This window comes from Vibrio sp. SG41-7 (assembly GCF_014164465.1).
GTDB lineage: Bacteria > Pseudomonadota > Gammaproteobacteria > Enterobacterales > Vibrionaceae > Vibrio > Vibrio splendidus.
Genome location: NZ_JACJFF010000002.1, coordinates 1 through 57,671, shown reverse-complemented (window position 1 = coordinate 57,671; position 57,671 = coordinate 1). Strand labels below are relative to the sequence as shown.

50 protein-coding genes, 1 tRNA gene and 1 pseudogene (1 of these 52 running past the window's edge) are annotated in these 57,671 nt (G+C 44.9%); 22 read left to right on the top strand and 30 right to left on the bottom strand.

Features of this window, described 5'->3' with window-relative positions; genetic code table 11:
- The 4 genes in view from H5300_RS00905 to H5300_RS00890 are tightly spaced (at most 29 nt apart) and all read left to right on the top strand, a layout consistent with a single transcriptional unit that may run on beyond the window.
- Positions 1–656 carry the final stretch of a penicillin-binding protein activator gene (locus H5300_RS00905; protein WP_017077678.1) on the top strand. The gene continues 1,162 nt to the left of window position 1, outside the view, so only the last 656 of its 1,818 coding nucleotides appear in the window; the start codon falls outside the window, past its left edge; it ends in the stop codon at positions 654–656.
- Positions 643–1,014, top strand: coding sequence for a YraN family protein (locus tag H5300_RS00900; protein WP_182795268.1), 372 nt, complete (start codon positions 643–645; stop codon positions 1,012–1,014). Before H5300_RS00905 ends, H5300_RS00900 begins: the two co-directional genes overlap by 14 nt.
- A gap of 29 nt (positions 1,015–1,043) precedes the next feature.
- Positions 1,044–1,634, top strand: coding sequence for a phosphoheptose isomerase (locus H5300_RS00895; protein ID WP_004729817.1), 591 nt, complete (start codon positions 1,044–1,046; stop codon positions 1,632–1,634).
- Between the two features lie 16 nt (positions 1,635–1,650).
- Complete coding sequence (locus tag H5300_RS00890) at positions 1,651–2,256, top strand: BON domain-containing protein (RefSeq protein WP_017077676.1); 606 nt, start codon at positions 1,651–1,653, stop codon at positions 2,254–2,256.
- A gap of 91 nt (positions 2,257–2,347) precedes the next feature.
- On the opposite strand, the gene sspB is transcribed toward H5300_RS00890, so the two are convergent.
- The 8 genes from sspB to zapE form a co-directional block, all read right to left on the bottom strand.
- Entirely contained in the window at positions 2,348–2,842 is a 495-nt protein-coding gene (sspB, locus tag H5300_RS00885; RefSeq protein WP_017087501.1) for a ClpXP protease specificity-enhancing factor, read from the bottom strand.
- Positions 2,843–2,848: 6 nt separating this feature from the next.
- The gene (gene sspA / locus H5300_RS00880) at positions 2,849–3,484 is read right to left on the bottom strand and encodes a stringent starvation protein SspA (RefSeq protein ID WP_010434700.1); all 636 of its coding nucleotides are present in this window, start codon (positions 3,482–3,484) and stop codon (positions 2,849–2,851) included.
- A gap of 97 nt (positions 3,485–3,581) precedes the next feature.
- Entirely contained in the window at positions 3,582–4,319 is a 738-nt protein-coding gene (locus H5300_RS00875; protein ID WP_004729828.1) for a cytochrome c1, read from the bottom strand.
- Entirely contained in the window at positions 4,316–5,581 is a 1,266-nt protein-coding gene (locus H5300_RS00870) for a cytochrome bc complex cytochrome b subunit (protein ID WP_004729830.1), read from the bottom strand. Before H5300_RS00870 ends, H5300_RS00875 begins: the two co-directional genes overlap by 4 nt.
- Positions 5,581–6,171 (bottom strand): ubiquinol-cytochrome c reductase iron-sulfur subunit, encoded by a 591-nt coding sequence (petA, locus tag H5300_RS00865; RefSeq protein WP_017072804.1) that lies wholly within the window; start codon positions 6,169–6,171, stop codon positions 5,581–5,583. Before petA ends, H5300_RS00870 begins: the two co-directional genes overlap by 1 nt.
- 331 nt (positions 6,172–6,502) lie before the next feature.
- Positions 6,503–6,895 (bottom strand): 30S ribosomal protein S9, encoded by a 393-nt coding sequence (gene rpsI / locus H5300_RS00860; RefSeq protein WP_004740758.1) that lies wholly within the window; start codon positions 6,893–6,895, stop codon positions 6,503–6,505.
- 15 nt (positions 6,896–6,910) lie between these two features.
- Positions 6,911–7,339, bottom strand: coding sequence for a 50S ribosomal protein L13 (gene rplM, locus H5300_RS00855; protein WP_010434689.1), 429 nt, complete (start codon positions 7,337–7,339; stop codon positions 6,911–6,913).
- Positions 7,340–7,585: 246 nt separating this feature from the next.
- A complete protein-coding gene (zapE, locus tag H5300_RS00850) occupies positions 7,586–8,689 on the bottom strand; it encodes a cell division protein ZapE (protein ID WP_017077674.1) in 1,104 nt (367 codons plus the stop codon).
- Between the two features lie 219 nt (positions 8,690–8,908).
- Between zapE and zapG the strand changes: the two genes are divergently transcribed.
- From zapG to degS, 3 genes are all read left to right on the top strand, one after another.
- Positions 8,909–9,364 (top strand): Z-ring associated protein ZapG, encoded by a 456-nt coding sequence (gene zapG, locus H5300_RS00845; RefSeq protein WP_004736002.1) that lies wholly within the window; start codon positions 8,909–8,911, stop codon positions 9,362–9,364.
- A 126-nt stretch (positions 9,365–9,490) separates the two neighbouring features.
- Positions 9,491–10,846, top strand: coding sequence for a Do family serine endopeptidase (locus H5300_RS00840; RefSeq protein WP_004736003.1), 1,356 nt, complete (start codon positions 9,491–9,493; stop codon positions 10,844–10,846).
- 158 nt (positions 10,847–11,004) lie between these two features.
- Positions 11,005–12,069 carry an outer membrane-stress sensor serine endopeptidase DegS gene (gene degS / locus H5300_RS00835; protein ID WP_004736004.1) on the top strand — a complete coding sequence of 355 codons (1,065 nt, stop codon included), beginning with the start codon at positions 11,005–11,007 and terminating at the stop codon, positions 12,067–12,069.
- A gap of 184 nt (positions 12,070–12,253) precedes the next feature.
- Here the strand turns inward: degS and parC are convergent, their stop codons facing one another.
- From parC to nudF, 6 genes are all read right to left on the bottom strand, one after another.
- On the bottom strand, positions 12,254–14,512 hold the full coding sequence (gene parC, locus H5300_RS00830; RefSeq protein WP_004736005.1) for a DNA topoisomerase IV subunit A: 2,259 nt from the start codon (positions 14,510–14,512) through the stop codon (positions 12,254–12,256).
- A 3-nt stretch (positions 14,513–14,515) separates the two neighbouring features.
- Positions 14,516–16,396, bottom strand: coding sequence for a DNA topoisomerase IV subunit B (gene parE / locus H5300_RS00825; RefSeq protein ID WP_017084756.1), 1,881 nt, complete (start codon positions 16,394–16,396; stop codon positions 14,516–14,518).
- A 239-nt stretch (positions 16,397–16,635) separates the two neighbouring features.
- Positions 16,636–17,241: an esterase YqiA gene (gene yqiA / locus H5300_RS00820; RefSeq protein ID WP_182795256.1), complete on the bottom strand. Its 606-nt coding sequence runs from the start codon at positions 17,239–17,241 to the stop codon at positions 16,636–16,638.
- Between the two features lies 1 nt (position 17,242).
- Positions 17,243–18,067 carry a 3',5'-cyclic-AMP phosphodiesterase gene (gene cpdA, locus H5300_RS00815; protein WP_017087494.1) on the bottom strand — a complete coding sequence of 275 codons (825 nt, stop codon included), beginning with the start codon at positions 18,065–18,067 and terminating at the stop codon, positions 17,243–17,245.
- 59 nt (positions 18,068–18,126) lie between these two features.
- The gene (locus H5300_RS00810) at positions 18,127–18,567 is read right to left on the bottom strand and encodes a DUF1249 family protein (RefSeq protein ID WP_004736016.1); all 441 of its coding nucleotides are present in this window, start codon (positions 18,565–18,567) and stop codon (positions 18,127–18,129) included.
- Between the two features lie 4 nt (positions 18,568–18,571).
- A complete protein-coding gene (gene nudF, locus H5300_RS00805; RefSeq protein WP_017061425.1) occupies positions 18,572–19,201 on the bottom strand; it encodes an ADP-ribose diphosphatase in 630 nt (209 codons plus the stop codon).
- Positions 19,202–19,428: 227 nt separating this feature from the next.
- Between nudF and tolC the strand changes: the two genes are divergently transcribed.
- On the top strand, positions 19,429–20,754 hold the full coding sequence (gene tolC, locus H5300_RS00800) for an outer membrane channel protein TolC (protein WP_017091669.1): 1,326 nt from the start codon (positions 19,429–19,431) through the stop codon (positions 20,752–20,754).
- A gap of 129 nt (positions 20,755–20,883) precedes the next feature.
- Here the strand turns inward: tolC and hldE are convergent, their stop codons facing one another.
- From hldE to H5300_RS00785, 3 genes are all read right to left on the bottom strand, one after another.
- Positions 20,884–22,314, bottom strand: a complete 1,431-nt coding sequence (gene hldE / locus H5300_RS00795) for a bifunctional D-glycero-beta-D-manno-heptose-7-phosphate kinase/D-glycero-beta-D-manno-heptose 1-phosphate adenylyltransferase HldE (protein WP_017088753.1) — start codon at positions 22,312–22,314, stop codon at positions 20,884–20,886.
- 121 nt (positions 22,315–22,435) lie between these two features.
- Positions 22,436–25,285, bottom strand: coding sequence for a bifunctional [glutamate--ammonia ligase]-adenylyl-L-tyrosine phosphorylase/[glutamate--ammonia-ligase] adenylyltransferase (gene glnE, locus H5300_RS00790; RefSeq protein WP_182795255.1), 2,850 nt, complete (start codon positions 25,283–25,285; stop codon positions 22,436–22,438).
- A gap of 253 nt (positions 25,286–25,538) precedes the next feature.
- Entirely contained in the window at positions 25,539–26,795 is a 1,257-nt protein-coding gene (locus H5300_RS00785; protein WP_102501010.1) for a methyl-accepting chemotaxis protein, read from the bottom strand.
- 97 nt (positions 26,796–26,892) lie between these two features.
- On the opposite strand from H5300_RS00785, the gene H5300_RS00780 reads away from it, so the two are divergent.
- Complete coding sequence (locus H5300_RS00780) at positions 26,893–27,642, top strand: potassium channel family protein (RefSeq protein ID WP_004735958.1); 750 nt, start codon at positions 26,893–26,895, stop codon at positions 27,640–27,642.
- Positions 27,643–27,693: 51 nt separating this feature from the next.
- Here the strand turns inward: H5300_RS00780 and H5300_RS00775 are convergent, their stop codons facing one another.
- The gene (locus tag H5300_RS00775; RefSeq protein ID WP_017077663.1) at positions 27,694–29,211 is read right to left on the bottom strand and encodes an inorganic triphosphatase; all 1,518 of its coding nucleotides are present in this window, start codon (positions 29,209–29,211) and stop codon (positions 27,694–27,696) included.
- Positions 29,212–29,418: 207 nt separating this feature from the next.
- On the opposite strand from H5300_RS00775, the gene H5300_RS00770 reads away from it, so the two are divergent.
- From H5300_RS00770 to H5300_RS00760, 3 genes are all read left to right on the top strand, one after another.
- A complete protein-coding gene (locus H5300_RS00770) occupies positions 29,419–30,099 on the top strand; it encodes a TIGR00153 family protein (protein ID WP_004735960.1) in 681 nt (226 codons plus the stop codon).
- Between the two features lie 128 nt (positions 30,100–30,227).
- On the top strand, positions 30,228–31,490 hold the full coding sequence (locus tag H5300_RS00765) for an inorganic phosphate transporter (RefSeq protein ID WP_017080239.1): 1,263 nt from the start codon (positions 30,228–30,230) through the stop codon (positions 31,488–31,490).
- Positions 31,491–31,695: 205 nt separating this feature from the next.
- Positions 31,696–32,307 (top strand): TIGR04211 family SH3 domain-containing protein, encoded by a 612-nt coding sequence (locus tag H5300_RS00760; RefSeq protein ID WP_017080238.1) that lies wholly within the window; start codon positions 31,696–31,698, stop codon positions 32,305–32,307.
- A 128-nt stretch (positions 32,308–32,435) separates the two neighbouring features.
- Here H5300_RS00760 and H5300_RS00755 read toward each other — a convergent pair whose 3' ends face one another.
- Positions 32,436–33,419, bottom strand: coding sequence for a general secretion pathway protein GspB (locus H5300_RS00755; RefSeq protein WP_182795254.1), 984 nt, complete (start codon positions 33,417–33,419; stop codon positions 32,436–32,438).
- A complete protein-coding gene (locus tag H5300_RS00750; protein ID WP_182795253.1) occupies positions 33,419–35,089 on the bottom strand; it encodes an ExeA family protein in 1,671 nt (556 codons plus the stop codon). The genes H5300_RS00755 and H5300_RS00750 overlap by 1 nt, the downstream gene beginning before the upstream one ends.
- Before the next feature lie 36 nt (positions 35,090–35,125).
- On the opposite strand from H5300_RS00750, the gene H5300_RS00745 reads away from it, so the two are divergent.
- Positions 35,126–36,442 carry a multifunctional CCA addition/repair protein gene (locus H5300_RS00745; RefSeq protein ID WP_182795252.1) on the top strand — a complete coding sequence of 439 codons (1,317 nt, stop codon included), beginning with the start codon at positions 35,126–35,128 and terminating at the stop codon, positions 36,440–36,442.
- Positions 36,443–36,530: 88 nt separating this feature from the next.
- On the opposite strand, the gene H5300_RS00740 is transcribed toward H5300_RS00745, so the two are convergent.
- The 3 genes from H5300_RS00740 to folB are packed head-to-tail and all read right to left on the bottom strand — an operon-like array spanning position 36,531 to position 38,188.
- Positions 36,531–37,334, bottom strand: coding sequence for an undecaprenyl-diphosphate phosphatase (locus H5300_RS00740; RefSeq protein WP_004735967.1), 804 nt, complete (start codon positions 37,332–37,334; stop codon positions 36,531–36,533).
- A 15-nt stretch (positions 37,335–37,349) separates the two neighbouring features.
- Entirely contained in the window at positions 37,350–37,832 is a 483-nt protein-coding gene (gene folK, locus H5300_RS00735) for a 2-amino-4-hydroxy-6-hydroxymethyldihydropteridine diphosphokinase (RefSeq protein ID WP_182795251.1), read from the bottom strand.
- Complete coding sequence (gene folB, locus H5300_RS00730; protein ID WP_004735969.1) at positions 37,829–38,188, bottom strand: dihydroneopterin aldolase; 360 nt, start codon at positions 38,186–38,188, stop codon at positions 37,829–37,831. The genes folK and folB overlap by 4 nt, the downstream gene beginning before the upstream one ends.
- Positions 38,189–38,326: 138 nt before the next feature.
- On the opposite strand from folB, the gene plsY reads away from it, so the two are divergent.
- A complete protein-coding gene (plsY, locus tag H5300_RS00725) occupies positions 38,327–38,923 on the top strand; it encodes a glycerol-3-phosphate 1-O-acyltransferase PlsY (protein ID WP_004735970.1) in 597 nt (198 codons plus the stop codon).
- A gap of 91 nt (positions 38,924–39,014) precedes the next feature.
- Here plsY and H5300_RS00720 read toward each other — a convergent pair whose 3' ends face one another.
- Complete coding sequence (locus tag H5300_RS00720; protein WP_108121688.1) at positions 39,015–39,830, bottom strand: alpha/beta fold hydrolase; 816 nt, start codon at positions 39,828–39,830, stop codon at positions 39,015–39,017.
- Between the two features lie 178 nt (positions 39,831–40,008).
- Positions 40,009–41,025, bottom strand: coding sequence for a tRNA (adenosine(37)-N6)-threonylcarbamoyltransferase complex transferase subunit TsaD (tsaD, locus tag H5300_RS00715; protein ID WP_004735972.1), 1,017 nt, complete (start codon positions 41,023–41,025; stop codon positions 40,009–40,011).
- Positions 41,026–41,283: 258 nt separating this feature from the next.
- Here tsaD and rpsU point away from each other — a divergent pair, with 258 nt between their 5' ends.
- The 6 genes and pseudogenes from rpsU (at position 41,284) to H5300_RS00685 (ending at position 47,473) form a co-directional block, all read left to right on the top strand.
- On the top strand, positions 41,284–41,499 hold the full coding sequence (gene rpsU, locus H5300_RS00710; RefSeq protein WP_004396009.1) for a 30S ribosomal protein S21: 216 nt from the start codon (positions 41,284–41,286) through the stop codon (positions 41,497–41,499).
- 25 nt (positions 41,500–41,524) lie between these two features.
- Positions 41,525–41,968 (top strand): GatB/YqeY domain-containing protein, encoded by a 444-nt coding sequence (locus H5300_RS00705; RefSeq protein ID WP_009847797.1) that lies wholly within the window; start codon positions 41,525–41,527, stop codon positions 41,966–41,968.
- A 119-nt stretch (positions 41,969–42,087) separates the two neighbouring features.
- Positions 42,088–43,839: a DNA primase gene (gene dnaG, locus H5300_RS00700; protein WP_017080230.1), complete on the top strand. Its 1,752-nt coding sequence runs from the start codon at positions 42,088–42,090 to the stop codon at positions 43,837–43,839.
- Positions 43,840–43,938: 99 nt separating this feature from the next.
- Positions 43,939–45,783 carry an RNA polymerase sigma factor RpoD gene (gene rpoD / locus H5300_RS00695; RefSeq protein ID WP_009847799.1) on the top strand — a complete coding sequence of 615 codons (1,845 nt, stop codon included), beginning with the start codon at positions 43,939–43,941 and terminating at the stop codon, positions 45,781–45,783.
- A 163-nt stretch (positions 45,784–45,946) separates the two neighbouring features.
- A tRNA-Ile gene (locus H5300_RS00690) sits at positions 45,947–46,022 on the top strand.
- 182 nt (positions 46,023–46,204) lie between these two features.
- Positions 46,205–47,473, top strand: a pseudogene (locus H5300_RS00685) (O-acetylhomoserine aminocarboxypropyltransferase/cysteine synthase family protein).
- A 111-nt stretch (positions 47,474–47,584) separates the two neighbouring features.
- Here the strand turns inward: H5300_RS00685 and glmS are convergent.
- Together glmS and H5300_RS00675 are read right to left on the bottom strand one after the other, a co-directional pair.
- Positions 47,585–49,417, bottom strand: coding sequence for a glutamine--fructose-6-phosphate transaminase (isomerizing) (glmS, locus tag H5300_RS00680; protein ID WP_004736010.1), 1,833 nt, complete (start codon positions 49,415–49,417; stop codon positions 47,585–47,587).
- A 107-nt stretch (positions 49,418–49,524) separates the two neighbouring features.
- Positions 49,525–50,295, bottom strand: a complete 771-nt coding sequence (locus H5300_RS00675; protein ID WP_004736011.1) for a DeoR/GlpR family DNA-binding transcription regulator — start codon at positions 50,293–50,295, stop codon at positions 49,525–49,527.
- Between the two features lie 429 nt (positions 50,296–50,724).
- Here H5300_RS00675 and pykF point away from each other — a divergent pair, with 429 nt between their 5' ends.
- Positions 50,725–52,137, top strand: coding sequence for a pyruvate kinase PykF (pykF, locus tag H5300_RS00670; protein ID WP_017077653.1), 1,413 nt, complete (start codon positions 50,725–50,727; stop codon positions 52,135–52,137).
- A 173-nt stretch (positions 52,138–52,310) separates the two neighbouring features.
- Positions 52,311–52,982: a GntR family transcriptional regulator gene (locus H5300_RS00665; protein WP_102566735.1), complete on the top strand. Its 672-nt coding sequence runs from the start codon at positions 52,311–52,313 to the stop codon at positions 52,980–52,982.
- A gap of 687 nt (positions 52,983–53,669) precedes the next feature.
- Here the strand turns inward: H5300_RS00665 and H5300_RS00660 are convergent.
- From H5300_RS00660 to ilvB, 3 genes are all read right to left on the bottom strand, one after another.
- Complete coding sequence (locus H5300_RS00660) at positions 53,670–55,553, bottom strand: diguanylate cyclase (RefSeq protein WP_182795250.1); 1,884 nt, start codon at positions 55,551–55,553, stop codon at positions 53,670–53,672.
- 111 nt (positions 55,554–55,664) lie between these two features.
- A complete protein-coding gene (ilvN, locus tag H5300_RS00655; RefSeq protein WP_004735875.1) occupies positions 55,665–56,159 on the bottom strand; it encodes an acetolactate synthase small subunit in 495 nt (164 codons plus the stop codon).
- A 1-nt stretch (position 56,160) separates the two neighbouring features.
- Positions 56,161–57,671: biosynthetic-type acetolactate synthase large subunit (gene ilvB / locus H5300_RS00650; RefSeq protein ID WP_182795249.1), on the bottom strand; the 1,511-nt coding region annotated here is incomplete at its 5' end.

The window sequence follows — 57,671 nt, the reverse complement described above, 5'->3', positions numbered from 1 at the left end:
ACAAGTACCCGCTTATTCTGGCGCCAAAAGGGCGTTTAGGTGACCGCGTTAAGCAAGCGTTTGAGAAAGAGTGGAAAAAATACAGCAACAACGAAGTCGCGATTACCTTATTCTCTGACAAGCGCCAACTTCAGCGTAATGTGAATCAGGTATTCGGCTTACAAGAGAGCCAACAACGTATTGCTCAAATGGACGGGCTACTTAACCTAGACCTAGAAACTGAACCGCGCAGCCGTCGTGATATCGACTCTGTTTACATTGTGGCGAAGAACTCAGAGCTTACGTTGATTAAGCCTTTCATTGAAGTCGCGATTAACCCAGATGCTGACCAACCAGCCTTGTTCTCAAACTCACGCAGCAACAGCGGTGACAAGCAGTACGAAGATCTAACGGGTGTGTTCTACAGTGACATCCCACTATTGGTTGAGAGCAAGAACGAGCTTAACAAAGAGCTAAACGACCTATGGCCTGCACATTCAAACGGCCAAAAACGTCTGCAAGCACTAGGGATGGATGCCTACTACCTAATGGATGCATTGCCACAGATGAAAGCCGTACAGGGTTACAGCATTCCAGGTGAAACCGGCGTGTTAACCATCGACAACAACTGTGTTGTTCAACGTGAAATCAGCTGGGCAGAGCATGGGGCTTTTTAGCCGAAAGTTCCTGTCCAAACCAACAATCACCCACAAACAAGTGGGTGATAAATACGAGACCGTGGCTAAAAATTATTTAGTTGGCCACGGATTATCGTTAATTCAAGAAAACTTCATAGCTAAATGTGGCGAGATTGATCTTATAATGCGCCATAACAATACGATTGTGTTTGCTGAGGTAAAATACCGCAAGCAAACCCGCTACGGACATGCCGCCGAAATGGTGACAGCAAAGAAGTCACAGAAGCTGCTCAAAACAGCCAATGTTTGGCTTATGCAGCAAGGCTTGTCGGTGCACTCTACAGATTTCAGGTTTGATATCGTTGCCATAGAAGGGCCGAATGACAATATCGACTAGATTCAAAACGCGATTACCCAAGGATAAACATGCTAGACAGCATTAAAGAAAGTTTTACAGAAAGTATTCAGATCCAAATTGCGGCTGCAGAAGCACTGCCAGACGCAATTACGCATGCCGCTCAAGCAATGGTTGCGACCTTGCTTAACGGAAACAAAATTCTTTGTTGTGGTAATGGTGGTTCGGCGTCGAATGCTCAGCAATTTGTATCGTGCCTACTTAATCGCTTTGAAACCGAGCGCCCTAGCCTCCCAGCAATGGCTCTCACAGCAGACAACACCACGCTAACGGCAGTAGCCAACGACTATCACTACGAAGAGATCTTCTCTAAGCAGGTACGTGCGTTTGGTCAAACTGGCGATATTTTACTGGCTATCTCTACTAGCGGTAACAGCAAAAACATCATCAAAGCGATGGAAGCAGCGGTAACACGTGACATGACGATCATCGCCTTTACGGGTAAAGATGGTGGTGAAATGGCAGGCTTATTGGGCGAACACGATGTAGAAATTCGTATCCCTTCACACCGTACAGCACGCATTCATGAAGTGCACATGGTGACACTGCATTGCCTATGTGACCTAATCGATCAAGTACTCTTCCCTGCTCACGAAGAGTGATATACGGAGCATCACAATGAAATCATTAACCTCTATGAAGCTGTTTAAGCTGATTAGTGTTTCGCTACTTACACTGTCCCTGTCTGGTTGTGCTGGCATTTTCATTGCTGGTGCTGCAACCACAGCGAACTTAGTCACTGACACACGAACCACCAAGCAAATCTGGAACGATAACAATATCGAATTTGAAGTCGCAGCCATCACCAACAAACAGCCATATCGTGGTAACGTTCGTATCACAGCGAGCTCTTACCGAGGTTCGGTTGTATTGATGGGGCAAGCGACCACTGATTCAGAGCGTCGCGCGTTTGAAAACCAAGCCAAAGAAGTGGCAGGCGTAGAAAGCATCCATAATCAGGTGCGAGTAAAAGAGCCATTGACCATCAGTGCTATTAGTAACGACAGCTGGATTACTACCAAGGTGAAATCAGCCCTTCTAGCAAACGCTGATCTCAACGGCATCAAGGTTAAAGTCATCACTGAAGATTCAGAGGTGTTTTTACTTGGGTTAGTATCTCGAGAGCATGCTGATATCGCGACAGAAGTTGCGCGTAATGTTTCAGGCGTAAAGCAGGTGATTCGAGCGTTTGAATATGGCGAAGAAGAGACGGCCGTTAACTAGCCTTAAGCAAGCCAATTAAATGCTATTTAGCAGAAAAGAAAAAGCAGCGACGAGTCGCTGCTTTTTTATTTGAGTCGTTATTTAGCTAACGTTATTTGATAACACGAAGGCTTGGGCGACCTTTTGCTGGACGAGGAGGCTCAGGATCTGAGTCAGGCTCTTCAGCATCTACGTCTGCCGTTGCTACGCTCAAAGATGGGCCTTTCTCTTGTTCTTCAAAAGGACTTTCTTCAATCCCTTCTTCAAAAGATTCCATGTAAGCCTCTTCAGGTTCAAACATGGTACCAGCACCATTCTCACGAGCATAAATCGCTTGTACTGCGTAAAGCGGCACGATCACAGAGTGTGGACGACCACTAAAGCGAGCACTAAACGTCACAGCTTCGTTACCCAGTTCAAGTTGTCCAACCGCACGAGGCGCGATGTTCAGAATGATCTGACCATCTTGAACAAACTCTTCTGGAACTCTTACACCCGGTAATGTTGCTTCAACAACAAGGTGTGGAGTTAATTCGTTATCAACCAGCCATTCATAAAATGCACGAAGCATATATGGTCGGCGTGGAGTCATATTTGAAATATCCATAAACGCTTAGCGAACGAGTCGCATCTCACGCTCAGCTTCAGTTAGAGAAGCTAGGAATGAATCACGTTCGAATACGCGGTTCATGTAAATCTTAAGCTCTTTAGAACCAGGGCCAATTAATTCGATACCAAGCTCAGGTAAACGCCATAGTAGAGGAGCTAGGTAACAATCAATTAGGCTAAACTCTTCGCTCATGAAGTATTCATACTCAGCGAAGATAGGAGCAAGAGTCAGTAGGTCGTTGCGCAGTTTAACGCGAGCTGCTTCAGATTCTTCAGCGTTGCCTTTAACGATCTTCTCTGCAACTGAATACCAGTTACGCTCAATGCGGTACATCATTAGACGACTATTACCACGAGCAACCGGGTATACAGGCATCAACGGTGGATGAGGGAAACGCTCATCTAAGTACTCCATAATGATCTTTGAGTCATATAAAGCAAGCTCACGATCAATAAGAGTAGGTACTGATTTGTACGGGTTCAGTTCAACAAGCTCTGCTGGTAGATTTTTTTCATCAACCAACTCAACTTCAACACTTACGCCTTTTTCAGCAAGAACAATGCGCACCTGATGGCTATACATATCAGAAGCACTTGAGAAAAGAGTCATTACAGAACGTTTATTGGCAGCTACAGCCATGGAGCCCTCCAGTACACTTTAAATAAAAACAATGGAGGCCTAAAGCCTCCATTGAACATTAACATAATTTGGGAATTAGCACGGTATTATAGCACAATTAGTGCACATCACGCCAATACTCTTTCTTCAGCAAAATCACGATGATAGTGAAGATTACTAAGAAGGCCATTACCCACCAACCCATTGCATGACGCTCAAGTTGAACTGGGTCGCCCGAGTAAACCAAAAAGTTAACAAGGTCACGAACTGCTTCGTCGTATTCACCAGCACTTAATTCGCCAGAACCGTCAGTTTCAGTACCAACAACAGTTGTCACTTCCTCGCCATCTACCATATGAGTATCGTAGATTGGTGTTGGAATACCTTGCAGCTCTTCAAGAACGTGCGGCATACCAACACTTGGGAAAACAATGTTGTTCACGCCAAACGGACGAGATGGGTCTTCATAGAAGGTACGAAGGTACGTGTATAGCCAATCTGCGCCACGAACACGAGCAACCAAAGTTAGATCTGGTGGCGGAGCACCAAACCAACTTGCCGCTTGATCAGAGGGCATAGCATTAACCATCAAGCTACCGATTTTCGCTTCAGGGTCGAAAATCAGGTTTTCCTTCATTAGATCTACAGGGATCTCTAAATCATTCGCAACACGTTCATAACGCTGGTACTGCGTTGAATGACAAGCAAAACAGTAGTTCATGAACATCTTAGCGCCATTTTGCAATGAGGCTTTATCTGTTAAATCATTGTTTGCTTTGTCTAATGGTACGCCTGCACCCGCTGCCATCGCCAGTGACGGCAACATAGCAAATAAAATTACAATCCACTTTTTCATTTGAATGTCACCCTTTCTGGTAATGGTTTCGTCGCTTCATTTTTACTGTAGAACCACAGTAGAACGAAGAACATGAAATAACCTAAGCTAAAGATCTGAGCCAGTAGCGTATACGTTGGCGTTGCTGGAAGCGCACCAAGTACACCAAGCGCAATAAAGCTTATTGTGAATTGGATGATGTTAATCAAATGCAGTTTGCTACGGTAACGGTAAGAACGCACTTTACAACGGTCGAACCATGGCAGTAGGAATAGCACAACAATAGATGCACCCATTGCAACTACACCGATCAGCTTATCAGGAACAGCACGAAGTACAGCGTAGAACGGCGTGAAGTACCAAACTGGAGCAATATGCTCAGGTGTTTTCAGTGGGTTAGCAGCTTCGAAGTTAGGCGGCTCAAGGAAGTATCCACCCATCTCTGGGTTAAAGAACAGCACGTAACAGAACAAGAATAGGAAACCAGCAACACCGACCATATCTTTCACCGTCCCGTATGGGTGGAAAGGAACAGAGTCAATGATGTCGTATTTCTTAGTGTAATCCTTATGGAATGGGAACTGAGTTTTGTAGTCGTCGCCCATTGTGCCTTTAGGAAGCTTAGTCTCGATACCGTCTGGGTTGTTCGAACCCACTTCGTGCAGTGCTAGTACGTGAAGTACGATAAGCAGCAGAAGTACGATTGGTAGAGCGATAACGTGCAGAGCGAAGAATCGGTTCAGCGTTGCACCAGAGATGATGTAATCACCACGGATCCAAAGCGTTAGGTCATCACCAATAACAGGAATCGCACCAAACAGAGAAATGATTACCTGAGCACCCCAGTAAGACATTTGCCCCCATGGTAGTAAGTAACCCATGAAAGCCTCAGCCATAAGCACTAAGAAGATCAGCATACCGAAGAGCCAAAGTAGCTCACGAGGCTTTTGGTAAGAACCGTAGATTAGACCACGGAACATATGCAGGTAGATAACCACGAAGAATGCCGAAGCACCTGTCGAGTGCATGTAACGCAGTAACCAGCCGTATTCCACATCACGCATGATGTATTCAACAGATGCAAACGCGCCATCACCAGACGGAACGTAGTTCATTGTTAGCCAAATACCTGTAAGGATTTGGTTAACCAGTACCAACATTGCCAAAGAACCGAAAAGGTACCAAAAGTTAAAGTTCTTAGGCATTGGGTATTCAGATAAATGCTTTTTATAAGCATTCATTGCGGGTAGACGTTTTTCTACCCAATCAAGCAATCCTTGCATTATGCGTCTCCCTCGTCCACACCGATCATGATCTTAGTGTCACTCAAATACATATGCTTTGGCACTACAAGGTTCAATGGGGCTGGTACGCCTTGGAATACTCGACCTGCCATATCAAACTTTGAACCATGACAAGGACAGAAGAAACCAGACTTAACGCCCTGAACTTGTTCTGCAAAAGAATCTGGCAGGTAAGTTGGAGAACAACCTAAGTGCGTACAGAAACCAACAGCAATGAAGAACTCCGGCTTAATAGAACGAAACTCGTTCTGTGCGTAGTCTGGTTGTTGTTCAGTTTCAGATTGAGGGTCACGAAGTTGACCACCGATCGCTTTTAGGTTCTCTAGTACCGACTCAGCACGGCGTACAACCCATACAGGTTTACCTTGCCACTCGACACGAACCATTTGTCCCGGTTCTAACTTACTGACTTCCACTTCCACCGGCGCGCCCGCAGCTTTCGCTTTGGCACTCGGGTTCCATGATTTAATAAAAGGCACGGCTACAGCAGCTGCTCCCAAACCACCAACAACGGCTGTTGTTGCGGTTAAGAAACGCCTGCGACCGTTATTTAAAGGCGCGTTGCTCATCCAAACATTCTCCCATTTGCTCCTTATGGATTGAAATAATTCCGATTAAAGAGCATGGCTAACAAAATATGTATTTAGTTCTATTTATTGACGGCAAATGATAAATAAAACCCTACTTTTTGACAAGATAAAGCTACCTTTTTGTAACAATCATGAGGCAAAGCGCACATTGGGTTACAAAAGCTTTCAAAATATAAGAATTTAGGAATAAAACGAGGAGGGGGAAGCGTTTAGCGGGGGCCAGAAAGACAAAAAGCCCGGCATATAGCCGAGCTTTGAACCACAATTCCAGTAATAAAACTGGTCGCGTGTATTTTTCGGTAAGGAAAAATTAACGCTTAGAGAATTGAGGTTTACGACGTGCTTTACGTAGACCAACTTTCTTACGTTCAACGCAACGAGCGTCACGCGTAACATAGCCAGCTGCACGTAGAGCAGGACGTAGAGTTTCATCGTATTCCATAAGAGCACGAGTGATACCGTGGCGGATTGCGCCAGCTTGACCTGAAATACCACCACCAGAAACAGTGATGTAAAGGTCAAGTTTCTCAGTTAGTTCAACTAGCTCAAGAGGTTGTTTAACAACCATACGAGAAGTTGGACGACCGAAGTAAACATCAAGGCTACGCTTGTTGATTACGATCTCACCAGAGCCTGGTTTGATGAAAACACGAGCTGCTGAGCTTTTGCGACGACCAGTGCCGTAGTATTGATTCTCTGCCATTGTCTTAATCCCCAATTAGATGTCTAGTACTTGTGGTTGTTGAGCAACATGGTTGTGCTCAGTACCAGCGTATACTTTAAGCTTACGGTACATCGCGCGGCCTAGAGGACCACGTGGAAGCATACCTTTAACTGCTAGTTCAAGAACCATTTCTGGTTTCTTAGCAATTAGCTTTTCAAAAGTGATAGTCTTAAGACCACCTGGGAACTCAGAGTGACGGTAGTAAACCTTACCCTTAGCTTTGTTACCAGTCACAGCTACTTTCTCAGCGTTAACAACGATGATGTAATCACCAGTGTCTACGTGAGGAGTGTATTCTGCTTTGTGCTTGCCGCGTAGGCGAGAAGCGATTTCACTTGCTAGACGGCCAAGAGTTTTGCCTTCAGCGTCTACAACATACCAGTCGCGTTTTACAGTTTCTGGTTTAGCAACGAAAGTTTTCATGCTAATAATTACCTATTTAAAAAATTTACACTTAAGGAATACTCGCGTATTCCCACTGTCTAAGAGTTACCATCATCACCCCTTCGAGTGTTGGAAAACTCTTGGCATAACGTGATTTTACTCATCGCTAGAGGCCCGCCGTAACGGTCGGTCGCAGGATTCTAGAGAAGAGCGAAGAAAAAATCACCTCTTTTTGAACAAAATCACGATTTTTTTAATTCTCTTTCTTATTCGAGATAATCAAAGCTAACTTAAGTGTTCTTTTGCCAAATATTCATGGCTCTGCATTTCGATTAAACGCGACTGACAACGTTTAAACTCAAATTCTAACTGACCATGGGTATATAGCTTTTCTAGCTCCACTTCCGCTGAAATAATCAATTTCACGTTACGCTCATAGAACTCATCAACTAACGCAATGAAGCGTCTTGCTGCGTCATCTGAAGTCGCACCCATTTGCAACACATCAGCCAGCAGAACCGTGTGATAAACCCTAGACAGCTCAATATAGTCATTCTGGCTGCGAGCCGACTGACAAAGCTGAGCAAACGTGCCATGTAGTACACCATCGCTTGCTTCGACTACATCCAGTTGACGGTGATTGACCTCAATCTGTTTGAGTTTCTCTTTATCTTCACCAACGAGCTGCGCGTAATATGTTTCGAGGTTGATGTTCGCTTGGCTATCCAGCGGGTAATGATAGATCTCAGCCTGCTCTAACGTACGAAGACGATAATCGATTCCGCTATCGACATTAAGAATATGACAATTGCCTTGAATAAGCTTAATAGCGGGTAAGAAACGCGCTCGCTGCAACCCGTTACGATACAAATCCGCAGGTGGAATATTAGAGGTTGCAACTAAGATAACGTTTCGAGCGAATAACTCTTGGAACAAAGTTCCTAAGATCATGGCATCCGTGATGTCTGAAACAAAGAATTCATCAAAACAGATAATATCCGCTTCTTCTTTCAACTTATCTGCGACTAAAGGCAACGGGTCGCTAACATTACCTAGCGCCCTTAGCTCATCATGGACTCGATACATAAAGCGGTGAAAGTGAACACGCATTTTTTTTGTGGTCGGTAAGGCATCGTAGAACGTATCCATTAAGTACGTTTTACCGCGCCCGACGCCACCCCAAAAATAGAGGCCTTTTGGTGGCTCTGGCAGTTCTGGCTTTTTGCCCATTAATTTCTGGAATCGAGTCAGTTGAGGAATAGGCGTATTCATGTAATCTTGGAATTGATGAAAGAGTTCATCTAAAGATTTAACGGCTTGCTCTTGTGCTGGATCTCTTTGAAATCCATGTTCTTTTATATCTTGTTCGTATTTTTTAATGGGATTCATGACGACATTTCCACAATGAAAGCAATATCAGACAGCAAATAAAAATGAGCCCAAACAGTACGAGATATGTCGCTATGCGGTGAATAATGCAGCATCAAACTGCTAACTAGCGCACACGCATTTCTCTTTATACTGCGGCTTTCTCATAGTACCATGGAGCCGTATCACGTGTAACTAAGCAGTAACAAACATGTTAAAAAACAATAATAAGGAGCTGTTATGCCTTGGATGTATGCCGTTGCCGGTTTACTAGTCGGAGTTATTTTAGGGGTCGCTATTTCTCGTCTCATGACACCTGAATACAAAAAACAAAAGAACGTACAGAAAGAATTAGATAGCGCAAAGTTTGCCCTTGAACAGCAGCGACAAGAGCTAGCTGACCACTTTGCGAAATCAGCAGAAATGTTGGACACCTTAGGTAAGGACTACACAAAACTGTACCAACACATGGAAAAAACAAGCTCAGAGCTGATCCCTAATCTGCCAGAGCAAGATAATCCATTTGTGAAAACAGCCGCAGCCCATTCGGATAAACCACAAGACAAGCCTTCAGTTAAAGAGGCGACACTTGAAGAACAACCGAAAGATTACGCTAATGGCGCAACCGGTTTATTTACAGAGCAGAAGAAAGAAATCATGGATGCTCCCGATGTCGTTACAGCAAAAGCATCGTAAACATTTAACACTTCTGTGAACTTTACAAAGGTTTTTGAGTCATAACTTTCACTCAGGTCATTTGAAACCTCTCATATTTTTCATAAATATGAGAGAGGCAAGACCTTAACTAGAGAGGAGTTTATGATGAAAAAACCTTTGCTTGCTTTATCGGTACTGACTTTAAGCTTAAGTTCAATCATCACCCCCATTCAAGCAACGGCCGCACTGCCATTAAGTGTGGGTAATGAACAATTACCAAGCCTTGCACCTATGCTTGAACAAGTGACCCCCGCTGTGGTTAGTATTGCCGTAGAAGGCAAACAGGTACAACGTCAGCAAATCCCTGAACAATTTCAATTCTTTTTTGGTCCAGAACAGACACGAGAACGCCCATTCCGCGGGCTAGGTTCTGGTGTGATCATTGATGCCAAGAAAGGCCATATTGTCACCAATTACCATGTCATCAATGGTGCCGACGATATCAAAGTAAAACTTCATGATGGTCGAGAGTACGATGCCGAGCTGATCGGCGGCGACCAGATGTCGGATATCGCGCTATTAAAACTCGAAACAGCCAAGAACCTTACCCAGATAAAAGTTGCAGACTCCGACAAGTTAAGAGTCGGTGATTTCAGTGTCGCTATCGGCAACCCATTTGGACTCGGTCAAACCGTGACATCCGGGATCGTTTCTGCACTCGGTCGTAGCGGCCTAAATCTAGAGAACTTTGAAAACTTCATTCAAACCGATGCCGCTATCAACAGTGGTAACTCTGGAGGTGCGTTAGTGAATCTCAACGGTGAGCTGATTGGTATCAACACGGCTATCCTTGGCCCTAACGGAGGCAATGTCGGTATCGGCTTTGCAATCCCATCCAATATGATGAAAAACCTGACAGAACAAATTCTCGATTTCGGTGAAGTAAAACGCGGTATGCTGGGTGTTCAAGGCGGAGAGGTCACCTCTGAATTGGCGGAAGCGCTTGGTTATGAATCCAGCAAAGGTGCCTTTGTCAGCCAAATTGTACCCGACAGTGCTGCGGACAAAGCCGGACTGAAAGCGGGCGATGTTATTGTCTCTATTAATGGTAAGCGTATTGATACTTTTAGCGAGTTAAGAGCCAAAGTCGCAACCCTCGGCGCAGGTAAACAGATCGAACTTGGTGTCGTTCGTGACGGAAAGAATATGACCTTTGATGTGACTCTGGGTGAATCCACCAATAGTAAGACACAAGCTGAAAAACTCCATGAAGGACTTGCCGGTGCAGAGCTCACCAACACAACCGACAGCGACTCAACGACAGGCGTCAAGGTATCAAGTGTCGCTCAAGGTTCGCCAGCAGAAGCCTATCAACTTCTTAAAGATGACATCATCATCGGGGTAAACCGCCAACCCGTTAAGAACCTTGCTGAATTTAGAAAGATTCTTGAAAAACAACCTGGCGTGTTGGCGCTTAATATCCAAAGAGGCGACAGGACTATCTATCTAGTTATTCGATAGTCATACGTCAGCGCAATTACAGGGAGGCTTAGTAAGTTTGCTTTAAACTTACTCAGTCTCCCTTTTCTTTAGATCAATCAAAATGCTATGCTTCACTCGTAATCAAGTCAGTCATCCATTGACGGATGCTCCATACCTTACTTGTTGAAGAGGGAAACATGCTGTCCTTTCTATTTCGTTCTATTTCCCTTGGACTCGTTTCAGCGGCACTTATTCTTCTCGCATTTCCGAGCTTAAGGCCAGCTATAGTTTCAGATGTCACTAGTCCTCAAGTCGATAATATTGGCTCTCTTCAGATCTCATTTAACCAAGCGGTGCGACGTGCTGCACCCGCTGTGGTCAATATTTATAGTCGTAAATACGCAGAAAGCGATCGCAATAAGCTACTGACTCAAGGTTTGGGTTCAGGAGTCATTGTTAGCGAAAAAGGCTACATCATTACCAACTTTCACGTTGTTGCTCAAGCCGACCAAATAGTTGTGGCACTTCAAGACGGACGAGTAGCCGCCGCACAGCTTGTCGGTTCAGACAAGCGCACCGATATCGCGATACTCAGAGTCAGCGGTGACAACTTACCAGTGATTCCACTGAACCAAGATTACACTGCAAATGTCGGAGATGTGGTTCTCGCTATCGGTAACCCGTATAACCTAGGTCAAACCACAACCTTTGGTATTATCTCGGCAACCGGTCGCTCTTCAATCAGTGCAGATGGTCATCAAGCCTTTATCCAGACCGATGCGGCAATCAATGAAGGTAACTCCGGTGGTGCACTTGTCAATTCACAAGGTGAGTTAGTCGGTATCAATACCGCGTCTTTCCAACAAGCTACCGACATGGAAACCTACGGGATTTCATTTGCTATCCCCTACCCACTAGCGAATAAAATCATGCAAAAAATCATCGCTGATGGTCGTGTGATTCGTGGTTATATTGGCATAGACGGACAAGACATCAACTCGGTGACGTCACGCTTACTCGGCAATAAGAATATCGGCGGTATTGTGGTACTAGGGATAGACCCGAACGGTCCTGCGGCTGATGCAGGCTTTGAAGCACAAGATATTATTGTCAGCATCAATAATACCCAGATTAGCGGACGACAGAGCGTAATGGACATTGTTACTGACCTGCGCCCAGGTACTGTCATTGATGTTGGTGTATTACGCAAAGGTGAAAACAAGACCCTCAAGGTGACTATCGCTGAAGATACACGCCTATAGCCTATATACGAATGTTGATTGCTCACATGAAGTTAGCGACCCCACACTGTTAAACTTCCAGACACAAAAAACCCAGCTCTTAAGCTGGGTTTTCTTTTATCAATCAAAGCTAATTATAAACTCAATGAAAACTGACTATATAACTAAGCGTCATAGCTAAGTGTCATAGCTAAGAGTGTCATAACTAAGCGTCGCTAGGTTCATCGATATCAATGCGCGTCACTCGTTGTAGTCCTCTAGGTAGTAAACCACCACGACGACCACGTTCACCACGGAAATTTTCAAGATCCGCAGGTTTCAAGCCAAGTTTGCGTTTACCCGCATAGATTGTCAGCGTCGCATTCTCTGGGATAGCCATTAGATGCGAGACAAACTCTTCACGCTCTTTTGCTTTCGCAGAAGGAATGTTGATGATCTTGTTACCCTTACCTTTGCTCAACTGAGGTAGGTCTTTAATCGGGAACAACAACATACGACCTTGGTTAGTAATCGCCAGAATCTGGTTAGAGTCCAAGTCAGCAATCGGGCTTGGCAACATCACTTCAGAAGCTTGTGGCAAGTTAACCAACGCTTTACCGCTCTTGTTCTTAGACAGCAGATCGCTACCTTTACAAACAAAACCATAACCCGCATCAGAACCGACTAACCATAGCTGTTCATTCTCTCCCATCACCACTTGGCGAATAGAAGTACCAGGGCTGACATTCAAGCGGCCTGTAATTGGCTCACCTTGGCTTCGCGCCGATGGCAGTGAGTGAGATTCAAGGGAATAGCTTCGGCCATCACTGCCGAGGAACACCGCTTGTTGGTTACTCTTACCCTTAGTGCTTGCTAAGAATTTATCACCTGATTTGTAGTTCAAACCTTCAGCGTCAACTTCATGCCCTTTAGCATGACGAATCCAACCTTTCTCAGAAAGCACGACAGTAATTGGCTCACTTGGAACTAAATCACGCTCAGTCAACGCTTTTGCTTCAGCACGTTCAATCAACGGTGAGCGACGATCATCGCCGTATTTATCTGCATCTGCTTGGATTTCTTTTTTGATCAGCGTATTCAAGCGACGCTCTGAACCGAGTAGCTTTTCAAGCTTTTCACGTTCAGCTTCAAGCTCTTCTTGCTCAGCTCGAATTTTAAATTCTTCTAACTTAGCTAAGTTACGAAGTTTAATATCGAGTATCGCATTGGCTTGAATTTCAGAAATGTTGAAACGGTTCATCAAAACAGGACATGGTTCGTCTTCTGTTCTAATGATTTCAATCACTTCATCAATATTTAGATAAGCGGCAAGTAAGCCTTCTAAGATGTGCAAACGTGCCAGTACTTTATCTAAACGGTACTGCAAACGACGACGAACGGTCGTACGACGGAACTCAATCCACTCTTTCAGGATTTGAACTAAGCCTTTAACTTGAGGACGGTTATCTAAACCAATCATGTTCAAGTTAACGCGGAAGTTTTTCTCTAAATCCGTCGACGCGAATAAGTGACTCATCAGTTGGTCACAGTCGATACGATTTGAACGAGGAACCACGACAATACGCGTTGGGTTCTCGTGATCTGATTCATCACGCAAGTCGTCAACCATAGGGAGCTTCTTAGCTCGCATCTGGTTAGCGATTTGCTCAAGTAACTTCGCACCTGACACTTGATGAGGTAAAGACGTGATAACGATATCAGAGCCTTCCTTGTGCCATACCGCGCGCATCTTGATGCTGCCACGGCCTGTACGGTAGATCTTTTCGATGTCCGACTTCGGCGAAATAATTTCAGCTTCTGTCGGATAATCTGGGCCTTGAATGAAACCCATCACATCTGGAAGTTCAGCTTTCGGCGTATCAATCAAATGAATCGCCGCGTTCGCCACTTCACGTACATTGTGAGGCGGGATGTCGGTCGCCATACCAACCGCAATACCTGTGATGCCGTTAAGCAAGATATGAGGAAGGCGTGCTGGCAACATCTGAGGCTCTTTCATTGTGCCATCAAAGTTGGGTTGCCAATCAACGGTTCCCTGACCTAATTCACCAAGCAGGACTTCCGCAAACTTCGACAGTTTTGCTTCGGTATAACGCATCGCAGCGAACGACTTCGGGTCATCCGGAGCACCCCAGTTACCTTGACCATCCACCAATGGGTAGCGGTAAGAGAAGGGTTGCGCCATCAGTACCATCGCTTCGTAACAAGCAGAGTCACCGTGTGGGTGATACTTACCTAACACGTCACCAACCGTACGAGCTGATTTTTTATATTTTGATGCAGCGGATAGGCCTAGCTCAGACATCGCATAGATAATACGACGCTGTACTGGCTTCAAGCCATCACCGATATACGGCAATGCACGATCCATGATCACGTACATTGAGTAATTTAAGTAGGCATCTTCGGTGAACTTGCGCATTGGCAACTGTTCAACGCCATCATATGTAATTTCGTTAGACATCCATTATACCTCGGCCATATCACCGTTAGTCTGTAGCCATGTACGGCGATCATCTGCACGTTTCTTACCAAGCAGCATGTCCATCATCTCGTTGGTCGCGTCGTTGTCATCAATCGTTAATTGGACAAGACGACGAGTATTTGGATCCATCGTGGTTTCACGTAACTGAAGTGGGTTCATTTCACCCAGACCTTTGAATCGTTGCACGTTGATCTTGGCTTTTTTCTGCGATAGTCGCTCAAGTACACCATCTTTCTCTGCGTCATCGAGTGCGTAGAACACTTCTTTACCGCAATCGATACGATACAGAGGAGGCATTGCCACATAGATATGACCCGCTTCAACCAATGCATGGAAATGGCGAGTAAATAGTGCACATAGCAGTGTCGCGATATGAAGACCATCCGAGTCCGCATCGGCAAGGATACAGATCTTACCGTAACGCAGGCCTGACAAATCATCGTTATCTGGGTCGATGCCCAGAGCAACTGAAATATCATGTACTTCTTGTGAAGCCAATACTTGGTCTGCTGACACTTCCCACGTATTTAGGATCTTACCGCGAAGTGGCATAACCGCTTGGAACTCACGATCACGTGCTTGTTTAGCAGAACCACCCGCCGAATCCCCTTCCACGAAGAAGATTTCGGTACGGCTTAAATCTTGAACCGAGCAGTCGGTTAGCTTACCCGGCAGTGCAGGTCCAGAAGCAATCTTTTTACGTACAACCTTTTTGCTTGCGCGCATACGACGATGTGCGTTAGCAATACAAGCTTCTGCAAGTAATTCTGCTAGCTGAGGCTTTTCATTCAGCCACAAGCTGAAAGCATCCTTCACTACACCAGACACAAACGCAGCAGTTTGACGAGAAGATAAGCGCTCTTTTGTTTGACCCGCAAATTGTGGATCTTGCATCTTCACAGATAGAACGTAAGAACAACGGTCAAAAATGTCATCACCCGTCAACTTAACGCCACGAGGGAGAAGATTACGGAACTCACAGAACTCACGCATTGCATCAAGCAGACCCTGTCGAAGACCGTTTACGTGTGTACCACCTTGCTTAGTTGGTACTAAGTTCACATAACTTTCGGTGATCATATCACCGCCTTCTGGCTGCCAAATGATCGCCCAGTTCGCCATTTCCGTTTCAGCAACGAATTCGCCAACATAAGGTTCTTCAGGCAGTAAGGTGTAACCTTTCACGCCTTCGGCAAGGTAGTCTTTTAGGCCGTCTTCATAGAACCATTTATGTTCTTCACCGCCAACCTTGTCGATAAAGGTGATTTCTAAACCCGGGCAAAGTACGGCTTTAGCTCGCAGGTTATTAATAAGGCGTAAAACAGAGAACTTAGAGCTATCGAAGTATTTTGGATCTGGCCAGAAATGCACGGTAGTACCGGTATTGCGGTGACCACAAGTGCCCGTAACAGTAAGGTCGGTTACGGCATGACCACCCTCAAGGGCGATTTCATGTACCTGACCGTCACGGCGAACCGTTACTTCAACACGTTTTGACAGCGCGTTTACCACCGAGATACCTACCCCGTGCAAACCACCTGAAAACTTATAGTTGTTGTTTGAAAATTTACCGCCTGAGTGGAGCTTAGTTAAAATCAGCTCAACACCCGAGATGCCTTTTTCCGGGTGGATATCAACCGGCATACCACGGCCATCATCGGTAACTTCTAACGATTGGTCAGCATGAAGCACAACTTTTATTTTTTTAGCGTGTCCCGCTAGTGCTTCATCGACCGAGTTATCAATGACTTCTTGGGCAAGGTGGTTTGGTCTTTCTGTCTCTGTATACATTCCCGGGCGGTGTCGCACGGGATCGAGACCTTCAAGTACCTCGAGGTCTTTTGCATTATATTGTTCAGTCATAATACGGAGTTTACTCAAAAAGTTTGCGTCTGTTCACTGGCTCTAGTTTCACTAAAGCAGAATCATTACTATGAACCTTCATAGTAGAGCGAACGAGCGAAGTATTGGGGAATATAGTCTGGAAGCTGAGTAATGATGTCAAGCTAGTTCAAAAACTAAGACATCAAACTATGATATTTCACCATTGATAGATGAAATAACAGGCAAACAAGAGAAAATCACTCTGTTGATGAAACAGATTAGAGGTTTAGAAAAGTGACGATTTGTTGTGGGTAACGTTCAAAATCAACAAAGCTATGATCCCCGCCCTCTTCTACTGTCTGTGTTGCACCTTGGTACTTCTCTACCGCTTGTCGGTAATCCAGAACTTCGTCTTCCGTTTGCTGAAGTAACCAGAAGTCGCTCGGCTTAGCGATAGCCGGAACCTCTAACGCCTTCAGTTCATCGATATGCTTTGTTTCCAGCACATATCGTTCATCTGTGTATGGGTTTACTTGCTCACCTAAATAATCAGCAAGAAGCTCATACGGCTTCACGGCTGGATTTACAACCACCGCCTTGAAACCATAATGACTATTTAGCCATGTTGAAAGATAGCCACCCAACGAGCTACCGACTAACGCGATCTGATATTGATCTTTATATTGCTCCACCAGCTGCTGTAAATGCAAAGCTGCTTGCTGAGGGAAGCTCGGTAGTTGAGGCGTCACAACTTTAATATCCGCGCGATGCTTCGCACAGTAATCTGCCATTACGTTCGCTTTGTGGGAACGTGACGAACTGTTAAAACCGTGAATATAGAGAAGCAGCGATGGCTTAGCGGCTTGCTGATAAAAGTCCGGCATATTAGTAACCACCTGCATCAAAGTCTGGCGAGAACTGCCCATTAGGCAAACGGCGAACCTGCGTAGTTACCGTTCCATCTTGGTGCAATTCAATCTCTCGCCAGCCTGGAGATAAAGTATCAACCGCAAAGTCGTTCGAGTTTGGTTTGAATTGAACGCAAGTCGATGGGGTTGCCATGACTTGTACACCATGATGATTGCGATTCATATCTTGATGAACGTGACCACAAAGTACCGCTTTCACATTGGTGTGCTGTTGAACCACATCCCAAAACTGCTCAGCATCTTTCAGGTTATGTTGATCAAGCCACGCACTACCGACCAGTAAAGGGTGGTGGTGCAGCAAAACCAAGGTGTTACGTTCAGGGAATTCAGTCAGCTTTTGTTCTAGTAGATCAAGTTGTTGATCACTAAGGCGCCCGTGAGGTACACCCACCACTTGAGAGTCCAGCATAACCATCTGCCAGTTATCGCCTAGCAAGACATGCTCAACACACTGTATTTGTGGTGATGGTAAAACACTGCCCATATTAGGCTTGAAGTCATGGTTCCCGGGTAGCCAGTAACATGGCTTTTCCAAAGGCTTTATCCCTGACTCAAATTTTTGGTACGACTCAGCACTGTGATCTTGAGATATATCACCGGTAGCTAGAATCGCTTGATAGTCAAAGCCCTGACTAACAATGCCATCGACTACAGCACGAAAGCTATCTTGAGTGTTGATGCTTAATAAGCTGCCATTGCTCGGCGCAAATAAATGCGTGTCCGTTAGCTGCACAAGCTTAATAGTGCTCTCATCAAATTTTGAAGTGTGTGATAATTCCAAAATAACAAATCCAGATACGTTACTGTTTAGACTTTAAAAGTGTTGTTAAATAGGTTCAATTAAAAGGTAATTGGGGTTCGGCTGATACCCGTTTTTAAACAAAACGTTAACCATTCCCCAAGAAATTTATTCAATTGAAATTTCTCGTCCTTTTGCAAAAGCTTAGTGTTGGGGTAGTCATATTTCGCTTTAACTCGAGAAAAATCCCCGCTAGCGCACACTTCTGCAACTCGAGCGTCGTGATATAGCCTGACAGACATTTTTGGCAAAGGAAACACTGGCATCGCGTCACTCTGACATATATCTATTAAAGTGGTGTATTTTGTGACCTCATTCACTGTCAATTGATACACCATATTAACGGCTTGGTAACAGCGAACGTCACCAACCTCATGCCCAACCGGTAACAGAGCGTTAAGTTTGGCATAGTTAGTCTCGTAAACTCGCATCAATTCAGCAAGATCAACATGATACGGTTTTTTGACTGCTATATTTGGCATGACGTTAATCTATCCACTCTGACTGTAATTCTTGGTAGTTCAATTGTAGCCACTGTAGCGCAATGATCGTGGCGCCATTTTCAAACACACCGTCTTTTACCAACTGATAAGCCGCTTCACGACTCATCACTTGCACACGAATGTCTTCACCTTCGTAGTCCAATCCGTGTACCCCTTTGGCTGTCGTTGCATCAACACAGCCAACAAAGACATCGAGCTTTTCTGAGCAACCGCCAGATGAAGGGTAATACGAAGTAATCGGCAATACAGATCCGACTTCGACTCCGGCTTCTTCCATTGCTTCACGACGAGCGACATCTTGTGGTGATTCATCGGTATCAATGATCCCAGCAACAATTTCGTATTGCCATGGGTTCTCATGCTCTAGAGCACCGACCCGGATCTGCTCGACGATCACTACTTCGTCACGCACAGGATCATAAGGTAGCAAAGCGGCAGCATGTCCACGCTCAAACATCTCTCGTTCTATTGGTTGGCTCCAGCCGCCCTCAAACAGTCTATGTTTAAATGTGTACTTAACCATTTTGAAAAAACCACGAAACAGCGTCTCTTTTGAGACTATTTCCACATCTTGCGGAGTAAACTCATGTCGTTGATTGTCATACTGTTGCATTTGGTACCTCACTAAGTGATCTTTATAGTTTACTCATTGTCCGAGTTAACTACCAAGGATAAGGTTCAACTTTTTATATAAAATTTATAATTAAAGTTAAGTTTTAAAAAATAAATATTGCACAAGTGGACAGTTAACTGTAAAAAAGTGCAAAGTTTCGAGTAAATTACCACCAAACTGGGTTAAACTCTTTTAAAGAAAATTCTACTAAAGGCAGGAATAGGCAAATGAAAAAACTGCTTCCACTATTTATCAGTGCAGCAATTGGCAGCCTGAGTTCGTCAGCTTTTGCTGATACGCTAGCTGAAGTTTACGACCAAGCAAAACAGAACGATCCGCAACTTCTTCGTTCAGCAGCGCAGCGCGATGCCGCTTTTGAAGCAGTAACGTCAAGCCGTAGTGATTTGCTACCACAAATTAACCTAACAGCGAACTACGACATTAACCGTGGTGACCGAGATACATCAGGTACTGGTAGCTCAAGTATTGATAACAACACTTGGGGAGCAGCTATCGGCTTCACTCAAGAGCTTTATCAACGTTCTTCTTGGATCACGCTAGACACGGCAGAGAAAACAGCTCGTCAAGCAGATTCAGCATACGCGGCAGAGCAACAAGCCTTGATCCTACGTGTTGCGACAGCGTACTTTGAAGTACTTCGCGCTCAAGACAACCTAGAATTTGTTCGTGCTGAAAAAGCTGCAGTTGCTCGTCAACTAGAACAAACAAAGCAACGTTTTGAAGTCGGTCTTTCAGCAATCACCGATGTACATGATGCACAAGCTCAGTACGATGGCGTTTTAGCTGACGAAGTTTTAGCAGAGAACACTCTGATTAATAACTACGAAGGTCTACGTGAGATCACAGGTCAAGAACACTCTAACCTAAGCATCCTAGACACTGATCGCTTCTCAGCAAGTAAATCTTCTGAATCTGCATCTGCTTTAGTTGAGCAAGCAGAGCAAAAGAACCTGAGCCTTCTAGCATCACGTATCTCTCAAGACGTAGCAAAAGATAACATCTCTCTAGCAAGCTCTGGTCACCTGCCAAGCTTAACGTTAGATGGTAGCTACTCTCTTGCAGATCAGTCAAACAGCTCTCAAGACTATGACCAAGACAACCTAAACCTAGGTTTGAACTTAGTTGTGCCTCTTTACACGGGTGGTAACACGACTTCTTTGACTAAACAGGCAGAATACAACTACGTTGCTGCAAGTGAAGATCTAGAAGCAACTTACCGTAGCGTTGTAAAAGACGTTCGTGCATTCAACAACAACATCACAGCTTCGATTGGCGCTCTACGCGCTTACGAACAGTCTGTTGTTTCTGCTCAGTCTGCTCTAGAAGCAACAGAAGCAGGTTTTGATGTAGGTACTCGTACTATCGTTGACGTACTAGATTCGACTCGTCGTCTATACGATGCGAACAAAAACCTTTCAGATGCTCGTTACAACTACATCCTAAGTGTACTTCAGCTTCGTCAAGCGGTTGGTACACTAAGCGAACAAGACATTGTTGATGTAAACGCAGGTCTAAAAGTAGCAAGTAAGTAATTCTTAATTACTCAGTTACCGTCACAAAAATGCCGCTCATTGAGCGGCATTTTTATTATCTATTGAAAGCAAATTCTCAACCTAACTCAAAGGTTAAGCCTTGAGACTAGAAAACGAGAAGGCTAAGAGTTAGCCTCGACCACCTTTAATCGCTTTAATGATTTCAGTCGTAGAGCAACCATCTTCAAAGTTAAGTACTTTCACTTCACCACCAGCCGCAATCACTTCTTCACCACCAGCAATCTCTTCAGGTTTGTAATCACCACCTTTCACTAGAATGCTTGGTAGAACCTCAGAGATCAAACGTTGAGGTGTATCTTCAGAAAACGGAACCACCCAATCAACAGCGCCTAAGCCAGCCAATACCGCCATACGACGATCAGTTGGGTTCACAGGGCGACCAGGACCTTTCAAACGTTTGACTGATTCATCAGTATTCACTGCAACGATCAAACGATCACCCAACTCAGCCGCGTGGTTCATGTAAGAAACATGGCCGGCATGCAGAATATCAAAGCAACCATTAGTCATAACTACTTTCTCGCCTTTCGCACGAGCACGTTTCACCGCTTCAACCAGTGCCGCTTCAGAGATCACGCCGTAGTCAGTGTCTTGGCTACCATGAATCGCTTCCGCTAACTCAATCGTAGACAACGTCGATGTACCAAGTTTGCCAACTACCACACCTGCAGCAGCGTTCGCTAATGCACACGCTTCATCCAGTGGCTTACCAGCAGCAACAGAAGCCGCGAGTACCGAGATAACCGTATCACCCGCACCTGTCACGTCATACACTTCTTTCGCTTGAGTCGGCAAGTGGAATGGCTCCAAACCTTTGCGAAGCAAAGTCATACCATGTTCGCTGCGCGTTACCAACAAAGCCTCGAAATCAAACTCTTCGATTAACGCGAGTCCTTTTTCGATCATTTCTTCTTCAGATTTTACTTTGCCCGCAACCAGCTCGAACTCAGCCATATTTGGCGTAAGCAAAGTCGCACCACGGTAACGTTCAAAGTCTGCGCCTTTCGGGTCAATGAATACAGGAACCTTTGCCGCACGTGCTTTTTGAATGAAGCTCTGCACATGCTCCAAGGCACCTTTTGCGTAATCAGATAGGATGACCGAACGTACATTAGGAAGCGCTTGCTCCATGCGAGACAAAACAAGCTCGGGATCCGTGTTCTCAAATTTGTCTTCAAAATCAAGGCGGATTAGCTGTTGTCCTCGGCTCATCACTCGCAATTTAGTAATAGTTGGGTAATCGTCCAACTCAACGAAATCACATTTAACTTTTAGTGCACCTAGGGTGTTTTTTAACACCTCAGCAGGCTCATCTTTTCCAGTCAAACCAACGATATGAGCATGCCCACCAAGAGAGGCAATATTCATTGCTACGTTGGCAGCACCACCAGGACGCTCTTCGTTATTTTCTACTTTCACAACGGGTACAGGTGCTTCTGGTGAAATACGGCCAGTTGGGCCATACCAGTAACGGTCAAGCATTACGTCACCGACAACAAGAACGCCTGATTGGCTGTAGTCAGGTAGAATTGGTTTCATTATGGATCTCCAAAAATCGAATCTGGCTAGAGTCTAGCACACTGATTACAGTGGCTAAACTATAGATAAATGAGTAAAAGCCTATCAAGATAGACACATCAGTCACTACGTTATGACTTGGTTAAGCTTCCATCCATTGCTTCCATGCTTGAACAACATGTTCTCTTTCCATCTCAAACTTCTCAATCGCCACATCCGCATCAAGGTTGAGTAGATTACGGTGATGGATTTCATCTCTTAACGTCGTATAGACATTGGTTAATGCCATGCCTTGCTGCTCGTCCATAATCCCCTGTGACAACAGGCTTTCAAAGATTCGTACATTGTCACACCAACGGGTGAGCTTAGGTTTTTCGTTGCTGTATCTCAGCACTAAATATTGCGCCAAGAACTCAATATCAGTAATACCGCCCGCATCTTGTTTCAGCATGAACCGATCGGCTTTTTTACCGCCTAAATGACCGCGCATTTTTTCACGCATATCCACAACGGACTTTTTGAGTGTTGCCTCATCACGAGCCAAGCACAGAACCTCATGGCGAGTTTTGTTGAATGCCGAAGCCAATAAGTCATCGCCGTAAATCATGCGAGCGCGAGTTAGAGCTTGGTGCTCCCAAGTCCACGCGTCATTGTGCTGATACTCGTCAAACGCATCTGTAGGGCTAACCAACAGACCAGAGGCACCTGAAGGGCGCAGACGAGTATCGACCTCATACAAAATACCGGAAGCGGTTCTCGTTGAGAAAATATGAATAATTCGCTGTGCCAATCTTAGATAAAACTGGCGTCCATCAATCTCTTTCTTACCATCAGTATAGATGTGTACCGGACAGTCGTGCATGAAGACAATATCAAGGTCTGAGTTATACCCCAGCTCCCAACCGCCGACCTTGCCATAGCCGACAACCGCAAAACCACGACCTTCACGATCTTTTACATGAGTCGGTTCACCAAACTTGGCCGATACTTGTAACCAAGCTTGGTTAATACCCGCCTCAACAATCGCTTCGGCTAAATAGGTCAGGTGATCACTGACCTTCATGACAGGCAGAGCACCTGCAATATCCGCGGCAGCAATCCTCAAGATACAAGTCTGCTTAAACTGACGCAGACCTTCCATCTGCTGCTCCATATCATCTTCAGGAATACGAGCTAGGTAATCTCGTAGCTCAGTCTTGTAAGACTCTAAAGGTACTGGATTATAGAGTTGCTGAGGGTCAATAAGTTCATCTAATAGAATAGGATAACGGCCAAGCTGCTCCGAAATCATCGGGCTCGCAGTACATAAACGAACTAACTGAGTTAACGCGGCTGGGTGTTCATCCAATAGCTCAAGGTAAGTGGTACGCGTGACTATTTTATGGAGAAGATGCAACACTCGAGACAAACCAAACTCTGCATCCTTGGCGGTGTACAACGCTTGGAACACTTTAGGCATCAAGCGATTTAAAACCTCCCGTCCACGTGGGCCAAGGGTTTTCTTCGCTAAATCCGCTTTAAATTGGATAATGGTTTTCGCCGCTTCCAGCGGGTTGGCAATCGCGATGTCATGCTCAAGAACCTGCTCAATCACGTCTTGTTTATGGGCCATATCCCACAGTTCACTAAAGTGACTCGCGATTGGATTGGCGTCGTCTTCATCGACACCAATCAGATCTTCGAAAACAGTATGTACATTCGCCATATGAACACGAGTTGCCGTAATCAAACTATCCCAATCAGCAAATTGCATTGCGACAGCGAGCTGCAGTTGCTCGAACTCACCATCTGGTAAGGTTTGAGTTTGCTTGTCAGACATCGCTTGCAATAGGTTTTCAAGGCGACGTAAAAACAGGTAGGCCTCACGTAAATGACCGACTTCTTTGGTCTCTAATAAATTGAGAGACTCAATAGCACTTAACGTTTCTAGTAACCCTCGACCACGCAGGCTAGGCTCGCGCCCGCCACGAATCAATTGAAAAACTTGCGCAATAAATTCAACTTCACGAATACCACCAGAACCAAGCTTGATGTTATTAGAGAGGCTACGACGGCGAACTTCACTGCTGATCATCGACTTCATTCGACGCAGAGATTGGATCGCACTGAAATCGATATAACGACGAAACACAAACGGGCGCAACATCTGGCGAAGCTCTTGATATTCAGGGTACATTTCACTACCCATCACTCGCGCCTTAACCATCGCGTAGCGTTCCCAATCTCGGCCTTGTTCTTGATAATAATCTTCTAGCGCAGCGTAACTCATGACCAGTGGACCACTCTCACCGAATGGACGCAGACGCATGTCTACTCGATAACAGAATCCATCAAAGGTTTGCTGATCAAGCGCTTTGATAATCCGTTGCCCTAAACGCGTGAAAAATTGGGCGTTGGCGATACTTCGTCGTGCACCTTGTGTTTCACCATTCTCAGGGTAAGTAAAAATCAGATCGATATCAGACGAGAAATTAAGCTCACCGCCACCAAGCTTGCCCATACCGATGATCAACATCGGCTGCGCTTCACCCTGATCATTACAAGGTGTGCCCCACTCTTTACAGCAAATATCATACTGCCACTGATAGGTCTCAAAGATCATCGCCTCTGCCAACATCGATAGATGGCTTAAGCTCTGCTCTAGCTCCCACGCACCCAAAAAATCACGCCAAGCAATGTAGGTCATTTCTCGATTACGGAATTGACGCAGCACGCGTTGACCGCTCATTTCATCGGTGCAACCAGAAAGTAATTCAGCCAGTCGTTCTCGGTACGCTTTAGCACGTTCTTCGCATGCCAACATATCAGGTAAGTCACCGCATAAAACCGTATCACGCTGTAGGCAATCTCCAACAAAACAGCTTAAACCGAGTACACGTTTAAGATCTTCAGTCAGTGGCTCAGACCAAGTATTGATGACTTCACTTTGATGCTCTAATAATTGCTCAAAAGCGGACTGGGAGTGAGTGATGAGTTGAGAAGGCAATAGCATGTTTCTTCCTTGTGTAAGCTGCGCGCCGAACAATTGGTTCTGTTCTTTAGTAAATAGTTTTAACAGGCAAGTTTAACAACGAGCTTTGAGAACCCGTTTTAATATCTAAGGATAAGTTATACCAAAGTTACGCCAATAAAAAACGCCCACATTAGCAATGTGGGCGTTTTATCGGTTAACTTATCGAATCGGGCCTTTCCTAGCTATCGAATACTAGAAGTACCTCTGAGGAGTAAAGGCCAAGACCCCATGATTAAACCTTAAATTGTTTAATCTTACCGTCCAGTTCTTGTGCGTTGGTTTCCATGAGCTGAGAAGTCTCTAACAGTTCACCAACGACCACGACAGACGCTTCAACAAGCTCACGAACATTCGTTAGGTTGACACTCATCTCTTCAGCAACACTGCTCTGTTGGCCTGCAGCGGTCGCGATTTGGAAGTTCATATCATTGATTTGGTTGACTTGGCTTACGATGCCATCCAACTCTGAACCAGCATTGGTTACCAGCTCAACGCCTTCAGCCGCTTCTACAACACTCTTCTCCATCAGCTCTACGGCAGAATTAGCGCTGCTTTGTAGGTGACTGATCATGTCTTGAATCTCGACTGTCGCTTGTTGAGTACGCTGCGCAAGGTTACGAACCTCATCAGCAACAACCGCAAAACCACGTCCCGCTTCACCTGCACGCGCCGCTTCAATCGCTGCGTTCAGTGCTAACAGGTTCGTTTGTTCTGAAATGCCTTGGATAGTACCCACAACGCTGCCAATCGAATCAACGCGTTCTTCTACTTGGTTTACCGCTGCTGCAGATGCTGCGATATCTGAAGATAGCTCACTCATCTTAGAAACAGAACCCTGAACGAACTTCTGACCGGTCAATGCTTGGCCTGATGCCTGCTCTGTCAATGAAGAAGCACTTTGCGCATGTTCAGCGACAGTTTGCACGGTAGATGTCATTTCACTCATAGCTGTCGCTAGCTGATCGATCTCGTTGAACTCTTCTTGAGCCGAATCTTTGGTCTCTGACATGCTAATGGTCATCACTTCTGTCAGAGCAAATAACTCGTCTGAAGAAGCCACTTGAGTTTTGATCATGTCGTTCAGTTGGACGCGAGTTTTTTCAAGTTCGCGTGCCACATCGCCATATTCATCTTTACAATCCATTTGAATCGGCACTGATAGGTTCTTGTCAGCCATGGTTTTAATGGCGTCATTAAGGTATTGGGTCTGGCGAAGCATAACGCGCGCCGCCGCTAATAGAAGAACCACAAACACAATGATCATCAAGGCTGTTTGCCAAGCCACTTGAACGAGGTAAGTCTCGTAATGCTGTTGTGCGACTTGCGCATTGTTGGTGACAGCAAGCAGTGAATCGTAAAACGTACTTGCGTCCCAAAGCTGCTTCGAAATGATCAAGATAGTGCTGAATATCATCAGCATGACCATTTTTGGAACGAGACGAACGTCAGAGATTATCCTTTCCCACGGCTTGAATGACAGTTTAGTCATTGTCAGTTCTCCATTAATTCTTATATATTGATGGCTTCTATATCCGCGAGGTGGCTATGTCAGTCAAAGTTCGCGATTTATTTTGAGCCTCGTATGAATGTTGAATAATACCAAAGACGCCACCAAGCCGATGAGCTTATTGTCACTGATTCTCTCTTTCTTAGCGTTATTTGTGATCTCAGGCTTATTGTTCGTTCCGATTGATAAAGAATCAAAACAAGTTCTTATCGGCCTCGATTTTATAATCTGTAGTGTTTTTCTTTTTCAGCTCACGATTGATCTATTGAGATCACAAAACAAGAAAGAATATCTAAAAGTACACTGGATCGATTTCTTAGCAAGCATCCCAATGATCGAACCACTTCGTTTCGCTCGCATTTTTCAGATCCTGCGTGTCATTCTTGTGCTCCGCTCGGGTAAACGTGTTTTCAGAGAGCTCTTTCGTAATCGCAAAGAAACCACGCTCGCCTCGATTATTCTTCTGCTGGTTATTCTCCTAACCATAGGAGCTGGAACAATACTTCTGTTAGAACACAAAGATCCCAATGCCAACATTACCACTGGCCAAGATGCTTTGTGGTGGGCTTTCGTTACCATCAGTACCGTAGGGTATGGCGATCATTACCCCGTGACGAACTCAGGGAAATTAGTCGCCTCTCTGGTGATCATTTGTGGTGTGGGTGTTTTCGGTATGATTTCAGGCTTGATTACTTCTCTGATCACCTCCCCAACTCACCATGAGAATCAACGAGCAGAAAACAAAGAGAAGCATCTTGAAAAGATCATAGAGCAACAACAGAAAATACTAGAGCGACTAGAAAAGCTAGAGCAACAAACAAAAAAATAGGGCCGAAGCCCTATTTTCAAATTCATACTTATACTGATGCCGGTATTGAGTTTAGTCTTGCCAGTATGGCTCAACCTCAACACTGATTTGGCGTGTCTGTTCCATCGCATGCAGAATAGACACTTCTTGGCGAGCCAACCAACGCTCTAGCTGAACCTTCTCATCGCCTTCCAATTTCTCAGTCAAAGGCTCTAACGTTTTAAGTGCCAGCAAGTCATCAATGCCTTGCACCATATCGGCCCATGGCAAGCGGAAGCTATTTCGTTCATCGTCATCATACAAACTCGCGAAACCAACGCCAGAATACAGATTACGCATCAAACGGTATTGCTGATCAATATACGCTTGGCTAGTCATCACTCGCTCTGGCGGGAAAGCTTCCATCAAATCGGCCCATGTGCGATCGAGTTGCTGCACGGAAAACCATTCGATACCACGAGCCATTTGCTCACGTGCCTTTTCATCTAAGAAAGGTTGCCAGCCACGAGACAAGATCCAACGGCTCAGATCTAATAATAACCCAGTGTATCGAGCAGAACTCAATAAGGTCAGCAGGTCTTCACGATCTGGCAGTTGCTCTTGCATTTCTTTAAGCTCAGCGACCAAGAACTTACGTGCATCTAGCTTACGCAGCACGTGGCCTTTATCTTCGAGCAAATCTTCGAAGTGGTCATAACTTTTTAGCCAATCAAGTTCTTGCTCAAGCCACTTAAGTTCTTGGCGTAAAATAGCACTCGCGCGTCTTGGAACAATGTCACCATAGATAGTGAAGGTTTGACGAATAAAACTTAGCGAATGGCTTATCTCATGTAACGCTTCAATCGATTGACGCTCAGTAAAAATCTGCTCGTGAGAGTGCCAATGAGCGAGAGCATGCTCTAAAGATTGAATGAAACACGATTCAACAGTATCACTTTTGTCAGTATCAACTAAGGTCAAAGGAGTGACTTCATCTCCTTGATAACCTTGAGCAAGGCGGTAACCCTTAGCAGCTTTGCTGAGATTCCCCAAGCGCATGCCACCTTGTTCGCAGAATTGACGAGACAATGTAAATAGAGCATCCGTTTGACCCGATTTAAGTTCCAGTTCGACTTCGCAAATCGGTTCTTGCAGATCGCCTGACTCAACAAAGCCTTGGTCGAACGCAACCTCAACCTGGCTGCCATCTGGCATACCAATCAACCACTGCTCACGCGTGAAGTTGGTAGAGAACAGAGGAGTCAGCTCAGCTTGCAACGTTTCGATGTCTTTACCCGCTGGCCAGATATCCTCTGGATGTAGGGCTAGCTTAGGTTCATTGCTATCGTGTTCTGCATTGTATTCAGGCCTTTGATGCAGACCAGCAACCACACGACCAGCGGTCTTTACGGTTTGTACAAATACGTCATCAAAACGTCGAATACGCAAGCCAATATCGTGCTTACGTAGCCAGTTGTCAGGGGTGTCAAAGTAGATGTTACCTAGCTCGCGACAACTGTGCTGAAGTACTTTAGTTTCAGCAATTTTATTGCGTAAAGTCTCTGAAAAATCAGGAGAAACAAAAAACTTCAGTTCTATCTCGGTTTCCATAGTTATACCTTTCTGTGAAGATAGGGACAGGATATTGCCAATTTGAAAACTCAGCAAGTCAGAAATATCGCCCTTATGATGATCTAAAACAGTTTTAATGAGACATTGATTAGGTTAACATGCGCGACTTTGTAGCCATCGCTTAACATTTCACCATGAATATGGTGTATGTTGTTTTAAGGTTATTATTTATTAGGTTGGATGACCATGCCAGTAAATACAATTATGGGGTTATTTGCAAAGTCCCCAATTAAACCTTTGCAGCGTCACGTAGTATGCGTGAACGAATGTTGTTCTCACCTAGTTAATTTCTTTGAAGTTTCTTCAAAAGGTGACTGGGAGAAAGCATCAGAAATTCGAGCTCAGATTTCTCACCTTGAGAAAGAAGCTGACGTACTAAAACGTGAAATTCGCCTTAAACTTCCTCGTGGTTTGTTTATGCCAGTTGATCGCACCGATATGTTGGAGCTATTAACTCAACAAGACAAACTCGCAAACCTAGCGAAAGACATTGCTGGCCGTGTATATGGTCGTCAACTTGTCATTCCTGCTCCAATGCAAGAAAACTTCATCGCTTACGTTAAACGTTGTCTAGATGCAGCGAACCAAGCACAAAACGTAATCAATGAATTAGACGAATTACTTGAGACTGGCTTTAAGGGCCGTGAAGTAACACTCGTTGCTGAAATGATTCATCAGTTAGATGTAATTGAAGATGACACGGACGCGATGCAGATCGAATTACGCCAACAATTAATGGCGATTGAAGACGATATGAATCCAGTTGACATCATGTTCTTATACAAAATTCTTGAATGGGTTGGTGGTATTGCAGATCAAGCACAGCGTGTAGGCGCTCGTCTTGAAGTAATGCTTTCTCGATCTTAAATCATACGCTAACTATATAACGAAGAGCATTTTTTAACCAAACCACTTATGCGCTGAGTATTCCTCTCGCTGAGCGGTTTTTTGCGTCTAAATTTGTTCCGCTTGTTATCAAACAACTAGGTATTACGATGGATATCCTTGCTAACTACGGCACTGTCCTGATTATTGTTGCAGCAGCTTTCGGTTTCTTGATGGCTATTGGTATTGGTGCAAATGACGTTGCGAATGCAATGGGCACTTCAGTAGGCTCTAAAGCTCTAACCGTTAAACAAGCGATCATTATCGCAATGATCTTTGAATTCGCAGGTGCTTATCTTGCGGGCGGCGAAGTAACAGACACGATCCGTAAAGGTGTTATCGAAACGTCTCTATTCGCTCATCAACCTGACGTACTTGTGTACGGCATGATGTCGGCGCTACTAGCTGCTGGTACATGGTTGCTTCTAGCATCATACATGGGCTGGCCAGTATCAACGACTCACTCAATCATCGGTGCAATCATCGGTTTCGCTTGTGTGTCTGTAGGTACAGAAGCTGTAGACTGGAACAGCGTTCAAGGTATTGTGGGTAGTTGGATTGTCACACCGTTGATTTCCGGCATCTTCGCCTATCTCATTTTTGTCAGTGCCCAACGACTGATATTCGATACAGAAAATCCGTTGTTTAACGCTAAGCGTTTTGTGCCTGTGTACATGTTCATTACTACCATGGTCATTGCACTTGTAACAATCAAGAAAGGTCTTAAGCACGTTGGCCTTCACCTAACCGGTACTGAAGCCTGGTTATGGGCAGCTGGTGTTTCTGCTCTAGTCATGATTGGCGGTTACTTATACATTCAAAAGAAATTTGCTAACCGTGAAGAAGACCATGGCTTTGCTGGCGTTGAAGGTATCTTCAGCGTACTTATGGTTATCACAGCTTGTGCAATGGCATTCGCACACGGTTCAAACGACGTAGCTAACGCGATTGGTCCACTGTCTGCTGTTGTATCAACGGTTGAGCACATGGGTGAAATCTCAGGTAAGAGCACTATCGCATGGTGGATTCTTCCACTAGGTGGTATTGGTATCGTTGTTGGTCTTGCTACCATGGGTCATAAAGTAATGGCGACTGTGGGTACTGGTATTACAGAATTAACACCTAGCCGTGGCTTTGCCGCTCAACTAGCGACAGCATGTACAGTTGTACTTGCTTCTGGTACTGGCCTTCCGATTTCAACCACGCAAACATTGGTTGGTGCGGTTTTAGGTGTAGGTTTTGCTCGTGGTATCGCAGCACTCAACCTAGGCGTTGTGCGTAACATCGTTGCTTCGTGGATTGTAACGCTACCGGCAGGTGCTCTACTTGCTGTTGTGTTCTTCTACGCAATTCAGGCTATGTTTACTATGTAATAGCCTTGGCGTTAGTAAATATTAGCGTCAGAAAACGGTGAGCTTCGGTAATGATATGTAAATACCATGTCATTATTGACTCAAACGCACAGAAAGGGAGGCTTTGCCTCCCTTCTTTGTTGCACCGCATAAAGAAACTAAATATTATTTGCTCATTGAGGCTGACTCATACGCCTACCCAATTTGAATCGTTAAGGGATTTACTGTGAAAAAACTGATTAGCTTAGTTTTGCTCGCAATGCTTGCGGCTCCAGCTGCCTTTGCACAAGACCGTTATATTGCTGACAAACTATTTACTTATATGCATTCTGGCCCAAACAACACATTCCGTATCATCGGTAGTGTTGATGCTGGTGAAAAGATTACTTACCTGCAAACTAACAAGAGCACGGGTTACACCCAGGTTCAAGACAACCGCGGCCGTAAAGGCTGGGTAGAAAGTAAGTTTGTAAGCACTCAAGAAAGCATGGCTCTGCGTATGCCTAAGCTAGAGAAAGAACTGACTGACGTAAAAGGCAAGCTTGCAAATGCTCGCCAAAGTGCAGACAGCGAGAAAGCTGGCCTAGCGAGCTCTCTAGACTCTCGTAACAAGCAAATTGCTGAACTTGAGCAAAACTACAGCGAAATTAGCCAACAGCTAACGAGCTCTCAAACAGAGAACCGTGAGCTACGCGCTAAGCTAGACACACAAAAAGATGATCTATTGCTGAAGTACTTCATGTACGGTGGTGGTGTTGCTGGTATTGGTCTACTTCTTGGCCTTATCCTGCCGCACATCATGCCTCGTCGCAGAAAGTCACCAAACGGCTGGTCGTAAGCTGACCGCTTTTCCTGTTTGGCTTATCTTGCGCTATACAGAGTAAATTCAGTATCGAATATCAAAAAGGAGCACCTCGGTGCTCCTTTTTATTTGTCTGTTCTCTAAGTCTTTTGGACTTCTAGCTTTTAGCCTTTCCACTCGTACAGAGCGGGGATTTCTATTTTCTGTTGATTGAACTCGATAATCACTGATTGCGGCTTAATTTCGAGTAACTGAATGTCTCTTCCAATCCAATCCCCTTGCGCCACTTCTTGACCATTCACTTTGACCCAGCGCTTGGTTTCGCTACTCGAGTACATGTGAGTTTGTAGATCTAACTTAGGTAATACCCCTGATAAGCTATTGGTGTGCGTTTCCAACTCAATGACCTGAGACCCTACCTGTCCTGCTGGACGCGAGTCCATTGGCTCAGGTGCGCTTTGTTGCTCACCCATCATTGATTCAAGCTTTAAGGCCAAATCGGGGGGTAACTCACTGAGGTCTAGCCCTTGCAGTAAATCACTGTCCGATTGCAGAGCCGTATTCTCATTGCTTACACCTGGCTGAACCTCTTGCTGAGCTAGTGATAACTCTGACTCTTCTGATGTTCGCGCACTACTCTCTGAACTAGCCACAGGCACAATAGATCCACCAGCGACATTCGTACTTTCAGAGCTAATCTGCGCATACACCTCTTGGCGTGGCAGTGCTTTCAAAGGTTGACTTGCCGGCGCTGGGCGAACGGCGAATAATACTTCATCTTCTGCATCCACTGACACAGCCTCCACATTGGCTATATCAGCACCAGCGATTTGAGACTCAAGGCCTGATTGAGGTTTTGATTCAGGCAGAATCACCAACGCAGCTTGGCTAGCCGAGTTTTGTTGTTGGTTATACGATTGATAAGCCAGAACACCACCCACCAACAAAGAAGGCACCAAGATAAGCAGTAGCCCCATGGCTAACGATGAGCCTCGTTTATTGCTAATCCCTTTAACAGAACTTGGCACATGATGGTTTTGGTAGCCTTTGAAGCTGGGGCTATTAAAAGATGATTGTTTAAGAGACGCTTGGTTAAGAGGCGGCTGCTTAGCAGACGACTGATTAAGCTCATGCATAATGCGTGACATTAACTTGCGCCTCCATCGAGTGACATCAACTTAGGCGAATCGAGTTGAGCCAATCTTTGTAATCTTGCCAGCGTGCGTTTTCCTGCAATGCCATCGACTGACATCCCTTGCCACATTTGAAACGCTTCAATTTTCATTTTTAACTCATAATCAAATACATCACTGCCCGATACGTCTTCACCCAAAACTTCAGACAATAGCAGATCAAGTAGTGCAATCGCCTCACCTTGATAACCCTCTTTGAGCGTCTCTCTGAGTGGCTGTTTCCAAATCGCGACATAATCACCTTGCCAGATTTTCTTTAAGGTACGCTTAGGCATCACCAAGAGCTTTTCGTTAACGAGGAGCTCGACAGACTCCTCAGACGCACCATAAAGCACAGCAAACACTGGCTCTTGATCGATATCCAGATTAAGAACCACGGGTACGCCAAGCTCTAATAATGTATCCAAATTTGACTGTTGTTGCTCACACACAAAGACACTTTGCGGCTCACTTAAGCACAAGCCATCACGCAGTGAAGACTGATACCCCCAGAGCGTATACAAGTCCTTGATAGCGAGAGAACGATTGGTTCCCTGCATCAAGTGCTGTTGAATATCTTGTGGCAAAGCAAACTTGGAAGGTTTTGGCTCAGCAACCAACTGAGGTTCATTCGCCACCAAAGAGCGCTGAGCCTGTGCAGACACTTCTGTTTTCATTTCACTTAAAGTCTCAGCCGACTGCCATGAATTGATATAGCTTGGAGCAAAATTAAAGGTCGCCATTGCGAGGCCGACACTTAATGTAGCAATCCCAGCATATTGGAATAACTTGGGTACTACGTGAAAAGATCGAGGCTTTTCGACATGATACACATCGGCCTGAAACGACATAACTTGCTGACACGCTCGGTTAACCGTTTCATTGTTCGGTAATGGCTCACCATCATGAAAAGCCAATTGCAGGGCTTTATCACACACCAAGTTAATGAGCCTTGGAATACCATGAGTATATTGGGCGATTAGCTTGATTGAACGATTCGAAAACAGCATCTGCTCGCCACCCGCCGTTTCCAAACGAAACGCGATGTACTTGCCAGTTTCTTCAGTATTAAGAGGCAGTAGGTGATAGCGACCTGTAATGCGCTGAGCTAGCTGACGTAATTGAGTGGTTTGTAAGTGCTGTTGTAATTCCGGTTGGCCGACCAACAGCACTTTTAACAACTTACGGCTGTCGGTTTCCAAATTAGTCAGAAGGCGTAACTGCTCCAATACGTCAGCAGCAAGGTGTTGTGCCTCATCGATCACCAATAAGGTTTGAATACCTTCTGCATGGCTATCCAACAAAAAATAATGAATCGCTTGGCTGAGCTGTTTGAGCGATGCTTGTTCAGGGTATTCCACCTCAAACTCATCACAAATCGCTTCTAGTAAATCCGTATTGGAAAACGTAGGGTTGAGTATAAGGCCAGCTTGAGTCTGATTATCGAGTGATGACAACATCGCTTTGGCGACCGTTGTTTTTCCTGTACCTACTTCACCAGTAAGCATAGCAAAGCCCCCACCCTCGCCTAAACCAGCTTGTAGGTTCTGCATCGCTTCTTGATGACGCTGACTCAAAAACAAATAGCGAGAATTTGGTACAATCGAAAATGGCATCTCAACGAAGCCAAAATATTCCTTATACATGTGCTGCCCTATAATTACGATTAATGGAAAGTACCATTGCTCGCAGTAAAGTCCAGCAGTGATAAAACATTTCGAGGTGATAAGTTGCAAATATACGATAGCCTACCAAAAGACAATGGGCTACAGCGCTATCTAGTCGGTGGAGCGGTACGCGATAAGCTGCTCAATATTGACAGTTATGATAGAGATTGGGTCGTGGTAGGGAGTACCCCTCAAGAGATGGAAAACCTTGGCTTTACTGCAGTGGGCAAAGACTTCCCCGTATTCTTACACCCAAAGACGAAAGAAGAGCACGCACTGGCTCGCACCGAAAGAAAGTCAGGTTCGGGTTACACAGGTTTCGAGTGTTACTTTGCACCGGACGTGAGCTTGGAAGAAGATCTGATGCGCCGCGATCTAACGATAAACGCCATCGCTCAAGATGACAAAGGCGAGCTTTACGATCCTTACCATGGCCAAAAAGATCTCTCTGATCGTGTTCTAAGACACGTCTCAGATGCTTTTGTTGAAGATCCTCTGCGTGTGCTGCGTGTGGCTCGCTTCGCCGCCAAACTCCATCATCTCAACTTCACGGTTGCATCTGAAACCATGGAGATGATGAGTGAGATAGTGCAATCCGGTGAACTGGCACACCTCACTGCCGAACGAGTTTGGCAGGAGTGGCATAAATCTCTTAGTACTCCGCATCCTGAAGTGTTCCTTTCTGTACTGAAAGAGTGCGGTGCATTGGCTGTTGTGTTGCCTGAAATTGACGCTCTGTTTGGTGTGCCTCAACCTGAAAAATGGCACCCAGAGATCGACACTGGCATTCACACTCTGATGGTTGCTCAGCAAGCTGCGCTATTAAGTTCATCGTTACCCGTGCGTTTTGCAGCTCAAGTGCATGACTTAGGTAAAGGCGTCACGCCAGAAAGCGAGTGGCCAAGCCACAAAATGCATTGCCATACAGGCTTAAAAATCATTAAGAAACTGTGTGAAAGAGTCAGAGTGCCCAATGAATTCAGAGACCTCGCGTTGTTAGTGTGCGAACAGCATTCTAATATCCATCGTGCTGGAGAGTTAAAGCCAACCACCTTTCTCAAGGTTCTCAACAAGTTCGATGTTTGGCGTAAGCCAGATAGACTCGACGATATACTGCTTTGCTGCCAAGCCGATCACGCAGGCCGAAAAGGATTAGAAGATCAGCCTTACCCTCAAAAAGCGCGTTTTGAAGTGGCTTACCAAGCAGCGCTTCAAGTCGAAGTGAAATCGATTATTGCCGATGGTTTTCAAGGTAAAGATATTCGAGAAGAACAAGAGAAGCGCAGAGCTGCTGCGATTGAGCGCGCGTTATCAGAACTCTCTAATAGTTAATCTTCATTACACTAGTAAACACACATTAAAAAACCCGCGATTAAGCGGGTTTTTCGTTTCAACTTGTAGGGTGCTGCATAAGCGCTTTTTACTGCATCATCAAGAAAGCAAACAAACCAAAACCTAGAATCAGACGGTAGATAACAAACGGTGTCATACCCATACGTGAGATCAGCTTCAAGAAGAAGTGAATACAGATATAAGCACTGATGAAAGAAACCACGATACCCGTTAGCAAGGTGCCAACATGGATAGGGTCACCACTGGTCACTAACTTCAGACCTAAGTAACCACCCGCCAGAGTGATGATTGGGATAGACATTAGGAAAGAGAATCGAGCCGCGGCTTCACGTGTGAAACCAAGGTAAAGCGCTGCAGTAATCGTCGCGCCAGAGCGAGACGTACCTGGGATGATCGCCATTGCTTGAGCAAGACCAATAAACAGCGCCTTTTTCCAACCCGCTTGGTATTCGTCATCACGCAGGCTTGAGTTTTTATCCACCCACCATAGCAATAAACCAAAAATAATCGTTGTCGTCGCAATCACCCACGCACTGCGCAAGTAAAGCTCAACAATATCTTTCATCAACAAACCAAAGATACACGCAGGAATCGTCGCGAGAATGATCATCCACGCGAGCTTCGCTTCTTTACTACGATCACCTTTAAACACGGAACCAAAGAATGCGCTCAACAGAGAGACCACTTCTTTGCGGAAATAGATAACGACGGCAGCCAGAGTACCGACATGGACCGCAACATCAAAAGCCAAGCCTTGATCTTCCCAACCTAATACAGCAGAAGGAAGGATTAAGTGTGCAGAACTGGAAATAGGTAAAAACTCAGTAAAGCCTTGCACCAACGCCAACATAAACGCTTCAAAATAACTCATTACTTACCTTAAAAATTATAGTGTTATATCTACGACAGAGAGCGAATCTAATTGCTGCATCTTCTGCCATATGTCACTGACGGTTCTTCCATCTTGCGGGATCACTCTCGCAGGACACAGATCATAAAGTGGTTGTGTTACAAAAGGATATTTATAGATATCACTGCGTGGTAATTCTGGTTCGCTTTCAGAAACCACGTCTCCAAACAGCACAATATCAAGATCGAGCTTTCGATCTTGAAGTTTATGAGCATCTTGAGAGCGACCCCATTTAAACTCAATTTTACGCAGCTGCTGTGAAAATTCAGTCAATGAGAGTGACGTGTCGAGCTCTATCACAAAGTTATAAAACGAATGGCTTTCAAACCCTACAGGCTCACAATGATAGATCTTAGAGCATTTAAGGTTAGTCCCTAACGATTGAAGCTCTGTCCATGCCACCCTTGCATGCTTGTCGCGGTCTATGTTCGTGCCAACACCAACATAGGCTATTGTCATGCTTGACCTCGTTCGATGATCACACCGACGGCTTTTGCTTGTGGCACTGCGCCAGGCTTCGCTAAACGGATTTTAATCCAAGGCACTGAGAACTGAGTCATGATTAATTCAGCGACTTCTTCTGCCACACGCTCAACCAATAGGAATCGGCCATTCGCAATGTGGTCAAGTACGGCTGTACTGACTGTCGAGTAATCCAAAGCATCGACAACATCATCACTCTTACCTGCAGGGCGGTTGTCATGAGCCATTTCAATATCAAGCACAAGTTTTTGTTTAATCTCTTGTTCCCAATCGTAAACACCGATCGTTGTAATTACTTCTAGCTGTTCAATGAAAACTTTATCCAGTGCCATGACTTGTCCTTTTAGAGGTCGGATACCCATATGAGGGAAAAAAACGTATTATTCGTGTAATTCCAGATATGATATCAATTACTCTTGGATTGAGCATTATTTTCCCATCGTTAGACTTATAACCGTTTAAGGAAAAACATGACCCCTTTGGCACTTATCATGATCATTGCAGCCTATTTGCTAGGTTCAATTTCGAGTGCGGTCTTGATATGCCGAGTCTTAAGACTTCCTGATCCAAGAACGGTAGGCTCCAACAATCCAGGGGCCACCAATGTACTGCGTGTGGGCGGCAAAGGCGCCGCTGCAGCCGTGCTACTTTGTGACATGCTTAAAGGCACCATTCCAGTCTGGCTTGGCTACTACCTCAACATCGACTCGATCATTTTAGGCGTCGTGGCGATTGCTGCATGCCTTGGTCATATGTACCCAATATTCTTCCACTTTAAAGGTGGTAAAGGCGTCGCAACGGCACTCGGAGCCATCGCCCCAATTGGGTTCGATCTAACGGGCATGATCATGGCGACTTGGTTGGTTGTGGCATTTTTGTTTCGTTATTCTTCTTTAGCGGCACTGGTTACTGTGTTGCTAGCACCTTTCTACGCTTGGTTAGTCAAACCTCAATACACACTGCCTGTGGCCATGTTGTGTTGTTTGATCGTCCTACGTCACCATCAGAATATTCGTCGCCTACTCGATGGCAGTGAACCAAAACTCGGGCAAAAAAAATCGGCTTAAACTGTCATGTCTAAGCCGAACCATTTTTAAACCGAGATAAATTTAAACGACACAAGTCTCAGTCGATCAATACTATTCAGTCTTTAAGAGCTTACAGCAGATGTTTATCTAAAAACGTCTTCAGCATTGTGTTCACAAACTCTGGTTGCTCAAGCGAGCTAATATGACCAGCACCAGGAATCACCACTAACTCACTGCCCGTAATGCAATCATGCATTAGGTATGACTCAAGTGCCGGACGCGGCTTATCTTCTTGTCCAACGGCAATCAAAACAGGCAGTGCAAAGTTCTCTACCGCTTCAATCATATCGCGGCGCCCAAACACCATTCGACCGATTCGTGCGACTTCTTCCGCTGTATCACCCTGAAGTTCAGACAAATGCTGAGTAAAGCTCTCAACCAAAGCTGGTGAGTTTGTTTGAGCATCATTGGCGAAGAACAGTGGAACCACGGCTTCAACAATCGGTTGAGGAACCATTTTGGTTTGAGTAATGGTGTCTAGCATGCTGAAGTATTTAGCATGAGCAACTTCTGGTTCTAAACCAACAAAGGTATCCATTAGAACTAAAGATTTAATACGTGCAGGTGCAAGTTCCGCCAACTCTGTTCCCCACATACCGCCAACCGATAAGCCAACCACAGAGAATTCTTCGATATCTAAATGATCAAGCAGAGCCAAAACGTGCTGAGCGTAATCTTTCAAGTTACGCATCGAAGCTGGTGCAGCTTGTGACTCACCATGAGACCAAAGCTCTGGAACAATACAGCGATACTGAGTTTTTAATGCATCGATCTGCGGTTTCCACATTGCACTATCCCAAAGGTAGCTGTGGCCTAACACAACAACAGGGCCTTGACCTTCATCTAGGTACGCCATCGACTGATTGTCTACTGTAAACTTGTTCATTTTCTTCCCTAATCTCTGTTAGCAATTATTTATCGACACATAGTCGGTAAGCTAGGATATAAAAACGGCCGCACAAGGCGACCGTTTATCGAAACACACTGGTTTATTCTGCGCTTAGCTTTTGTTGATCGACGGTTTCTCGTTGAACGATTGCTACTAGCCAAGCGATTGCTACGAGCTAAGCAATTGGCTCTAGTTGGTCAATTGGCCAACGCGGCGTGGCATGAACAGACAAATCAGCCGTTTCACCATTTTTAAGGCGTTGCATACCCGCGTAAGCAATCATCGCACCGTTATCAGTACAGAATTCAGTTCGTGGGTAGTAAACCTCACCACCGATTTTCTTCGCCAGCGCTTCAAGCTCAATACGTAGCTGTTTGTTGGCACTAACACCGCCAGCAATCACGATACGTTTCATGCCTGTCTCTACCAAGGCACGCTTACACTTGATTACCAAGGTCGCACAAACGGCTTCTTGGAACGCGTAAGCAATATCAGCACGAGTTTGGTCATCATTGTCATTAGCACGAATGGTATTTGCCGCGAACGTTTTCAAACCAGAAAAGCTCATATCTAACCCTGGGCGATCGGTCATTGGACGTGGGAACTTAAAACGCCCCGGAGTCCCTTTTTCTGCAAGTCGAGATAACAGCGGGCCACCCGGGTAATCTAAGCCCATCAGCTTCGCGGTTTTATCAAATGCTTCACCCGCCGCATCATCAATCGATTCACCAAGGATTCGGTATTCACCAATGCCTTTTACTTCGACCATCATGGTATGACCGCCAGAAACCAGCAGAGCAACAAATGGGAATGGTGGAGGATTGTCTTCTAACATTGGCGCAAGAAGGTGACCTTCCATATGGTGCACTGGCACAGCAGGCACGCCCCACGCATAAGCAATACTGCGACCAATCGTTGCACCCACAAGCAATGCACCAACCAAACCGGGACCAGCAGTGTAAGCCACGCCATCAATGTCTTTCGACGTTAGGTTCGCTTCTGCCAATGCCGCTTTAATCAGTGGAATGGTTTTTTTTACGTGGTCACGCGACGCTAGCTCAGGTACCACACCACCGTAATCGGCGTGCAGTTTTACTTGGCTGTATAACTGATGAGAAAGCAGCCCTTGCTCATCATCATAAATTGCGATTCCTGTTTCATCACAAGAGGTTTCAATACCAATAATGCGCATAATTTTCTCGGCACGCTTTCGTCTAAAATGGGAAATTAGCGCAATATTACCCTGCCTAAGCTCTTCAAACAAATATTGTACAGACTATAATCGACAAAGTGCTTTACAAAGCCACTGTGATCGGATTAAAATTCCGCACCATTTTTGATCAAGCTGGTTAATGGCCAAACGCGAATAGAGAGTTAGCTCGATGGGTAACTTCTCTGATTTGGTACTGAGTAACCAGCGATAATGAATAACCCCTGAGGTGAAAGGCATATGCCAATAGTTAAAGTACGTGAAAACGAACCGTTCGACGTTGCACTACGTCGTTTCAAGCGCTCTTGTGAAAAAGCAGGTATCCTTTCTGAAGTGCGTCGTCGTGAGCATTACGAAAAGCCAACTACAGTTCGCAAACGCGCTAAAGCAGCAGCTCAAAAGCGTCACGCTAAAAAGCTAGCTCGCGAAAACGCACGTCGCGTTCGTCTGTACTAATAACTTAATCCATAAGGACTGAGTTATGGCTCTTATTGAACAACTCAAAGAAGAGCAAAAATTAGCGATGAAAGCCAAGGACAAACCGCGCCTTGGCACTATCCGCTTAGCTCTTTCAGCAATTAAGCAACGTGAAGTTGACGAACGGATCACTCTGAACGACGACGACATTATTGCTATATTAGTTAAAATGGTTAAGCAACGTCGCGATTCTGTTGCTCAATATGAATCGGCAAATCGTCAAGATCTTGCTGACGTGGAAAAAGCTGAAATTACGGTACTTGAAGGCTTTATGCCTCAACCGCTAACTGAAGAAGAAGTTATTGCACTACTTGATAGCGCAATTGCAGAAGCTCAACCTGCGGGCATGCAAGACATGGGTAAAGTAATGGCTATCTTGAAACCACAAATTCAAGGGCGTGCAGATATGGGTAAAGTTAGTGGTTTAGTTCGTTCTAAACTCGCTTAATCCCAAATCAAATTGCAACAAGCCGTGCAATCCTTCGGAACGCACGGCTTGTTTGTATCTGTAACCTATTCAAACTATTATTATCCACACTCTCAGTTAGTGCATTTTTCTAAGGTTTTATGGCAGGACACATCCCGCGTAGTTTCATCGATGATCTCCTAGCGCGTCTCGACATTGTCGATATTGTGGACGCACGCGTGAAACTTAAGAAAAAAGGCAAAAACTATGGTGCTTGTTGCCCATTTCACAACGAAAAGACCCCTTCTTTCAGCGTAAGCCAAGAAAAACAGTTTTATCACTGCTTTGGTTGTGGCGTACACGGCAATGCTATCGACTTCATTATGGAGTTCGAACGTCTCGATTTTGTTGAAGCGATTGAAGAGCTGGCCTCATTTTTAGGACTTGATGTTCCTAGAGAACAGCGCAGCGGTGAAATATCCACGGCGCCAAGAGCCAACAGCGAACAAAAACGTAACCTCTACGATTTGATGGGCGGCATCAGTAATTTTTACCGCTCTCAGCTGAAAATCTCAGCGAACAAACCTGCGATTGATTACCTAAAAAATCGCGGTCTTTCTGGTGAAATCGTACAGAAGTTTGGCATTGGCTACGTCGCTGATGAATGGGACTTGGTTCGTAAGAACTTTGGCCAACAAAAAGAAGCCCAAGACATGCTCGTTACTGGCGGCATGTTGATAGAAAACGATAAAGGCAACCGATACGATCGATTCCGTGGACGCGTGATGTTCCCGATTCGTGACCGTCGAGGCCGAGTGATCGGGTTTGGTGGCCGTGTCTTAGAAGACGGCACACCAAAGTATCTAAACTCGCCAGAAACGCCGATCTTCCATAAAGGTAAAGAGCTTTACGGCCTTTATGAAGTGTTACAAGCATACCGTGAACCGCCTCAAGTACTTGTGGTTGAAGGTTATATGGATGTTGTCGCACTAGCGCAATACGGCGTCGATTACTCAGTGGCATCACTGGGCACCTCAACAACCGGTGATCACGTTCAGATGTTGTTCCGCCAGACCAATACTGTGGTTTGTTGTTACGATGGTGATAGAGCAGGTAAAGAGGCCGCGTGGCGCGCACTAGAAAACGCGCTTGAATACCTGAAAACAGGTAACACACTCAAGTTTCTGTTCTTGCCAGACGGTGAAGACCCAGACAGCTATATTAGAGAACACGGTCAGGCTGCTTTCGAACAGCTCGTCCACAATGCGACGCCGCTTTCGACCTATTTGTTCGATAACCTGATAGAAATACACAAGCTGAATTTAGGAACAACAGAAGGAAAATCGGCACTGCGTGCACACGCGAGCGCCTTGATTAGTAAAATTCCTGACAGTTACTTCCAAGAACTGCTCGAAAAATTGCTCGATGAGCGAACTGGATTTGATAACCAATTGAGGCGTGCTCGCGTTCACACAAAGAACCCGACACCTCAACCGCATAAAGAGCTCAAGCGCACTCCAATGCGTGAAGTTATCGCTTTGCTTATCCAAAATCCGAGCTATGCTGATATGGTACCGGATTTATCAAGTGTCAAAGGCTTACAGCTGCCTGGACTAAGTTTATTCGTCGAAGTACTTGATATCTGCCGAGTGAACCCCCATATCAGCACAGGCCAATTATTAGAACATTGGCGTGAGAACAAACATGAGGCACTTCTGTCTCGTCTCGCGAGCTGGGAAATCCCCCTCGACGAAGACAATCAAGAAGACATATTTTTAGACTCATTGGACAATATCCTTGCCCAGTGCGTTGAAAAACAAATTGAAAACCTGCAGGCCAAAGCAAGAAGTGTCGGTTTATCAGCCGAAGAAAAAAGGGAGCTACTAGCTTTAATGCTAGATCTAAAAGCGTAACCCTGTTTGATTAGTCAGCATTTAATAAATTTGTTAACATAATTGGTTTGCATTTGAGAATGCAACGTCCTTCACCAGACCTGAAGTTGGATATCATCTATGGATCAAAATCCGCAGTCACAGCTAAAATTACTTGTTATTAAAGGCAAGGAACAAGGCTATCTGACCTACGCCGAAGTAAACGACCACCTACCTGCAGAAATCGTGGATTCTGAACAGGTAGAAGACATCATTCAAATGATCAATGACATGGGTATCAAGGTAGTAGAAACTGCACCTGACGCTGATGATCTAGCTCTTAATGATGACGATGCCAATATAGATGAAGATGCAGCTGAAGCTGCTGCTGCTGCGCTTTCAAGCGTAGAAAGCGAGATTGGCCGTACTACTGACCCAGTTCGTATGTACATGCGTGAAATGGGTACAGTTGAACTACTGACTCGTGAAGGCGAAATCGACATTGCGAAGCGTATTGAAGATGGTATCAATACCGTTCAATTATCTGTTGCTGAGTACCCAGGCACGATTCCATACATCTTGGAACAGTTTGACCGCGTACTCGCTGAAGAGATTCGCTTAACAGATCTAATTAATGGCTTTGTTGACCCAGACGACGATGGCACAGCTGCGCCAACGGCGACTCACATCGGTTCAGAGCTCGCTAAAACTGATCTAGAAGACGAAGACAAAGAAGAAGCAGAAGACGACGAGGAAGAAGAAGAGGAAGATACAGGTATTGATCCTGAGCTTGCTCTTGAGAAGTTCACAGCACTTCGCACTAGCTACCAAAACCGTCAACTAGCAATCAATGAATACGGCCACGAAAGCCCGAAAGCAACGCTTGCAACAACAATGATGCAAGACGTATTCAAAGAATTCCGTCTGACGCCAAAACAGTTTGATTACCTAGTAAACGAACTTCGCACTTCAATGGATCGCGTACGTACTCAAGAACGCCTAATCATGCGTCAAACGGTTGAGTACGGCAAAATGCCGAAGAAATCTTTCATTGCTCTATTTACTGGCAATGAATCTAGCGAAGCATGGTTGGACGAAGTTCTTGCTTCAGACAAGCCATACGCAGAAAAGATCAAACGTAACGAACACGACATCCGTCGCTCTATCCAAAAGCTGGATATCATCGAACGTGAAACGTCTCTTACTGTTCAAAGCATCAAAGATATCAGCCGTCGTATGTCTATCGGTGAAGCGAAAGCTCGTCGTGCGAAGAAAGAGATGGTTGAAGCGAACTTACGTCTAGTAATCTCGATTGCTAAGAAGTACACGAACCGTGGTCTACAATTCCTGGATCTAATCCAAGAAGGTAACATCGGTCTGATGAAAGCGGTAGATAAGTTTGAATACCGTCGTGGTTACAAGTTCTCTACTTACGCTACGTGGTGGATCCGTCAAGCAATCACTCGTTCGATTGCCGACCAAGCTCGTACTATCCGTATTCCGGTTCACATGATCGAAACGATCAACAAACTAAACCGTATCTCTCGTCAAATGCTACAAGAGATGGGTCGTGAACCGCTTCCGGAAGAGTTGGCTGAGCGCATGCAAATGCCTGAAGACAAGATCCGTAAAGTACTGAAAATCGCTAAAGAGCCTATCTCAATGGAGACACCAATCGGTGACGACGAAGATTCGCATCTAGGTGATTTCATCGAGGATACAACGCTAGAATTGCCTTTAGACTCTGCAACGGCAACAAGCCTACGCGGCGCAACTAAAGACGTTCTTGCAGGCCTAACGCCTCGTGAAGCAAAAGTACTGCGTATGCGTTTCGGTATCGACATGAACACTGACCACACTCTTGAAGAGGTTGGTAAGCAGTTCGACGTAACTCGTGAACGTATCCGTCAGATCGAAGCAAAAGCACTGCGTAAACTTCGTCACCCAAGCCGCTCAGAAACTCTGCGTAGCTTCCTAGACGAGTAATTACACGCTTTAGTGTGGTTAGCTTTTAAGCATAAAATAAAAAAGGTGAGCGTTGGCTCACCTTTTTTGTGCCTACGTGATTTAAGTGGCTAAGATGTAAGCGGAATTGCCCCTCATAGTGTCTAGACACCATTGATTGGTTCCCCTATAATCTATGCCCTACGGCCCCTTAGCTCAGTGGTTAGAGCGCACGACTCATAATCGTTCGGTCCCCAGTTCAAATCTGGGAGGGGCCACCAAATTAGAAAAGCCAGAACAGTTCACGCTGCTCTGGCTTTTTGCTTTTCTAGCCCTTTATCTTCTAGCTCAACGCTCTGCCCCATTCGTCCAGTTTCTTCTATGTGACTAAACATACTTTTCTTTTATAAAAAAATCGGCAATATGAGAGTACACAAATCATTCAATAGTTCAGGGAAGACTCATGAAAGACGAAACGCTCTCGATTCACTTCGGCTACGACACTGATCCAACAACCAAATCGGTTGCGACTCCTATTTACCAAACCGTTGCTTACGAATTCGATGATGCACAACACGGCGCCGATCTGTTTAACCTTGCGGTGCCAGGCAATATCTACACTCGTATAATGAACCCAACCAATGATGTGTTGGAAAAGCGCATGGCAGCCTTAGAAGGTGGTATTGCAGGCTTAGTGGTGAGTGCAGGCAGCGCGGCGATCAACTACGCGATTCAAACGTTGGCACAAATCGGTGACAACATCGTTTCAACACCTCAGCTTTACGGCGATACTTACACCCTATTTGCTCATATGCTACCAAACCAAGGGATCGAAGTTCGCTTTGCTAAAGACGATAAACCAGAAAGCTTAGCGGCACTGATCGATTAAAAAACCAAGGCGGTTTATTGTGAAAGTATCGGTAACCCAGCAGGCAATATTATCGACTTAGAACGTGTTGCTGAGCTTGCTCACGCACAAGGTGTACCTGTGATTGTCGATAACACGGTGGCGACACCTGTGTTGTGTAAACCTATCGATTTTGGTGCCGATATTGTGGTGCACTCGCTAACCAAGTACGTTGGTGGTCACGGAACGACGTTGGGTGGTGTTATTGTCGATTCAGGCAAATTCCCATGGGCAGAGCACAAAGATCGCTTCCCAGTCTTTAATCAACCAGAACCTTCTTACCACGGTGTGGTGTATACCGAAGCCTTTGGTGAAGCCGCCTTTATTGGCCGCGCTCGAACCGTTCCATTGCGTAATACAGGCGCAGCACTGTCACCCATGAATGCCTTCATGTTGATGCAGGGTCTAGAAACGTTGTCGCTACGTATGGAGCGACACACAGAGAACGCACTAAAAGTAGCTGAGTACCTTCAGCAACATGAGAAAGTCAGTTGGGTGAGCTACGCGGGGTTACCAACCTCTGAGTTCTACCCATTGGCTGAGAAATACATGCAAGGTAAGCCGTCTGCCATTTTATCTTTTGGCTTGAAAGATGGTTATGAAGCCGGTGTTCGTTTCTATGATGCGCTGCAAATCTTCAAGCGCTTGGTGAACATTGGTGATGCAAAATCTCTCGCTTGTCACCCTGCTTCTACAACACACCGTCAATTAAGCGAAGCGGAACAAAAGCAAGCAGGTGTGTCACCAGAGATGATTCGTCTCTCAGTAGGTATCGAGCACATTGACGATATCTTGGCTGACCTAGAGCAAGCACTTAATGCTTAACGCTTAACGCCGGTAAAGCTAGATCTAACGCTGATCGTTAGCTAACAGACACAAAAAAGCCCATCACAGGATGGGCTTCTTATTATCTAATGTTCTTAGATAGGCTAACGATTACTCAACCGTTACCGCTTTCGCAAGGTTACGAGGTTGGTCAACATCGGTACCCTTGATTAGCGCTACGTGGTAAGACAACAGCTGCATCGGTACTGTGTAGTAGATAGGTGCTGTTACTTCACTTACGTGAGGCATCTTGATGATCTTCATGTTCTCATCGCTTTCAAAGCCTGCATCTTCATCTGCGAATACGTAAAGTAGACCGCCACGAGCACGTACTTCTTCAACGTTTGATTTCAGCTTCTCTAGCAAGTCGTTGCTTGGTGCAATAACGACGACTGGCATATCTGCATCGATAAGAGCCAAAGGACCGTGCTTAAGCTCACCAGCCGCGTATGCTTCTGCGTGGATGTAAGAGATCTCTTTCAGTTTAAGAGACGCTTCCATCGCGATTGGGTAGAACTCACCACGACCCAAGAACAGTGTGTGGTGCTTATCTGCAAAATCAGGTGCTAGCGCTTCGATCTCTTTATCAAACGCTAATGCTTTTTCAATATCAGCAGGCAGTTGATGCAGTGCTTGAACGATCTCAGCTTCTTTCTCTTCATTGATGCGACCTTGTAGACGACCAATTGACGTTACCATCATCAGCATAGCCGCTAGCTGTGTTGTGAAGGCTTTAGTTGAAGCAACACCGATCTCTGTTCCTGCGCGAGTCATGAAGGCAAAATCAGATTCACGAACCAGCGAAGAACCTGCAACGTTACAGATAGTCATTGCTGACATGTAACCTTTTTCTTTTGCAAGACGAAGTGCAGCAAGCGTATCCGCCGTTTCACCAGACTGAGACAAAGTCACCAATAGGCTATTCGGACGAACAACGAAATCACGGTAACGGAATTCAGAGGCAATCTCTACGTCACAGCTTACGCCTGCTAGAGATTCAAACCAGTAACGAGCTGCCATGCCTGAGTTGTAAGACGTACCACATGCGATGATCTGCACGTGTTCAACCTTGCTTAGGATCTCTTCCGCTTTAACACCAATCGCGTTAGTGATAACCGAAGTGTCAGAGATACGGCCTTCCATTGTGTTGATCAGCGCTGTTGGCTGCTCAAAGATCTCTTTCTGCATGAAGTGACGGTATTGACCTTTGTCACCAGCGTCGTGTTCTGCGTTTGATTCAACGATTTCACGCTCAACACGCTCGCCCGCCACATCAAATACTGTTACATCACGACGAGTCACCTCAGCAACATCACCTTCTTCTAAGTACATGAAGCGACGAGTTACGCTTAACAGTGCAAGTTGGTCAGAGGCTAGGAAATTCTCGCCCACACCAAAACCGATAACGATTGGGCTACCAGAGCGAGCAACAACGATACGGCTAGGATCTTTACGATCAACCGCTACTGTGCCGTATGCACCGTCTAATTGTTTTGCTGTTTTTTGCAGAGCTTCAACCAAAGAAGCTGACGTGCGAAGTTCCCACTCAACAAGATGAGCGATAACTTCTGTATCTGTTTGTGAAGTAAACACGTAGCCACGCTCTTGCAGCAGAGCGCGCAGTGTTTCGTGGTTTTCGATAATGCCATTGTGTACAACAGCAATATCGCCAGACATGTGTGGATGTGCGTTTGCTTCTGAAGGCTCACCGTGTGTCGCCCAACGTGTATGAGCAATACCAGTACCGCCAATGACATGTTGTTGATCGACTGCGTCTGCTAGCTCTTGTACTTTACCAAGGCGGCGTACACGAGTTAGGTTAGATTCGCTATCAACTACAGCGACACCCGCTGAATCGTAGCCTCGGTATTCTAGGCGGCGAAGGCCTTCTACTAAAATTTCAGCTACATCACGCTGTGCTACTGCACCAACAATTCCACACATAGTTTCACTCCATCAATTTCGTTTTATTCCTATTGGCAGCAAGCAAAGGCCAGATCTTTATTAAGATCAATTATAGGAAGGTAAATGCATAATACTTAAATTTGTTTTTACGCTGGATCGGTCAGGATCACTCGAACATCATGTGATTCGATACTTGCTTTGGATTCTTCGCCTAAGTCTGTATCGGTAATTAAGATGTCAATATGTTCCCATGCCAGCTCTAAGTTCGGGATCTTTCGTCCCACCTTTTCCGACTCAACCATCACGATCACTTCTCGTGACACTTCAGCCATTACTTTACTTAGGCCAACCAATTCATTGAACGTGGTTGTGCCTCTATCAAGGTCGATACCATCAGCCCCGATAAATAGTTGATCAAAATCGTAAGCTCGAAGTACTGATTCTGCGACTTTGCCTTGAAAAGAATCCGAATGGGTATCCCAAGTGCCGCCGGTCATTAGCAGTGTTGGTTCGCTTTCCAACTCATTAAGTGCATTAGCAACGTGCAACGAGTTGGTCATCACAACCAAACCACGCTTGCTATTGAGCTGCTGAATTAGCGCCCCTGTCGTGCTACCGCTATCGATCACAATGCGATTATGGTCGCGAATTAAATCTGCAGCGGCTTTCGCTAATGAAATCTTTCGAGTCGAAACTTGTGGACCCAGTTCTTCGTTCACAACCTCTTTCGGTAATGAAATCGCACCACCATAACGGCGCAAAAGCTGACCGTTTTTCTCTAAAGACGCTAAGTCCTTTCTAATCGTGACCTCTGAGGTTTCGAATTTAGCGGATAGTTCATCAACACTAACCTCCCCCTTTTCATTAACGAGGTTAGAAATAGCATGTCTTCTGAGCTGGGTGTTTCGTTTCGACATTTAAAAAAGGCCAGTAAGTTTCGGTTTGAAACATATTATAGTTACAACGAAACTATTTAGTCCATTTATTTTGATCCAAAAAATTAATAAATAGCGATAAAACCTTGTCCTAAGACAATTGTTAAGCAGTGATATTGAACTGATTAGGTGGTAGAATCCGCACCCGAAAAGAAAAAAAATTACAAAACTGACTGTTATTTTTTTGCAACTTACCTCTTATATAGTGGGGTAAGTCACATAAAACCGATATTGAATCAAAATCTTTTGGTCATAAAATGACTAAAATTGATGAAAGACTTACAACTCTGAAGGACATATTGGAAGTCCCGCGCTTTTACACAACAGGCACAAAATGTTGATGTAGCGGACCAATCTTCAGACCTTAAATAAATTTCAAATTGTAACAATACTTACCGGAGAGTACCTTCCATGAAAAAGACCAAAATCGTATGTACGATTGGCCCTAAAACTGAATCTGTAGAGAAGCTAACTGAACTAGTAGATGCTGGCATGAACGTTATGCGTCTTAACTTCTCTCACGGTGACTTCGCAGAACACGGCACTCGTATCGCGAACTTCCGTACAGTAATGGAAAACAAAGGTGAGCAACTTGCTATCCTTCTAGATACTAAAGGTCCAGAAATCCGTACTATCAAACTTGAAGATGGTAACGACGTAGATCTAGTAGCTGGTCAAGAGTTCACTTTCACAACTGACGCAACAGTTGTTGGTAACAAAGACGTAGTAGCAGTAACTTACCTAGGTTTCGCTAAAGACCTAACTGCTGGTAACACTATCCTTGTTGATGACGGCCTAATCGAAATGGAAGTTATCGCAACAACAGAAACTGAAGTTAAGTGTAAAGTTCTTAACAACGGTGCTCTAGGCGAAAACAAAGGTGTTAACCTTCCTGGCGTTTCTGTTCAACTTCCAGCTCTTTCTGAGAAAGACAAAGCTGACCTTAAGTTTGGTTGTGAGCAAGGCGTTGATTTCGTAGCTGCTTCTTTCATCCGTAAAGAAGACGACGTTAAAGAAATCCGTGAGCTTCTAAACGCTAACGGCGGCGAGAACATCCACATCATTTCTAAGATTGAAAACCAAGAAGGTGTAGATAACTTCGATTCAATCCTTGAAGCTTCTGACGGCATCATGGTTGCTCGTGGTGACCTAGGTGTTGAAATCCCAGCTGAAGAAGTAATCTTCGCTCAGAAGATGATGATCGAGAAGTGTAACCGCGCACGTAAGATGGTTATCACTGCAACTCAAATGCTTGACTCTATGATCAGCAACCCACGTCCAACTCGTGCTGAAGCGGGTGACGTTGCGAACGCAATCATGGATGGTACTGATGCAGTAATGCTTTCTGGTGAAACTGCTAAAGGTAAGTACCCAGTTGAAGCTGTAACTATCATGGCTCAAATCGCGAACCGTACTGATTCAGCTCTTAAAGCTGAGCTAGGTTCTCGTCTAGACAGCCCACGTCTACGCATCACTGAAGCAGTATGTAAAGGCGCTGTAGACACAGCAGAGAAGCTAGCTGCTCCTCTAATCGTTGTTGCAACTGAAGGCGGTAAGTCTGCACGTTCAGTACGTAAGTACTTCCCAACTGCAAACATCCTTGCTCTAACAACTAACGAAAAGACAGCTGCACAGCTAGTTCTAACTAAAGGTGTTAAGCCAGTTCTTGTTGACTCTATCGAGAACACAGACGCGTTTTACATCAACGGTAAAGAAATCGCTCTACAATCTGGCCTAGGTAACAAAGGCGACATCGTAGTTATGGTTTCTGGTGCTCTAGTCGCTTCTGGTACTACAAACACGGCATCTGTTCACGTTCTATAAGAATGAACCGATACGCATAAAATATAAAAGAGGGCTTCGGCCCTCTTTTTTTATGAAACAAATCTTGCCTAACTTTTCAGTACGCTGTATTATCAATCACAGTAGAATTACGTACTGTTAACTTCCATGGGCTCTTTCGAAGAGACGGATTAGCAGACTAGAATCAAATATGCATGAGGTTTGTAATGTCTAGTCCTACGCTCACAGACAAAGTATCAAAGATGATTCGCCAAGATATTCTTAATGGTGAGTTAACCCCTGGCCAAAAACTCGTTGTTGCTGATCTAAAAGCACGATACAACGTAGGCGCATCTCCAATTCGTGAAGCCTTAGTGCAGTTATCTTGGAGTAAATACGTAAAGCTAGAGCCACAAAAAGGCTGCTGGGTATCTCCGGTCTCAAAGAAAGAACTCAATGACCTATACGAAAGCCTTCGACTGGTCTCTTCCGTTCTGCTTAAAAAAGCGATCTCAGCTGGCGATGAAAGCTGGGAATTAGAAGTGTTGACCTCTTACCACAAGCTATCACGCCTTCAGAACGTAGAAGAAGAATTTGATTATGTTGAATGGGAAGAACGCCACCAACAGTTCCATGTCGCGTTGCTTGAAGGTGCTGATTCAGAGAACATGTTTAAGTTCTTTGATGAACTTATTAACCAAGTTAAACGTTACCGCTTCTTAGCAATGTCAGCTGAAACAGCATCTGATGATCTGTTCAATATTGATGAGCACGAAATGATCATGAAGCTAGTACTCTCTAAGAATGCAGAACAAGCAACAGAGTTACTTGATCAACATTTACTAGGTTCAATGAAACGAATTGAAGAAGTTATCGAAGCGGCATAACGCCAAGATAGATTCTAACCAAATAAAAACGGAGCCCAACGGCTCCGTTTTTTTGTTTCCAGTATCACGACTGAACTACCACCCAAAAAACTCTTTGTGATGAGTATTGAGCAGTACAACCATAGGTAAAAAATACAGTGCACTCAGTTGAAAGCCAAGAATGACTAATGTTCCTATGGTTAACCTCACTAAAAAATCGACAAACATACCAGGCCTCTTTTAACCAGACAGTATGATCCCCAAACTCTTGCTACAGCTAACCTAATTCTACTGTTATCTCTCATCAAGCCATTAATAATGGCGAGCTAACCAGCTGAATTAAGTTAACGGTGTCATCCCTTTTATATCGGGTAAACACTCTGTTTATTGGTTCGCTTAACACGACGCAACCTGAAGCAAGATAGTTTACTTATTGTTTATTTTAGCTCAAATTTTCATCAGCATTAGACTTTAGTCTAACTACATAAGACTTGTGACATAGATCGCCTCAAAAGTGAGATTCCTAGTATAGATGTTGAAAGGCACTGCTGAAGGCTAGCTTTAAAAGATACGAAGCGAGGAAGATGGCTTGATAGGAAAGTGGCTAGTCACTTAAAACGTAAATATTTTAAGGGCTTAGTCTGTTGAAAGCTAAGTGAAACAGTGAAAGCCAAGTGAAATATTAAAGACTAATCGAGTAATGAAAGATTAAGCGACATCAGCATGACTAGAGCACATAGAGACGGTATTGCGCCCAGACGATTTAGATTCGTAAAGCCCAACATCGGCACATTTGTATGAGCGAGTGCTGTTGCTTGTCAAATCAGTGAAACCGACACTCACCGTCACTTTAGTCCCTGAGGATAGCTCTATTTCTATTCGTAATCGATCCAACACACGTTTCGCTTCCGGCAGTGAGGTGTGTGGCATCAGTAATGCAAACTCCTCCCCCCCAACGCGAGCAACAAAATCAGTATTGCGTAGGCTGTCTTGTAGAAGCCTTGCAACACTTGCAATCACTCGGTCGCCTTCATCGTGGCCAAGTTCGTCATTGATTCGTTTGAAGTTATCAATATCGACTAAAGCTAAGCAAGTGGTCGCTTCATTAGGGTAACGCTCAACCAAGCGAGAATAATACGCGAGCTGCTCTTCGAACTTTCGGCGGTTCCAAAGGTTACTCAAAGAATCTCGTTCACTTAAGATCCTCAAACGCACCTCAAGCTCCTTCCTTACAGAAATATCAACCAAAGACGTAATATAGTAACTGATCTTTCCAGAGCGATTCTTAACAGCTTGTACTCGCATGATGACGGTGAAAGGGATACGTAACTTGTTCTTACACAGAACTTCCCCCTCCCATACTTCTTCTTGCTCTAAGTGTTGCCAGATTGAATCACTCGAGAGTGCCTGCTCGGTATTTTCAAGCAACAGCTGTAATGCATTTTGACCGATAACTTGAGTTTTGCAGTACCCCGTCATGTTCTCAAACTCGTTGTTGATCATCATAGTACGATGCTGCTTATCAGAGATCATGACGGCCGACATGCCGCTCAATGCGGCGCGTGCCAACTTACTTTCTAGACTTCGACGTCGGTAATGAGTCACTAAATAAGCAAACGGAAACGCAAAAACCAGTACCGTTAGCAACACAAACACTTCTTCTTGAGAGAGGTCACTTAAGCTCGGTTCAGCTCGATCCATCAGTTGTTTCTGATTAAGTTGAATCAGTAAATGGACCTTTTGATTATTCGCGAGCATCACCGTGTTAAACGCAAACAAATTGCCATCTTCAAAAACGTGCCCCACCTGATCATTAGAGATCGCTTCCCATGCCTTTGGTGCGATGTTTTTCAGGTTGTAGCCTTTTCTTTCTGGAATAGAATCGCCAAACAGCTTACCGCTATGGTTACTCGCTATGTAATAACCCGCTTCATTAAGAACTTCTGCTCTAAGATCATTATCAGGTGAAAAACTAAGACGCGACGATAAACCCCATACGTCGAGATTAATAACAAGGTAGCCCACTCTTTTCTCAGGTGTTTCTACGGGGGTAAAGACACGAATAACCGGCATATAAGGGAAGGTGATCTCACCATGTTCCATTTCAAGCTCAATGCCCCAACCGCCAATTTGTTCAGCTTCTAGTTTTTGAGCGTATTGAAAGTAGCTCGAGTCAGATTTATCTTGAAGTTGTTGCGGTACCGTTATGTGGCCTGAATCAGCGGAGTAGTTGACACGAACCAGCTCTTTACCCGAGATATCTAGCAGGTGGATCTGTGTATACCATTTTTGGTTCACGAGGACAGACTGCCAAACCTCTTCAAGTAGATCTTTGGTTTGGTCAGAGGGAGAAGAGGCAAAGTTAACCAAGCTTTGGCTGTGGCTTAAGAGGCCCATTACGGAAACTAATTGAGTCTTAAGAAGATCGTAGTCTCGCTTCGCGTACACCAATTGATGGACGGCTTGCTTGGCCGAGTAGTCAAAACTCTGCTGCTTCACTTCTTGATATCGCTGCAAGTAATATAGAGCAACTGCTGAACAGAGTGTGATTGAGATGATTAGTAATGTAATTATTGATTTTTTATTTCGCATTACTAGCTCAGGAAGAAAAAGAGAGCGCAAGATTATAGCACTCTAGGAAATTAACAAAATAAAAGCCGCTTAAAAAAGCGGCTTTAAAACTATTTTTTAAATACTTCTTGTTTAGGCTTTCAACGCTCGTTCACCACGTGCGATGCCAACAACCCCACTTCGAGCCACTTCAAGTACTTCCGTTACTTCAGACAATGCCTGAATGAAAGCATCCAGCTTCTCGCTAGTGCCGGCCATTTGAACCGTATATTGTGAAGCCGTTACATCAACGATTTGGCCACGGAAGATATCCGCGGTGCGCTTCACTTCGGCGCGAGCAAAGCCGCTAGCGCGTACTTTTACCATCAAAAGTTCACGCTCGATATGCTCAAGCTCAGACACTTCTTGTACCTTAAGTACGTCGATTAACTTGTGTAACTGTTTTTGGATCTGCTCAAGCTGCATTTCGCTCGAGTTAGTGGTGACATTCAGACGAGAAAGCGTTGGATCATCCGTAGGAGATACATTCAAAGACTCAATGTTGTAGCCACGCTGAGAAAACAAGCCAACCACTCGCGAAAGTGCACCTGGTTGGTTTTCCATTAATAGTGAAAGGATGTGTCTCATATTATGTTCTCTCCGTTTTGCTTAGCCACATGTTATCCATACCCTCGCCTTTGATCTGCATTGGGTATACGTGCTCGGTGTCATCCACACTGATATCGACAAATACCAAACGGTCTTTCATCGCCAGTGCTTTTTCCAAACCTGATTCCAGTTCATCCGGAGATGAAATACGCATGCCAACGTGGCCATAAGCCTCAGCAATCGCAGCAAAATCAGGAACAGAGTCCATATATGAATTAGAGTAACGACCTTGATAAACAATGTCTTGCCACTGTTTTACCATGCCTAAGAAACGGTTGTTAAGGTTAATAATCTTAACGGGAATATTGTATTGCAGCGCAGTCGACAGCTCTTGGATATTCATTTGAATACTGCCGTCACCAGTAACAATCACAACTTCTTCATCAGGTTTCGCAAACTTAACGCCCATACCAGCAGGTAGGCCAAAGCCCATCGTGCCTAGACCACCAGAGTTAATCCAACGGCGTGGCTTGTCAAACGGGTAGTACAAAGCAGCAAACATTTGGTGTTGACCTACATCAGAAGCAACATAGGCATCGCCATTGGTTACTTTATGAAGTGTTTCAATAACTTGTTGTGGCTTAATACGACCAGACGTTTTGTCATATGCCAAGCAGTCACGCTCTTGCCACTGTTTAATTTCACTCCACCAGCTTTCCATCGCTTCTGCATCGTTAGTTCCACCTTGCTCAATAAGCAGGTTAACCATGCTCTCTAGTACTTTTTCCGCTGAACCTACAATCGGTAGATCCACTTTAACGTTCTTAGAGATAGAAGATGGATCGATATCAATGTGCATGATCTTCGCATCAGGGCAGTACTTATCTAGGTTATTGGTGGTTCGATCATCGAAACGTACGCCAATACCAAAGATCAAGTCCGCATTGTGCATCGCCATATTGGCTTCATACAAACCATGCATGCCCAACATACCCAAAGAGTTCTTATGGGTACCAGGGAAAGCGCCAAGCCCCATTAGGGTGCTTACCACGGGTAAATTCAGTGCCTCTGCTAATTTTAACAGCGGCTTATCTGCCTCAGAAATAACCGCACCACCACCGACATAAAGTACCGGCTTCTTCGCTTCAAGAAGGGCTTTTAGCGCCTTTTTGATCTGACCTTTATGACCCGTAACCGTTGGGTTATACGAACGCATTTTGATCGTTTCTGGGTATTCATAAGGAAGCTTGATTTGTGGGTTTAAGATGTCTTTTGGCAGATCAATAACCACAGGACCAGGACGTCCTGTCGTTGAAATATAGAATGCTTTTTTAACGACTTCAGGGATATCTTCCGCTTTCTTAACGAGGAAGCTGTGTTTAACGATCGGACGGGATACACCCACGATGTCACACTCTTGGAAGGCGTCATTACCAATTAAGCTATTTGGTACGTTACCAGAAATAACTATCATTGGGATTGAGTCCATGTAGGCTGTGGCAATACCAGTAACGGTATTGGTCGCACCCGGACCAGAACACACTAGTACTA

What these genes read in the sequence shown, in the direction of transcription:
- H5300_RS00780 (WP_004735958.1), top strand. Translation starts at nt 26,893, where the DNA reads ATGTTGAATAATACCAAAGACGCCACCAAGCCGATGAGCTTATTGTCA.
- H5300_RS00765 (WP_017080239.1), top strand. Translation starts at nt 30,228, where the DNA reads ATGGATATCCTTGCTAACTACGGCACTGTCCTGATTATTGTTGCAGCA.
- H5300_RS00890 (WP_017077676.1), top strand. Translation starts at nt 1,651, where the DNA reads ATGAAATCATTAACCTCTATGAAGCTGTTTAAGCTGATTAGTGTTTCG.
- sspB (WP_017087501.1), bottom strand. Translation starts at nt 2,842, where the DNA reads ATGGATATTTCAAATATGACTCCACGCCGACCATATATGCTTCGTGCA.
- H5300_RS00895 (WP_004729817.1), top strand. Translation starts at nt 1,044, where the DNA reads ATGCTAGACAGCATTAAAGAAAGTTTTACAGAAAGTATTCAGATCCAA.
- H5300_RS00840 (WP_004736003.1), top strand. Translation starts at nt 9,491, where the DNA reads ATGAAAAAACCTTTGCTTGCTTTATCGGTACTGACTTTAAGCTTAAGT.
- hldE (WP_017088753.1), bottom strand. Translation starts at nt 22,314, where the DNA reads ATGAAACCAATTCTACCTGACTACAGCCAATCAGGCGTTCTTGTTGTC.
- rpsI (WP_004740758.1), bottom strand. Translation starts at nt 6,895, where the DNA reads ATGGCAGAGAATCAATACTACGGCACTGGTCGTCGCAAAAGCTCAGCA.
- sspA (WP_010434700.1), bottom strand. Translation starts at nt 3,484, where the DNA reads ATGGCTGTAGCTGCCAATAAACGTTCTGTAATGACTCTTTTCTCAAGT.
- plsY (WP_004735970.1), top strand. Translation starts at nt 38,327, where the DNA reads ATGACCCCTTTGGCACTTATCATGATCATTGCAGCCTATTTGCTAGGT.
- rpoD (WP_009847799.1), top strand. Translation starts at nt 43,939, where the DNA reads ATGGATCAAAATCCGCAGTCACAGCTAAAATTACTTGTTATTAAAGGC.
- H5300_RS00665 (WP_102566735.1), top strand. Translation starts at nt 52,311, where the DNA reads ATGAGGTTTGTAATGTCTAGTCCTACGCTCACAGACAAAGTATCAAAG.
- H5300_RS00755 (WP_182795254.1), bottom strand. Translation starts at nt 33,419, where the DNA reads ATGTCACGCATTATGCATGAGCTTAATCAGTCGTCTGCTAAGCAGCCG.
- degS (WP_004736004.1), top strand. Translation starts at nt 11,005, where the DNA reads ATGCTGTCCTTTCTATTTCGTTCTATTTCCCTTGGACTCGTTTCAGCG.
- H5300_RS00740 (WP_004735967.1), bottom strand. Translation starts at nt 37,334, where the DNA reads ATGAGTTATTTTGAAGCGTTTATGTTGGCGTTGGTGCAAGGCTTTACT.
- pykF (WP_017077653.1), top strand. Translation starts at nt 50,725, where the DNA reads ATGAAAAAGACCAAAATCGTATGTACGATTGGCCCTAAAACTGAATCT.
- rpsU (WP_004396009.1), top strand. Translation starts at nt 41,284, where the DNA reads ATGCCAATAGTTAAAGTACGTGAAAACGAACCGTTCGACGTTGCACTA.
- zapE (WP_017077674.1), bottom strand. Translation starts at nt 8,689, where the DNA reads ATGAATCCCATTAAAAAATACGAACAAGATATAAAAGAACATGGATTT.
- parC (WP_004736005.1), bottom strand. Translation starts at nt 14,512, where the DNA reads ATGTCTAACGAAATTACATATGATGGCGTTGAACAGTTGCCAATGCGC.
- ilvN (WP_004735875.1), bottom strand. Translation starts at nt 56,159, where the DNA reads ATGAGACACATCCTTTCACTATTAATGGAAAACCAACCAGGTGCACTT.
- tsaD (WP_004735972.1), bottom strand. Translation starts at nt 41,025, where the DNA reads ATGCGCATTATTGGTATTGAAACCTCTTGTGATGAAACAGGAATCGCA.
- H5300_RS00775 (WP_017077663.1), bottom strand. Translation starts at nt 29,211, where the DNA reads ATGGAAACCGAGATAGAACTGAAGTTTTTTGTTTCTCCTGATTTTTCA.
- nudF (WP_017061425.1), bottom strand. Translation starts at nt 19,201, where the DNA reads ATGCAACAGTATGACAATCAACGACATGAGTTTACTCCGCAAGATGTG.
- H5300_RS00785 (WP_102501010.1), bottom strand. Translation starts at nt 26,795, where the DNA reads ATGACTAAACTGTCATTCAAGCCGTGGGAAAGGATAATCTCTGACGTT.
- H5300_RS00675 (WP_004736011.1), bottom strand. Translation starts at nt 50,295, where the DNA reads ATGTCGAAACGAAACACCCAGCTCAGAAGACATGCTATTTCTAACCTC.
- petA (WP_017072804.1), bottom strand. Translation starts at nt 6,171, where the DNA reads ATGAGCAACGCGCCTTTAAATAACGGTCGCAGGCGTTTCTTAACCGCA.
- H5300_RS00870 (WP_004729830.1), bottom strand. Translation starts at nt 5,581, where the DNA reads ATGCAAGGATTGCTTGATTGGGTAGAAAAACGTCTACCCGCAATGAAT.
- folK (WP_182795251.1), bottom strand. Translation starts at nt 37,832, where the DNA reads ATGACAATAGCCTATGTTGGTGTTGGCACGAACATAGACCGCGACAAG.
- H5300_RS00810 (WP_004736016.1), bottom strand. Translation starts at nt 18,567, where the DNA reads ATGCCAAATATAGCAGTCAAAAAACCGTATCATGTTGATCTTGCTGAA.
- H5300_RS00660 (WP_182795250.1), bottom strand. Translation starts at nt 55,553, where the DNA reads ATGCGAAATAAAAAATCAATAATTACATTACTAATCATCTCAATCACA.
- glmS (WP_004736010.1), bottom strand. Translation starts at nt 49,417, where the DNA reads ATGTGTGGAATTGTTGGTGCAGTAGCACAGCGTGATGTAGCTGAAATT.
- H5300_RS00720 (WP_108121688.1), bottom strand. Translation starts at nt 39,830, where the DNA reads ATGAACAAGTTTACAGTAGACAATCAGTCGATGGCGTACCTAGATGAA.
- H5300_RS00900 (WP_182795268.1), top strand. Translation starts at nt 643, where the DNA reads ATGGGGCTTTTTAGCCGAAAGTTCCTGTCCAAACCAACAATCACCCAC.
- tolC (WP_017091669.1), top strand. Translation starts at nt 19,429, where the DNA reads ATGAAAAAACTGCTTCCACTATTTATCAGTGCAGCAATTGGCAGCCTG.
- H5300_RS00750 (WP_182795253.1), bottom strand. Translation starts at nt 35,089, where the DNA reads ATGTATAAGGAATATTTTGGCTTCGTTGAGATGCCATTTTCGATTGTA.
- yqiA (WP_182795256.1), bottom strand. Translation starts at nt 17,241, where the DNA reads ATGCCGGACTTTTATCAGCAAGCCGCTAAGCCATCGCTGCTTCTCTAT.
- H5300_RS00875 (WP_004729828.1), bottom strand. Translation starts at nt 4,319, where the DNA reads ATGAAAAAGTGGATTGTAATTTTATTTGCTATGTTGCCGTCACTGGCG.
- glnE (WP_182795255.1), bottom strand. Translation starts at nt 25,285, where the DNA reads ATGCTATTGCCTTCTCAACTCATCACTCACTCCCAGTCCGCTTTTGAG.
- rplM (WP_010434689.1), bottom strand. Translation starts at nt 7,339, where the DNA reads ATGAAAACTTTCGTTGCTAAACCAGAAACTGTAAAACGCGACTGGTAT.
- dnaG (WP_017080230.1), top strand. Translation starts at nt 42,088, where the DNA reads ATGGCAGGACACATCCCGCGTAGTTTCATCGATGATCTCCTAGCGCGT.
- zapG (WP_004736002.1), top strand. Translation starts at nt 8,909, where the DNA reads ATGCCTTGGATGTATGCCGTTGCCGGTTTACTAGTCGGAGTTATTTTA.
- H5300_RS00705 (WP_009847797.1), top strand. Translation starts at nt 41,525, where the DNA reads ATGGCTCTTATTGAACAACTCAAAGAAGAGCAAAAATTAGCGATGAAA.
- parE (WP_017084756.1), bottom strand. Translation starts at nt 16,396, where the DNA reads ATGACTGAACAATATAATGCAAAAGACCTCGAGGTACTTGAAGGTCTC.
- folB (WP_004735969.1), bottom strand. Translation starts at nt 38,188, where the DNA reads ATGGCACTGGATAAAGTTTTCATTGAACAGCTAGAAGTAATTACAACG.
- H5300_RS00770 (WP_004735960.1), top strand. Translation starts at nt 29,419, where the DNA reads ATGCCAGTAAATACAATTATGGGGTTATTTGCAAAGTCCCCAATTAAA.